At 64.9% G+C, this 56,822-nt stretch carries 50 protein-coding genes and 3 tRNA genes (1 of these 53 only partly in view); 26 read left to right on the top strand and 27 right to left on the bottom strand.

The genetic code is table 11. The annotated features are described in order from the left end of the window. Window positions 1-1,311, top strand: the 3' portion of a protein-coding gene (locus tag ACIPY3_RS12785; protein ID WP_400334580.1) for a type IIA DNA topoisomerase subunit B. The gene continues 798 nt to the left of window position 1, outside the view; 1,311 of the gene's 2,109 nt are visible here — the last part of the coding sequence; its start codon lies beyond the left edge, outside the window; it ends in the stop codon at window positions 1,309-1,311. Here the strand turns inward: ACIPY3_RS12785 and ACIPY3_RS12780 are convergent. Continuing rightward, window positions 1,308-2,498: an MFS transporter gene (locus tag ACIPY3_RS12780; protein WP_400334576.1), complete on the bottom strand. Its 1,191-nt coding sequence runs from the start codon at window positions 2,496-2,498 to the stop codon at window positions 1,308-1,310. The genes ACIPY3_RS12785 and ACIPY3_RS12780 overlap by 4 nt on opposite strands. Before the next feature lie 34 nt (window positions 2,499-2,532). On the opposite strand from ACIPY3_RS12780, the gene ACIPY3_RS12775 reads away from it, so the two are divergent. After that, entirely contained in the window at window positions 2,533-3,072 is a 540-nt protein-coding gene (locus ACIPY3_RS12775; protein ID WP_400334574.1) for a Chromate resistance protein ChrB, read from the top strand. Between the two features lie 26 nt (window positions 3,073-3,098). Here ACIPY3_RS12775 and ACIPY3_RS12770 read toward each other — a convergent pair whose 3' ends face one another. Together ACIPY3_RS12770 and ACIPY3_RS12765 are read right to left on the bottom strand one after the other, a co-directional pair. Then, entirely contained in the window at window positions 3,099-4,088 is a 990-nt protein-coding gene (locus ACIPY3_RS12770; RefSeq protein ID WP_400334571.1) for a M56 family metallopeptidase, read from the bottom strand. Window positions 4,089-4,093: 5 nt separating this feature from the next. Continuing rightward, window positions 4,094-4,480, bottom strand: coding sequence for a BlaI/MecI/CopY family transcriptional regulator (locus tag ACIPY3_RS12765; RefSeq protein ID WP_397322825.1), 387 nt, complete (start codon window positions 4,478-4,480; stop codon window positions 4,094-4,096). A 297-nt stretch (window positions 4,481-4,777) separates the two neighbouring features. On the opposite strand from ACIPY3_RS12765, the gene ACIPY3_RS12760 reads away from it, so the two are divergent. From ACIPY3_RS12760 to ACIPY3_RS12745, 4 genes are read left to right on the top strand one after another with little or no spacing between them, the layout of a single operon-like run. Continuing rightward, on the top strand, window positions 4,778-6,361 hold the full coding sequence (locus ACIPY3_RS12760) for a cytochrome ubiquinol oxidase subunit I (protein WP_400334570.1): 1,584 nt from the start codon (window positions 4,778-4,780) through the stop codon (window positions 6,359-6,361). Between the two features lie 18 nt (window positions 6,362-6,379). Continuing rightward, on the top strand, window positions 6,380-7,477 hold the full coding sequence (gene cydB, locus ACIPY3_RS12755) for a cytochrome d ubiquinol oxidase subunit II (protein WP_400334568.1): 1,098 nt from the start codon (window positions 6,380-6,382) through the stop codon (window positions 7,475-7,477). Window positions 7,478-7,483: 6 nt separating this feature from the next. Beyond that, window positions 7,484-10,843 carry a thiol reductant ABC exporter subunit CydD gene (gene cydD, locus ACIPY3_RS12750; RefSeq protein WP_400334566.1) on the top strand — a complete coding sequence of 1,120 codons (3,360 nt, stop codon included), beginning with the start codon at window positions 7,484-7,486 and terminating at the stop codon, window positions 10,841-10,843. A gap of 9 nt (window positions 10,844-10,852) precedes the next feature. Then, the gene (locus ACIPY3_RS12745; RefSeq protein WP_400334564.1) at window positions 10,853-11,878 is read left to right on the top strand and encodes a GNAT family N-acetyltransferase; all 1,026 of its coding nucleotides are present in this window, start codon (window positions 10,853-10,855) and stop codon (window positions 11,876-11,878) included. 9 nt (window positions 11,879-11,887) lie between these two features. On the opposite strand, the gene ACIPY3_RS12740 is transcribed toward ACIPY3_RS12745, so the two are convergent. Then, the gene (locus ACIPY3_RS12740; RefSeq protein ID WP_400334562.1) at window positions 11,888-12,406 is read right to left on the bottom strand and encodes a DinB family protein; all 519 of its coding nucleotides are present in this window, start codon (window positions 12,404-12,406) and stop codon (window positions 11,888-11,890) included. Between the two features lie 126 nt (window positions 12,407-12,532). Between ACIPY3_RS12740 and ACIPY3_RS12735 the strand changes: the two genes are divergently transcribed. Then, window positions 12,533-12,925, top strand: coding sequence for a VOC family protein (locus tag ACIPY3_RS12735; RefSeq protein WP_400334560.1), 393 nt, complete (start codon window positions 12,533-12,535; stop codon window positions 12,923-12,925). A 57-nt stretch (window positions 12,926-12,982) separates the two neighbouring features. On the opposite strand, the gene ACIPY3_RS12730 is transcribed toward ACIPY3_RS12735, so the two are convergent. Continuing rightward, window positions 12,983-15,508, bottom strand: coding sequence for a DNA topoisomerase (ATP-hydrolyzing) subunit A (locus tag ACIPY3_RS12730; protein WP_400334558.1), 2,526 nt, complete (start codon window positions 15,506-15,508; stop codon window positions 12,983-12,985). A 55-nt stretch (window positions 15,509-15,563) separates the two neighbouring features. Here ACIPY3_RS12730 and ACIPY3_RS12725 point away from each other — a divergent pair, with 55 nt between their 5' ends. From ACIPY3_RS12725 to ACIPY3_RS12710, 4 genes are all read left to right on the top strand, one after another. Next, the gene (locus ACIPY3_RS12725) at window positions 15,564-18,251 is read left to right on the top strand and encodes a GNAT family N-acetyltransferase (RefSeq protein WP_400334556.1); all 2,688 of its coding nucleotides are present in this window, start codon (window positions 15,564-15,566) and stop codon (window positions 18,249-18,251) included. A 78-nt stretch (window positions 18,252-18,329) separates the two neighbouring features. Then, complete coding sequence (locus tag ACIPY3_RS12720; RefSeq protein ID WP_400334554.1) at window positions 18,330-19,055, top strand: DUF5998 family protein; 726 nt, start codon at window positions 18,330-18,332, stop codon at window positions 19,053-19,055. 29 nt (window positions 19,056-19,084) lie between these two features. Further along, window positions 19,085-20,263, top strand: coding sequence for an alkaline phosphatase family protein (locus ACIPY3_RS12715; RefSeq protein ID WP_400334553.1), 1,179 nt, complete (start codon window positions 19,085-19,087; stop codon window positions 20,261-20,263). Then, complete coding sequence (locus ACIPY3_RS12710) at window positions 20,256-20,978, top strand: thymidine kinase (protein ID WP_400334551.1); 723 nt, start codon at window positions 20,256-20,258, stop codon at window positions 20,976-20,978. Before ACIPY3_RS12715 ends, ACIPY3_RS12710 begins: the two co-directional genes overlap by 8 nt. Here the strand turns inward: ACIPY3_RS12710 and sepH are convergent. Then, window positions 20,975-22,354 (bottom strand): septation protein SepH, encoded by a 1,380-nt coding sequence (gene sepH / locus ACIPY3_RS12705; RefSeq protein WP_400334549.1) that lies wholly within the window; start codon window positions 22,352-22,354, stop codon window positions 20,975-20,977. The genes ACIPY3_RS12710 and sepH overlap by 4 nt on opposite strands. A gap of 288 nt (window positions 22,355-22,642) precedes the next feature. Here sepH and ACIPY3_RS12700 point away from each other — a divergent pair, with 288 nt between their 5' ends. After that, on the top strand, window positions 22,643-22,942 hold the full coding sequence (locus tag ACIPY3_RS12700) for a DUF4193 domain-containing protein (protein ID WP_397322811.1): 300 nt from the start codon (window positions 22,643-22,645) through the stop codon (window positions 22,940-22,942). Here the strand turns inward: ACIPY3_RS12700 and ACIPY3_RS12695 are convergent. Further along, entirely contained in the window at window positions 22,939-23,439 is a 501-nt protein-coding gene (locus ACIPY3_RS12695) for a DUF3093 domain-containing protein (protein ID WP_400334547.1), read from the bottom strand. The genes ACIPY3_RS12700 and ACIPY3_RS12695 overlap by 4 nt on opposite strands. A 54-nt stretch (window positions 23,440-23,493) precedes the next feature. Between ACIPY3_RS12695 and dut the strand changes: the two genes are divergently transcribed. From dut to ACIPY3_RS12675, 4 genes are all read left to right on the top strand, one after another. Continuing rightward, on the top strand, window positions 23,494-24,030 hold the full coding sequence (dut, locus tag ACIPY3_RS12690; RefSeq protein ID WP_400334545.1) for a dUTP diphosphatase: 537 nt from the start codon (window positions 23,494-23,496) through the stop codon (window positions 24,028-24,030). Window positions 24,031-24,139: 109 nt separating this feature from the next. Continuing rightward, window positions 24,140-24,874 carry a DUF3710 domain-containing protein gene (locus ACIPY3_RS12685; RefSeq protein WP_400334544.1) on the top strand — a complete coding sequence of 245 codons (735 nt, stop codon included), beginning with the start codon at window positions 24,140-24,142 and terminating at the stop codon, window positions 24,872-24,874. Continuing rightward, on the top strand, window positions 24,867-25,244 hold the full coding sequence (locus ACIPY3_RS12680; RefSeq protein ID WP_400334543.1) for a hypothetical protein: 378 nt from the start codon (window positions 24,867-24,869) through the stop codon (window positions 25,242-25,244). The genes ACIPY3_RS12685 and ACIPY3_RS12680 overlap by 8 nt, the downstream gene beginning before the upstream one ends. Further along, the gene (locus ACIPY3_RS12675) at window positions 25,241-26,008 is read left to right on the top strand and encodes a DUF3159 domain-containing protein (RefSeq protein WP_400334541.1); all 768 of its coding nucleotides are present in this window, start codon (window positions 25,241-25,243) and stop codon (window positions 26,006-26,008) included. The genes ACIPY3_RS12680 and ACIPY3_RS12675 overlap by 4 nt, the downstream gene beginning before the upstream one ends. On the opposite strand, the gene ACIPY3_RS12670 is transcribed toward ACIPY3_RS12675, so the two are convergent. Both ACIPY3_RS12670 and ACIPY3_RS12665 read right to left on the bottom strand, forming a co-directional pair. Next, on the bottom strand, window positions 25,975-26,712 hold the full coding sequence (locus ACIPY3_RS12670) for a potassium channel family protein (RefSeq protein ID WP_397322803.1): 738 nt from the start codon (window positions 26,710-26,712) through the stop codon (window positions 25,975-25,977). The two genes, ACIPY3_RS12675 and ACIPY3_RS12670, sit on opposite strands and share 34 nt — an antisense overlap. Next, on the bottom strand, window positions 26,712-27,383 hold the full coding sequence (locus tag ACIPY3_RS12665) for a potassium channel family protein (RefSeq protein WP_400334539.1): 672 nt from the start codon (window positions 27,381-27,383) through the stop codon (window positions 26,712-26,714). Before ACIPY3_RS12665 ends, ACIPY3_RS12670 begins: the two co-directional genes overlap by 1 nt. Window positions 27,384-27,496: 113 nt before the next feature. On the opposite strand from ACIPY3_RS12665, the gene ACIPY3_RS12660 reads away from it, so the two are divergent. From ACIPY3_RS12660 to ACIPY3_RS12625, 8 genes are all read left to right on the top strand, one after another. Next, window positions 27,497-29,473 carry an APC family permease gene (locus ACIPY3_RS12660; protein WP_400334538.1) on the top strand — a complete coding sequence of 659 codons (1,977 nt, stop codon included), beginning with the start codon at window positions 27,497-27,499 and terminating at the stop codon, window positions 29,471-29,473. Next, entirely contained in the window at window positions 29,470-30,837 is a 1,368-nt protein-coding gene (locus ACIPY3_RS12655; protein ID WP_400334536.1) for a class I SAM-dependent RNA methyltransferase, read from the top strand. The genes ACIPY3_RS12660 and ACIPY3_RS12655 overlap by 4 nt, the downstream gene beginning before the upstream one ends. 189 nt (window positions 30,838-31,026) lie before the next feature. Next, window positions 31,027-33,834 (top strand): aconitate hydratase AcnA, encoded by a 2,808-nt coding sequence (gene acnA / locus ACIPY3_RS12650; protein WP_400334534.1) that lies wholly within the window; start codon window positions 31,027-31,029, stop codon window positions 33,832-33,834. Window positions 33,835-34,010: 176 nt separating this feature from the next. After that, window positions 34,011-35,984, top strand: a complete 1,974-nt coding sequence (gene dxs, locus ACIPY3_RS12645; RefSeq protein ID WP_400334532.1) for a 1-deoxy-D-xylulose-5-phosphate synthase — start codon at window positions 34,011-34,013, stop codon at window positions 35,982-35,984. Continuing rightward, on the top strand, window positions 35,981-36,550 hold the full coding sequence (locus tag ACIPY3_RS12640; RefSeq protein ID WP_400334530.1) for a DUF402 domain-containing protein: 570 nt from the start codon (window positions 35,981-35,983) through the stop codon (window positions 36,548-36,550). Before dxs ends, ACIPY3_RS12640 begins: the two co-directional genes overlap by 4 nt. Then, complete coding sequence (locus ACIPY3_RS12635; protein WP_400334528.1) at window positions 36,547-37,107, top strand: hypothetical protein; 561 nt, start codon at window positions 36,547-36,549, stop codon at window positions 37,105-37,107. The genes ACIPY3_RS12640 and ACIPY3_RS12635 overlap by 4 nt, the downstream gene beginning before the upstream one ends. A 44-nt stretch (window positions 37,108-37,151) precedes the next feature. Then, window positions 37,152-37,385: a hypothetical protein gene (locus tag ACIPY3_RS12630; RefSeq protein WP_400334526.1), complete on the top strand. Its 234-nt coding sequence runs from the start codon at window positions 37,152-37,154 to the stop codon at window positions 37,383-37,385. A 53-nt stretch (window positions 37,386-37,438) separates the two neighbouring features. Then, complete coding sequence (locus tag ACIPY3_RS12625) at window positions 37,439-38,416, top strand: aldo/keto reductase (protein ID WP_400334524.1); 978 nt, start codon at window positions 37,439-37,441, stop codon at window positions 38,414-38,416. Window positions 38,417-38,564: 148 nt separating this feature from the next. Here the strand turns inward: ACIPY3_RS12625 and ACIPY3_RS12620 are convergent, their stop codons facing one another. The 9 genes from ACIPY3_RS12620 to ACIPY3_RS12580 all read right to left on the bottom strand — a co-directional run bounded on the left by ACIPY3_RS12620 (window position 38,565) and on the right by ACIPY3_RS12580 (window position 48,572). Further along, window positions 38,565-40,709, bottom strand: coding sequence for a 3-hydroxyacyl-CoA dehydrogenase NAD-binding domain-containing protein (locus ACIPY3_RS12620; protein ID WP_400334522.1), 2,145 nt, complete (start codon window positions 40,707-40,709; stop codon window positions 38,565-38,567). Next, complete coding sequence (locus ACIPY3_RS12615; RefSeq protein ID WP_400334520.1) at window positions 40,706-41,959, bottom strand: thiolase family protein; 1,254 nt, start codon at window positions 41,957-41,959, stop codon at window positions 40,706-40,708. Before ACIPY3_RS12615 ends, ACIPY3_RS12620 begins: the two co-directional genes overlap by 4 nt. A 161-nt stretch (window positions 41,960-42,120) precedes the next feature. Further along, the gene (locus tag ACIPY3_RS12610; protein ID WP_400334518.1) at window positions 42,121-43,455 is read right to left on the bottom strand and encodes an HRDC domain-containing protein; all 1,335 of its coding nucleotides are present in this window, start codon (window positions 43,453-43,455) and stop codon (window positions 42,121-42,123) included. A 59-nt stretch (window positions 43,456-43,514) separates the two neighbouring features. After that, window positions 43,515-44,174 carry a DUF3000 domain-containing protein gene (locus ACIPY3_RS12605; RefSeq protein WP_400334517.1) on the bottom strand — a complete coding sequence of 220 codons (660 nt, stop codon included), beginning with the start codon at window positions 44,172-44,174 and terminating at the stop codon, window positions 43,515-43,517. A 59-nt stretch (window positions 44,175-44,233) separates the two neighbouring features. After that, a complete protein-coding gene (locus ACIPY3_RS12600; RefSeq protein ID WP_400334515.1) occupies window positions 44,234-45,346 on the bottom strand; it encodes a threonine aldolase family protein in 1,113 nt (370 codons plus the stop codon). 10 nt (window positions 45,347-45,356) lie between these two features. Next, complete coding sequence (locus tag ACIPY3_RS12595; RefSeq protein ID WP_400334513.1) at window positions 45,357-46,085, bottom strand: SDR family NAD(P)-dependent oxidoreductase; 729 nt, start codon at window positions 46,083-46,085, stop codon at window positions 45,357-45,359. After that, window positions 46,085-47,452 (bottom strand): DUF6421 family protein, encoded by a 1,368-nt coding sequence (locus ACIPY3_RS12590; RefSeq protein WP_400334511.1) that lies wholly within the window; start codon window positions 47,450-47,452, stop codon window positions 46,085-46,087. The genes ACIPY3_RS12595 and ACIPY3_RS12590 overlap by 1 nt, the downstream gene beginning before the upstream one ends. 185 nt (window positions 47,453-47,637) lie before the next feature. Next, window positions 47,638-48,066: a peptide-methionine (R)-S-oxide reductase MsrB gene (gene msrB, locus ACIPY3_RS12585; RefSeq protein ID WP_400334509.1), complete on the bottom strand. Its 429-nt coding sequence runs from the start codon at window positions 48,064-48,066 to the stop codon at window positions 47,638-47,640. 14 nt (window positions 48,067-48,080) lie between these two features. Next, entirely contained in the window at window positions 48,081-48,572 is a 492-nt protein-coding gene (locus ACIPY3_RS12580) for a hypothetical protein (protein ID WP_400334507.1), read from the bottom strand. 112 nt (window positions 48,573-48,684) lie between these two features. Between ACIPY3_RS12580 and ACIPY3_RS12575 the strand changes: the two genes are divergently transcribed. After that, complete coding sequence (locus ACIPY3_RS12575; RefSeq protein ID WP_400334505.1) at window positions 48,685-49,965, top strand: alpha/beta hydrolase family protein; 1,281 nt, start codon at window positions 48,685-48,687, stop codon at window positions 49,963-49,965. Here ACIPY3_RS12575 and ybaK read toward each other — a convergent pair. Genes ybaK through ACIPY3_RS12560 form a run of 3 tightly spaced genes read right to left on the bottom strand, consistent with a single transcriptional unit; the run spans window position 49,955 to window position 51,887 of the window. Further along, window positions 49,955-50,452 carry a Cys-tRNA(Pro) deacylase gene (ybaK, locus tag ACIPY3_RS12570; protein WP_400334503.1) on the bottom strand — a complete coding sequence of 166 codons (498 nt, stop codon included), beginning with the start codon at window positions 50,450-50,452 and terminating at the stop codon, window positions 49,955-49,957. The genes ACIPY3_RS12575 and ybaK overlap by 11 nt on opposite strands. Window positions 50,453-50,455: 3 nt before the next feature. Then, window positions 50,456-50,923 (bottom strand): SufE family protein, encoded by a 468-nt coding sequence (locus ACIPY3_RS12565; protein WP_400334501.1) that lies wholly within the window; start codon window positions 50,921-50,923, stop codon window positions 50,456-50,458. Window positions 50,924-50,960: 37 nt separating this feature from the next. After that, complete coding sequence (locus tag ACIPY3_RS12560) at window positions 50,961-51,887, bottom strand: sulfurtransferase (RefSeq protein ID WP_400334500.1); 927 nt, start codon at window positions 51,885-51,887, stop codon at window positions 50,961-50,963. Window positions 51,888-52,099: 212 nt separating this feature from the next. Between ACIPY3_RS12560 and zapE the strand changes: the two genes are divergently transcribed. Beyond that, window positions 52,100-53,137, top strand: a complete 1,038-nt coding sequence (gene zapE / locus ACIPY3_RS12555) for a cell division protein ZapE (RefSeq protein WP_400334745.1) — start codon at window positions 52,100-52,102, stop codon at window positions 53,135-53,137. Window positions 53,138-53,204: 67 nt separating this feature from the next. Here zapE and ACIPY3_RS12550 read toward each other — a convergent pair whose 3' ends face one another. From ACIPY3_RS12550 to ACIPY3_RS12525, 6 genes are all read right to left on the bottom strand, one after another. Then, entirely contained in the window at window positions 53,205-54,419 is a 1,215-nt protein-coding gene (locus ACIPY3_RS12550) for a benzoate/H(+) symporter BenE family transporter (protein ID WP_400334498.1), read from the bottom strand. 119 nt (window positions 54,420-54,538) lie between these two features. Continuing rightward, window positions 54,539-54,772 carry an antitoxin gene (locus ACIPY3_RS12545; protein WP_400334497.1) on the bottom strand — a complete coding sequence of 78 codons (234 nt, stop codon included), beginning with the start codon at window positions 54,770-54,772 and terminating at the stop codon, window positions 54,539-54,541. Window positions 54,773-54,856: 84 nt separating this feature from the next. After that, window positions 54,857-56,311, bottom strand: a complete 1,455-nt coding sequence (locus ACIPY3_RS12540) for an amino acid permease (RefSeq protein ID WP_400334495.1) — start codon at window positions 56,309-56,311, stop codon at window positions 54,857-54,859. A 183-nt stretch (window positions 56,312-56,494) separates the two neighbouring features. After that, window positions 56,495-56,570: transfer RNA gene (locus tag ACIPY3_RS12535), tRNA-Gly, on the bottom strand. A 57-nt stretch (window positions 56,571-56,627) separates the two neighbouring features. Then, window positions 56,628-56,702: transfer RNA gene (locus ACIPY3_RS12530), tRNA-Val, on the bottom strand. A 24-nt stretch (window positions 56,703-56,726) separates the two neighbouring features. Further along, window positions 56,727-56,799, bottom strand: a tRNA-Gly gene (locus ACIPY3_RS12525). Between the last annotated feature and the right edge of the window lie 23 nt (window positions 56,800-56,822).

Here is a 56,822-nt window from a genome sequence, read left to right as displayed (position 1 = left end):
GGCGTCACGGACATTTGGCGCCTTCATGGCTCGGGGAAGTTCAAAGAGACCGTTCCCGTGTTGGACGAAAACGGCCACAGCAAGATCGCCGAAGTCGAGCGCGATTGCGAGGTGGACATTGCCCTGCGCTGGGGCATCGGCTACGACACCACCATGCGCAGTTTCGTCAACATCATCGCAACGCCCAAGGGCGGAACCCACCAGGCAGGCTTTGAGGCCGCACTGCTCAAGACGTTCCGCAAAGCGGTGGAGGCCAACGCACGCAAGCTCAAGGCCGGCAACGACAAAATCGAGAAGGACGATGTCCTGGCCGGGTTGACCGCAGTCCTGACGGTGCGTCTGGCCGAACCGCAGTTTGAGGGGCAGACCAAGGAGATCCTGGGGACCTCGGCCGTGCGGGCCATCGTGGCCAGGGTAGTGGAGCAGGAAATCTCAGCGAAGCTGGCGTCGTCCAACCGCAATGACAAGGCGCAATCCTCGCTGCTCCTCGAGAAGATCGTCAGCGAAATGAAGTCCCGCATTTCAGCGCGTGTGCACAAGGAAACCCAGCGCCGGAAGAATGCGCTGGAAACGTCCTCGATGCCCACCAAGCTTGCCGATTGCAGGACGGACGATGTTGCGCGTTCGGAGTTGTTCATTGTGGAAGGTGATTCCGCCTTGGGCACCGCCAAGCTGGCGCGTTCCTCCGATTTCCAGGCCTTGCTGCCTATTCGCGGCAAGATCCTCAATGTCCAGAAGGCCTCGGTGGGGGACATGCTCTCCAATGCCGAGTGTGCAGCCCTGATCCAGGTTGTGGGCGCGGGATCCGGGCGCAGCTTTGATATCGAGGCTGCCCGCTACGGCAAGGTCATCCTCATGACCGATGCGGATGTTGACGGCGCGCATATCCGGACGCTGCTGCTGACGCTGTTCTTCCGGTACATGCGTCCGATGGTCGAAGCCGGGCGGGTGTTCGCCGCCGTACCTCCGCTGCACCGGGTTGAAGTCATCAACCCGGGGCAGAAGGCGAACGAGATGATCTACACGTATTCGGAGGCCGAGCTCCACGTCCTCTTGGCCAACCTCGCCAAGGAAGGAAAGCGCTACAAGGAACCGATCCAGCGCTACAAGGGCCTTGGCGAGATGGATGCCCAGCAGCTGGCCGAGACCACCATGGACCCGAGGCACCGCACGCTGCGTAAGGTGGGCATCGACAGTGCCCAGCGTGCCGAGGAAGTCTTTGACCTGCTGATGGGATCCGACGTGGCACCGCGCAAGGAGTTCATCATCGCCGGTGCCGCGACGCTGGATCGGGAACGCATCGACGCTTAGCGTTGCGCGGGACGAACGGCGTCGTCGTCTGCTTTTGCCGACGGCGCGGCCAGGGAGGCGGCCGCTGCGACGGCGGCAAGGGCGCCGAGCCCCCACGGCAGGCCGGCAGCGACGGCGACGCCGCCCACCAGAAGGGGACCTCCGGCGTCGCCAAGTTCCCGGCCGAGTTCGGCCGAGCCCATGGTGCGGCCCAGCCGCTCGGCCGGCGTGGAGTCCGCAAGGTGCGCGAAGGCCAGCGGCGTCGCGACGCCGATGCCCGCCCCGATCAACACAGCACTGAGGTAAATGGCGGCCGCGCCGGGAAGCAGCGCTGCCGTGAGCGTCCCGGCTGTGATGGCCAGGAGGCCGGACACCATGCCGGGCCGGTCGTGCAGGATTCCGCGGTCCCGGAGTTTCCCGATCCGCGGTTGGATGAGCGCGGAGGCTATGGCGAGGACCGTTACGACGGCGATGCTCCCCGCAGTGCCAAGTCCCTCCCTGGCTGCCAACGCGGGAAGGAAGCCGACGGCGGCCCCCAATGCGCCGGTGCCGGCGGCCAGGACGATCGTTGGGCCAAGAAAGGACCGCTGCGTGCTTTGCCGCCAGACGTCCAGGATCGTGTATCGGGGCCGGGGGAGCGGCTGGAGGCGTGGTACGGCCATAGCAACCCAGATTGCGGTCAGCAAGCCCACCATGGCCAACACGCCGAACAGCAAGCTGAAGCCACCCGTGATGATGGCGATGGCGCCCAGCAGCGGGCCGATGGCATACCCCAAGCCCTTCCAGGAGCCATAGCGGCCAAAGTAGTGTCCGGTTCTGCCGCCTGCCAGGCGCGCCACGCTGGCCGAGGACGCAGGCGAGAATGCCGAGGCGGCCATACCCTGTCCCAGCCTCGCGGCTGCGAGCATGAACGGCTGTTCGGCCCACAGCCCGATGAGGGAGGCGCCGGCGAAGGCCACCAGACCCCCGATGATGACCGGTTTGGGTCCGATCCGGTCGCTGAGTGAGCCAAAGACCGGTTTGAGAAAGACTTCGGCGACGTCGTAGAGGGCGAGCAGGACGCCCAAACCCAGCAGGTTGAGGCCGATGTCGGCGCTTTCGGCACCCAATCCGGCCGCCACTGCGTGGGCGCCGAAGGCTGTGGTAAAACCGGCTGCGTAGAGTGGCCATCGATGGCTGTTGTGGAAAACGGGGGATTCAGCGTTCACATCATTGAATGTAACAGGTGATACATTCAATGATGTGATTGAGAAGGACATTGCATGGCTCCTGCTTTTAGTGCAGGTTCCGGCCCAGCCCTCGCGGCATCGGGTGGCCGTGTGGAGGGAGCTGCGGAAGACCGGGGCAGTGCCGCTGTCGCCAGGAACCTGGGTCCTGCCCGCACATCCCGCGTTCGAGGAAGGACTCGGCCGGGTCCAGCAGCTCGTTGACAAGGGATCAGGTACGTGGACAGTTGTGGATGCTGTTCCGCGAGGAGACGGAGTTTCCGCCTTCCGCGACGCGTTCGTGGCGGCGCGGGCCGACGAATGGGCTGAGTTTGCGGCTGACTGCGGCAAATTCGAGCAGGAGATCGCCAAGGAGATCTCACGCAAGAAGTTCACCCTCGCAGAACTCGACGAAGAAGAGCAGAGCCTGGAGCGCCTGCGTCGATGGTTCCGGGAGTTGAAGTCACGGGATGTCTTGCGTTTGCCGCAGGCCTCGGAGGCCGCCGATCGCTTGGCACAGTGCTCTGCGGACTTGGATGGCTTTGCCGAACTGGTCTATGAGGCTACCCTGACGTAGCCGCTCCCGGGGCAGGAAGCCCGGGGTCAGCCGAGCAATCCCGGAACAATCAGCAGCGCTGTGGGGACCGCGAGCAACAGCGCCGAGGTCACCAAAACCAGCGTTCGCAATCCCTTGGCGAGTGGTGGCTGAGGCGAGAGCAGGCGGCTGACGCGTGACGCCGTCGTGCGTGGGGAGTCGGCCCCGCCGGTGGCGCTGACGGATCCGCCCTCAATGATTCCGCTGCCTCCCGCCAGTGAGCCGGCCGAAAGGGTGCCAGGCGACGCCGAGCCGCTGGAGACTATTGCGATGGCCTTGATGAGCGTGCCCTTGCTTTCGGTCCGCAGGGCGACGTCGTCGGCGAGCATTTCGATCAGCGAATTCACCGCGGTCTGCGCCAGCCTGGTGGTGGGAAACCAGGGCAACGCCTGCCGCCAGGCTGCAAAGGCCCAGAGGAGGAGGTCGTGCCGTTGGGAGAGGTGGGCGTTTTCGTGGATGAGGACCGCCCTGAGTTCCGCCGGTTCCAGAGCCGCCATCAGGCCATCGGAGAGGACTGTCACCGAGCGGGCTCCGCCCGGGAGGCAATAAGCCACGGGGGAGTCGTGGTTGATGACTACAGTCCCGGGGCCATCGGCGGAGGGAGAAGCGAGCAGGGCGAGCAATTCACGGTGCCTGCGCCGCTGCCGTTCGATCTTGTAGTAGGTCAGCAACAGCGTGAAGACCAAGTGGGCCGTCAGCAGGGCGGCCGCCGAGAGCGCAAAGAGGTGCCAGAACCCCAACGCTGTGGTTGGTTCGTTGTTGAAGACCATCCCCGCCAGGCCCTTCAACCCGGCGATCAGGGTGTCGCCGATGGGCTCCAGTCCGTAGACCAGCATGGCGCCGATCATCGACAATCCACCGGCAAGGGCTATCGCCTGCCAGAGCACCATGGCGGTGAACGGGGAGCGCGCCGGCCACTGTGCCCGGGAGAGAAGGACAGGCACAGGCCATGCCAAAATCAATGCCAGGACCGCCAGGAGATATGAGGTCCAGAACATAGTGGCTAATTGTAGCCGAGCAATTTGCGCAGTGTCGCGGCTTCACTTTCTGAAACGGAGCCAATGAAGCGGGCCAGGACGGCTTCCCGGTCCGGTGCTGAGCCGAGGACCTCGTGCATGAGTTCGGCTGTGTGGTCCGCCCGGCTGGAAACAGCCTGGTAGCGGTGCGGACGCGTGCCGCGTTCGCGTTCCACGAGGCCCTTCTTTTCGAGGCGGGACAGCACGGTCAGGACCGTGGTCACGGCAAGGTCCTTGCCCTGGTGTCCGGCGGAGCCATCCCCCGCTTCGGAGTCCTGGGCCAGCAAGTCACGCAGCGTGTTGGCGGTTGCGGCTTCTTGTCCCGCCCAGAGCAGATCCATCACTGCCCGTTCCAGTTCCCCAAGACTCGCCATCTATACGTCCCTACCTTCCGCGTCCCGCCATCCTTCTGGCAAACCGCGACGATCCAACATTCCACGATAAATCTACCGCTTTTCAGGCCTCCATTCTACGCGAAGTAGAACTGTCGGCGCGCCGCGCCTCCCGGCAGTCGCCGGATGCGGCGTCGGGCTGCCCCCTTGCGGGTGTGTAACGCCACTTGAAGAATTGGACTGAGCTTGCCGCATCTGTTCTACACTGTGTAGAAGATTAGTTTTCTACGCAACGTAGAACTAAGCCACCCGCTATGGGCCGCCGGACAAAGGACAGCCATGGACGCCTTGGAAATTGCACGTTGGCAATTCGGTATCACCACCGTCTACCACTTCATGATGGTTCCCCTCACCATCGGACTTGGCCTGGTGGTGGCCATCATCCAGACCCTCTGGTACCGCACGGGAAAAGTGGAGTACCTGAGGATGACCAAGTTCTGGGGAAAGCTCTTCCTCATCAACTTCATCATGGGCGTGGCCACCGGTATTGTGCAGGAATTCCAGTTCGGCATGGCCTGGAGTGAGTACAGCCGTTTCGTCGGTGACGTCTTCGGCGCCCCCTTGGCCCTGGAAGCACTGCTGGCCTTCTTCGTGGAGTCCACGTTCCTGGGGCTGTGGATCTTCGGCTGGAAGCAGCTCAAGCGTGGCGTGCACCTGGCGTGCCTGTGGATCGCCGTGATCGGCTCCATCTTCTCTGCCTACTTCATCATTGTCGCCAACTCCTGGATGCAGCACCCCGTCGGAGTGGAAATGGTGGATGGCCGGCCCGTCATGACGGACGCGTGGGCGGTGTTCACCAACAACACGGCCTTGGTAGCCGTTCCACACACGCTCTTCGGGGCGCTGGGCGTGGCGGGGGCCTTCCTGCTGGGCATCGCCTGGTACCACCTGTGGCGGAGGCGGCACGACGGCATTGACGTGGTGGGCAAGGACGGCAAGCTGGTACCGGGCGAGGCTGCCATCCCCGGCCGCGACAGGACCGACTACACCGTGTGGATGCGCTCCCTCCGGATCGGCGCAGTAGTGGCCATGATCTCCTTTGCCGGTACAGCCATCACCGGCGACCTGCAAGGGAAGCTCATGTTCGAGCAGCAGCCCATGAAGATGGCCGCGGCTGAAGCCGCGTGCCACGACGGGACCGGTTTCTCCGTCCTGAGTGTGGGCAACCTCGGGGCCAAGAACTGTGACGACATTGTGGCGGTGATCGAGGTTCCCGGAATCCTCTCCTTCCTCGCCAAGGGTGACTTCACCACCGAGGTGAAGGGCGTCAACAGCCTCCTGGGCGAATACAAGGAGAAGTACGGCACCCACCTGCCGGACAACCCGTTGTACGGTGACCGTGCAGGCCAGGAGATCCAGTATGTGCCTGTCATGGAAGTGACCTACTGGGGCTTCCGGATGATGATCGGATTCGGCGGCATCGCCGCGCTGGCAGCCCTTCTTGCCCTCTGGGTGACCCGCAACGGAGTTGTACCCGAGTCCCGGTGGCTCATGCGCCTGGCTGTGTTTGGCATCCTTGCCCCGTTTGGTGCCAATGCGGCCGGGTGGATCTTCACCGAAATGGGCCGCCAACCCTTCGTGGTGGCACCGAACCCGGACATGAACGGCATCGACCAGGTGTTCATGTTCACGGCCGCCGCCGTCTCCCCGGGCGTGAGCGCCGGCGAAATCATGGGTTCGTTGGTGGTCCTGACTGCCATTTACGCTGTGCTCCTGGTGGTGGAGGTCAGGCTGCTGGTCAAGTACGTCCGCGGCGGTGTCGCTTCGGCCATGCCGGAACTGGCCCACAGCAAGGACGACGGCGACGACCATGACTCTTCCGCCCCGGACAAGGGCGACGACGTGCTGGCCTTCGCCTACTAGAGACAGAGGAAACCACCAATGGAACTGTTGCCAACTATCTGGTTCGTGGCCATCGCTGTGTTGTGGACCGGCTATCTCTTCCTCGAAGGGTTCGATCTGGGCGTCGGGATGCTCATGAAGCTCTTTGCCCGGAACAACACGGACCGGCGCGTGCTGTTGAACACCATCGGACCCGTATGGGACGGTAACGAGGTGTGGCTGCTCACAGCGGCCGGAGCGACCTTCGCTGCGTTCCCCCTCTGGTACGCGTCCCTGTTTTCCACGCTTTACCTGCCCCTGCTGCTGGTCCTGGTGGCCCTCATCTTCAGGGCGGTGGCTTTCGAATACCGCGGCAAGGTGGACACCGAACGCTGGCGCAACGGGTGGGACTGGGCCATCGCTTTGGGTTCCTTCGTGGCCGCCTTCGGGATCGGCGCCGCGCTGGCACTGACCACCACGGGCCTGCCCATCGACGCCAACGGCGACCGCACTGGAGGTCCGCTGGCCTGGTTCAGCGGGTACGCGCTGCTGGGCGGCCTCGCTGTGGTGGCGTTCGCCTTGGTCCATGCCTTGGCTTTCCTCGCCTTGAAGACCGACGGCGAAGTGCGGCACCGGGCGCGCCGCTGGTTCGTGCGTTTGGTCGCCGTGGCCGCATTGCCGCTGCTCGGGTGGATGGTTGCCGTGCAGTTCCTGAGCGGGAAGCCATGGACCTGGGTGCTGGTGGTCGCCGGAGTGGTGGCCGTGGTCCTGGCATGGTTGTGGGCCCGGAAGGGTGCCGAGGGACGGGCGTTTGGGGCCACCGGGGCGTTCGTTGTGTGCGCAACTGCCTCGATCTTTGGGGCAGCGTTCCCCGTGGTCATCCCATCCACCCTTGATCCCGCTTTCAACCTGACCATCTCCAACGCCTCATCCTCGGACTACACCTTGGGCCTGATGAGCGTCGTGGCTGCGGTGGGCCTCCCGCTGGTCATCGCTTACCAGGCTTGGACGTACTGGGTCTTCCGGAGGCGGGTCAGCTCGTCGCACATTCCCGAGGCCCACGGCTTCCTGCCTGCCATCGCCTCCAAGGTGCTGCTGAACGCGGCTCCCCAGCAGGATCGGCAGCAGCCCGGCAACGCCTCCAGCCCAGGAGCCTAGCCCTCCATGAAGCCCGTGTTCCCCTCCGGTCCTGCAACCCGCGCCGCGCTCTACGGAACAGGCGTCCTGTCTGCACTCAAGGCACTGGCCCTGGTCCTGATGGCCCAGGCCGTGGCCGGGATGCTCGCGGGCCTTGCAGGAGGTGATTCGGACTGGCATGGCGGACTGGTGTGGGGTGCCGTGGGTGCGGTGCTCAGGTCCTTCGCCGTATGGGGCCAAGGAATCGCGTCCCGGCGTGCCGCCCTGGGCGTCAAAGAGGAACTGCGCGCGCAACTCCTGCGCAAAGCATTGACCGACGGCGGAGCCTCCACCGGTGCCAGGGTCAACGATGGCGGACTGGCCATTCTTGCTACCCGGGGCCTGGACGCCCTGGACGACTACTACACGCAGTACCTCCCTGCCTTGGTCAACTGTGCGACCATACCCCTGCTGGTGGGTGCCAGGATTCTCTGGGCGGACTGGGTCAGCGCCGTGGTCATCGTCCTGACGGTCCCGTTGGTGCCGCTCTTCATGGTCCTCATTGGGCGGCACACCGAGGACAAGGTCCGCGAGGCCCAAACCACGCTGCGCACCCTGTCCGGCCACATCCTGGAATTGGCCAAGGGCCTGCCTGTCCTGGTGGGCCTGGGAAGGGCAGGCGACCAGCGCGCTGCCCTGGAGGATATCTCCGAGCAGTACCGGTCCCGGACCATGGCCACACTGCGTACCGCGTTCCTGTCGGCCCTGGCCCTTGAACTCATCGCCACGATCTCCGTGGCGGTGGTGGCAGTGTTCATCGGCGTGCGGCTGGTGGGTGGGGACATGGCCCTCGAAGCAGGACTCCTGGCACTGATCCTGGCACCCGACTGCTACCTGCCACTGCGCGAGCTCGGTACCGCCCACCACGCCAGCGACGACGGCCGGGAGGCCCTCGAAACCGCCAACGCCGTGCTGGCCGCACCCGCCAGCACCCCGGTCACGAGTGACGGTCCCGGTACGTCCGGGCCAGCCGACGTCGTGGTTACCGATCTGGTGGTGGGCTATGCGGGAAGGCCGGGACCCGCCGTCGGGCCTCTGACGTTCACCGCACCCGCCGGGCGGGTTACTGCCTTGGACGGTCCAAGCGGTGCCGGCAAGACGACTGTCCTGGCCGTCCTGGCCGGCCTGGTGGGCAACGGAGCCGAAGCATCCGTGGCCGGCACCGTTGCGGGCGCCGGGACGGTTGCCTGGGTTCCACAGCATCCGGTCATGGCGAGCGCAACCGTGCAGGACGAAATCCTGCTCTATCTCGGCGAAGCATCGCAGGATCCCGCGCTTGCAGCCCGGTTGCTGGAGAAGGCCGCGGCAGGACACTTGGCAGGGAAACATCCAGCGGAACTGAGCCCGGGAGAGCTGCGTCGGGTTGCCTTGGCACGTGGGCTCGCACGCCTTGAGTCAGGAGCCACGTTGCTGCTCCTGGACGAACCAACGGCCCACCTGGACCAACAGTCAGCAGCCGTGGTGCGATCCGTCATCGGGTCCCTGCGCAGCCGTGCCACGGTGATCCTGGTGGCCCATGACGCCGCGACGCGACGGCTCGCGGACCACACCGTCTTCCTGGGGCGGGCCGGCGAACCAGCGGCCCAGTTGCCGGAACCCCTCCTGACTGCCCGCGGTACAGGGGACCCGGGGGCGGGCGTCACCGTTCAAGATGGCAACGGTGTTCCCGTTACCGGTCGGAGGGCGCTTCCTGCATCCTTGGGCGCAGTCCTGAGGCCGGTCCGCTGGAAATTCGCCGGAGCCGCCGTGGTGGGCGTACTTGCCGCCCTCTTCGCGGTGGCGTTATCCGGATTGTCCGGATGGCTCATCATCCGGGCGAGCGAACAACCTCCCATCCTCTACTTGCTGGGCGCGATCGTAGGGGTCCGTTTCTTCGGCATTGGCCGGGCCGTGCTCCGGTACACCGAAGGGCTGCTGACCCACGACGCCGTGTTCGCGGCGATGAGCCGTTTGCGTGGCTCCTTGTGGGCGGCGTTGAGCCGCCGTGCGCTGGCCCTTCGCAGATTGCTGCAGGGCGGAAACGTGCTGGGCTCGGTGGTGGATGACATCGACACCCTCCGTGACCTCCTGCCCCGGGTGGTGCTTCCGCCCCTGGCAGCCGTGGGCGTTGCGGCAGGCTCCATCATTGCCACTGCGTTGGTGCTTCCCGCCGCGCTGCCGGCAACGCTCGTGGCTGCCGTACTCGGACTGGTGGCGGCTCCCTTGCTGGCACTGTTCGCCGACCGGAACGCCGCGACGGCCGAGCAGAAACTCCACGCGGGCGTCCTGCGCGGAACCGCGGCGGCCCTGGACGCGCGCGCCGAACTCTCAGCCAACGGTGTGGCCGAACCTGTCCTGGAGGCGCTCAAGGAGCAAGACCGCGAAGCCACCCTCGCAGCACAGCGATCCGCGTGGGCCGAAGGGCTGGGCCAGGCCGTCATCGTCCTGGCCTGCTCAGTGGCTGCCCTATGGGCCGGACTCCTGGGCGCAGCGCCATCCATGGACGGCACTGTCAGCCCCGCCCTGGTGGCCGTGATCGTCCTCATGCAGCTCGCCTTGGTGGAACCATACGCCGGAGTGGTGCCTGCCGTCCGCCAAGCCCCTGCGCTCGCAGCCGTCCTGCGCCGTGTGGCCGGCGCGGGAGCGCTGGACTCCACCGTTGAGGGACCGAACGACGACGGCGGCATCCACCCGCTGCGCGACCGGGACGGCGGCCCGGGACTCGAGCTGATGGACGTCTCCGCAGCATGGCCGGGCGGCCCTGAGGTCTTCTCCGCGCTTTCCGCTGAGGCTGCGCCCGGACAGTGGCTCGCCGTCACCGGACCGTCGGGGTCGGGCAAGTCCACATTGTTGTCGGTTCTGCTCGGTTTCCTCCAACCGTCCTCGGGGATTGTCCGGCTAACCGGGAGCGCCGCGTGGTGTCCCCAGGAAGCACACCTCTTCGACTCCACGATCCGCGGCAATCTCCTCCTGTCCAGGCCCTCGGGAGACAAGCCGGGCGAAGCGGAGATGTACAAGGCCCTCGCGGACGTGGGGTTGGATTCGTTGGTTGGCGGCTTGCCGGAAGGACTCGATACCAGGATCGGCCCCGGCGGGGCATTCCTCAGCGGGGGTGAACGGCAGCGGCTTGCCATGGCCAGGACGCTCCTGACCGGGGCGCAGGTCCTGCTGCTCGATGAACCGACTGCCCACCTGGACGCCGCCTCCGCCCGCGACATGATGGCGACCCTTCGGCGCGGACTCCGGGATGTGACCGTAGTGCTGGTGACGCACAATCCAGCGGACATCGATGCCACGGACGCCCGGTTGGAGCTGCAGGGAAAGTCCCGGGTCGCAGCTGAACTGGTGAGTCGCCGCACTGCTCAGTAGCCTGTTGGCATGGCCGTAGAGCAACCTCATGACGTTCCGCCGCGCGACGATCTACCGACAGCCGAGGCTACGGGCCTGCGGTGGCAAGCCGCCACCGTGGACCAGCTACACAACTGGGCCGCACTGATCGCCCGGACGGCCGCCGTCGAGCATCCTGCGTGGTTCGAGAAGTCCGGCGACTTGGTCCACATCCTGGAGTCAACCACCAACGACGCCCGGACCAACACTCTTCTGGGCCTCGATGGCGACGGTGTGGCCCGGGCCTACGGCCGCATCATCAAGAACCCGGACGGGGACAAGGCCTCTGGCATGGGCTGCGTCGATCCTGGCTGGCAGCGCCGGGGGATCGGCTCGGCCGTCCTTGCCTGGCAGGAAGCACGGACCATCGAACGGTTCACCGCCGACGCCGGGTCAGGGCACCTGGCGTCACCACCCCGGCTCCGGGTGCGGACGGAGGAGCAGCACCGGCACCAGGCGGTGCTGCTGGAGTCGCGCGGGTATGCGGCTGTGCGTTGGTTCAATGAGATGCACCGTCCACTGTCGATTCCCGTGCCCCTGGCGCCGCTCCCGCCGGGACTTCAACTGCGCACCCTGGACTCCTCGCTGCACGAGCCGGTCCGTTTGGCACACAACGACGCTTTCAGGGACCACTGGGGCAGTGAACCGAGGGACCGGGAATCATGGCGATTCACCATGGAAGAGCCCACGGCCCGGCACGACTGGAGCACGGTGGCGATCGATACGGCCTCGGGGACGGTGGCGGGATACCAGCTGGCCAGCTTCGACCCAGACGCCGCCGCTGACCGCGGGTTCACGGAGGGCTACACGGAACTGCTCGGTGTACGGCGCGAATTCCGCGGCAGGGGGATCGCACAGGCCCTGCTGGCCGATGCCATGCGCAGGTTCGCGGCGGCCGGCATGGACATGGCCTCGCTGGATGTGGACTCGGCGAATCCCACGGGAGCGCTCGGTTTGTACGTGGGCATGGGTTACACGCCGGTAAACCGGAGCATCACGTGGGAGAAGTTGTTGTAGCGCTGTCGTTCAGCCGTCGACGTCGTGCAGATGATGGACGACGTCGTGCAGGAAGTACTGCGAAAATGTCAGGACCGTGAAGGCCGAGCCGTTGCTCCGCGTGCCGGTCCGTTCCCATTCATCCTGGACTACGCGTGCGAACGACTCAGCCACCTGTTCGCCTTCGGTGACCAGTTCGTCGGCGACCTGGCTGGGGTCGGAGGATCCGTAGTCGCCATCGATGGCTGCCTGGTCCTGGTCCCAGTTGTCGAAGGCTGCATTTTCCTGCGTGAGCATCAGGTTCAAGCGTTGGCCGAACAGCTCGAAGACATCCCTGACGTGGCACGCGTATTCCACGGGGGACCACGTGTGGTCATTGGGCCGGGTTGTTGCATCTTCGCGCTTGAGGACCGAACGCCACCGGGGAAGCATGCTCAGGACGCTTCCGGGTACGGTCGCCGGCGTGACCGTCGAAGCATCGAATCCACATTCGGGGCAGGGCTCGGCGAGCACCCACGTCCAGTCTTTGTCCTCAGGAATGATCGGCATACCGCCAGTCTATGCGGCTCCTTGCCCTGTACTGCGCAGGCGGTGAAACAGGTCCCGTTTGCCGATTGCTTCGCGACGGCGCAGGAGTAGAGTTCGTTCCGGGAGGAGAGCCGGAAAGAGAGAATCATGCTCAAAGATCAGCAAGTAGCTGCCGTTCTGCCGGCACAGGATCTGGCCAGGGCCCGTGGGTTCTACAGCGAGAAACTCGGTCTTGAACCCGACAATCCGGATGCTGCCGACAACCTGCAGTACAGCTGTGGCAGCGGAACGGCGTTCCTGCTCTACGAAACGCCGAACGCCGGAACAGCCAAGAACACCCAGATGGGCTGGAATGTGGATGATCTTGCCGCCACAGTAGCCGAACTCCGCGGAAAGGGCGTGGTTTTCGAAGACTACGACTTCCCCGGGCTGAAGACAGAGGATGGCATCGCCACCATGCCCGATGGCACCGCAGCGGCCTGGTTCCTCGATACCGAGGGAAACATCCTCAGCCTGAACCAGATGGGCCGTAACGGCTGACGCCCAACGGGACGGGCCGGCGGCTTCCTGAGGCCGCCGGCCTTTCCTTTGCCTCGCCTACGCGCCGTCCGGAGCGGCTTCGGGCCACGCCATGCTCGGACCGATCGCCTCCACCGGTTGGGATAACGGCACGCCGGACCCATCCCTTCGGCCGTGTTCATGCGGAAGGGCCCGGGCAACGCCTGCGCTGGTTGACGCCTTGGCCGGGCCATGCCCCGCCCACGCCAGCAGGAGCGTGTCTTCGCCCTTGAGGAAACGGTGGGCGCGGACACCGCCGGTGGCGCGGCCCTTGGCCGGGTACTCGTCGAAGGCCGTCACTTTCGCCGTGCCCGGCGCCGTTCCGGGCAAGGCGCCAACGGTTCCGGCGATGGTGACCACGACGGCGGCCGGATCGTTCGGGCGCACGGCACCGAAGTGGATCACTTCGTCTCCCGCTGCCAACTTGATGCCCGCCATGCCCCCTGCCGTGCGGCCCTGCGGCCGGACGTTGGACGAACTGAACCGCAGCAACTGGGCTTGCTTGGTCAGGAAGACGAGATCGACGTCGTCCTCCTGCGCCGGTTCCACGGCGAGGACGGTGTCCTTGTCCTTGAGCGAGATGATCTCCCAGTCCTCGCGGTTCAACGGATAGTCGGGCTGGACGCGCTTCACCACGCCCTGCACGGTGCCGATCGCCAGGATCTGATCCAGCGGGACGAAGGCCACCAGGGCCTCGCCCTTGAGCAGCGTGATGAATTCCCTGGCCGGCACACCGCCGGCCAGGTTGGGCAAACCGCTCACCGGCGGAAGCACAGGCATGTCCATCACTTGGAGCCGGAGCATCCGGCCGGTGGAGGTCACGGCGCCGATTTCGCCGCGGGCCGTGGTCTTGACCACCGAACGGAACACATCGTGTTTTGCGCGCGGACCCGATTCGGCGAGGGGTTCCTGGTTGGAGGTCCGGGCGATCTGGCCGGACATGCTGAGCAACGCCCAGCAGGGGTCGTCCGGAATTTCCAAGGGAAGCGCGGCGGCCTTGCCCTTGGGGCCCGGAGCGGCAGACGCCAGGGCGGCGGCGACCGTCGGAGACACAGCCTCGGATTCCAACAGGACTGTCCGGCGCGGAGTTCCGTACTTCTCCGCGATCTCGGCCAGCTCGCCGGAAACCAGCTCACGAAGCAACTGGTCGCTGCCCAGGATCGCCTCGAGGGCTTCGATTTCCCTGCGCAGTTCGTCCTGCTCTTTCTCCAGCTCGATGCGGGAGTACTTGGTGAGCTGGCGAAGGCGGAGCTCCAGGATGTAATTGGCCTGGATCTCGGTGAGGTCGTAGATGGACATCAGGCGTTCGCGGGCCGCGGAAGCTTCATCGGAAGACCGGATGATCTGGATGACTTCGTCAATGTCCACGATGGCGATCAAAAGGCCCTCCACCAAGTGGAGGCGGTCCTTCTTCTTGCCCAAGCGGAACGCCGTCCGCCGGCGGACCACGTCAAGGCGGTGGTCCACGTACACCTGCAGGAGCTGCAGGAGCCCAAGCGTCTGCGGCTGGCCGTCAACCAGGGTGACGTTGTTGATGCCGAAGGAATCTTCCATCGGCGAGAACCGGTAGAGCTGCTGGAGGACGGCGTTGGGATTGAAGCCGTTCTTCAGTTCGATCACCAGGCGCAGGCCGTGGTTGCGGTCCGTCAGGTCCACGACATCGCTGATGCCGGTCAGCTTCTTGGCGTTGACCGCATCCTTGATGCGCTCGATCACCTTTTCCGGGCCAACCATGTACGGAAGCTCCGTGACCACCAGGCCGGTGCGCCGGGCAGTGAGCTGCTCCACCTCCACCTTGGCCCGGGTCTTGAAGGAACCGCGCCCTCCGGCGTACGCGTCGCGGATGCCGTCCAAGCCGACGATCCGCCCACCCGTGGGCAGGTCCGGCCCCGGAATGAACCTCATGATGTCATCCAGCGTCGCCTCGGGGTTGGCGATCAGATGGCGTGCGGCCGCGATGACTTCCACCAGGTTGTGCGGAGCCATATTGGTGGCCATGCCGACGGCGATGCCCGTGGTTCCGTTCACCAGGAGGTTGGGGAACGCGGCCGGCAGGACTTCGGGTTGGGTCAGCTGGTTGTCGTAGTTCGGAACGAAGTCCACCACGTCTTCGTCGAGGTGGTCGGTCATGGTCAGGGCTGCGGCGGCCAGCCGGGCCTCCGTGTACCGGGGCGCGGCCGGACCATCGTCCAGCGAACCGAAGTTGCCGTGGCCGTCGATCAACGGCAGGCGAAGGGAGAAATCCTGCGCCATGCGCACCATGGCGTCGTAGATCGCGGCGTCACCATGCGGGTGGAGCTTGCCCATCACTTCGCCCACCACGCGGGCACTCTTGACGTGGCCTCGGTCGGGGCGGAGGCCCATATCGGCCATCATGTAGAGGATGCGGCGTTGGACAGGCTTGAGGCCATCACGTGCGTCGGGAAGGGCACGCGAATAGATCACCGAATAGGCGTACTCCAGGAAGGAGCCCTCCATCTCGGAAGTGACGTCAATGTCGACGATCGTCTCGGTGAAATCGCCGAGGGGCTCGCCTTTGCGTGCTGAAGTTTGGCTGCGGGCCATGGGTGTGGTGGATCCTTGAAAGTTGTACTGCGGATGTTTTAGCTAGGCTAAGCCTATGGTGGATCAGCCCGGGGTCGGCATTTATCCGGAATATTGGGAGGCCGATGTCGTCCTGCGTGACGGCGGGACCGCCCACCTTCGCCCCATCCGCCCGGAGGACGCGGACGCGCTGCAGGCCTTCCACGCAGGCCAGTCACAAGCCTCCATCTACATGCGGTTCTTCTCCTTCAAGGCCAAGCTCTCCGGCAAGGAAGTCCGTCGCTTTACCGAAGTGGACCACGTCAACCGGGTCGCGTTCGTCATCACCATCGGTGGCGAGATCGTGGGCGTCGGGCGCTACGACCGCCTGGACGACCCCGCCGAGGCGGAAGTCGCCTTCAACATCTCCGATGCCCATCAAGGCCGCGGCATTGGCTCCATCCTGCTGGAGCACCTGGCCGTTGCTGCCCGCGAAAACGGCATCCGGCGCTTCACCGCGGAAGTCCTGCCGGAGAACCGGAAAATGCTCATGGTCTTCGCGGACGCCGGTTACGACCTCACCCGCCAGTTCGACGACGGCGTCGTCAGCGTCGAATTCAATATAGACCCCACCGAGAAGTCGCGGGCTGTCATGGAGGCGCGCGAGCACCGCGCAGAGGCGCGCAGCGTGCGCGACCTGCTGGCGCCGTCGTCCATCGCCGTCATCGGTGCCAGCCGCAAATGGGGAACCGTCGGCTACCAACTCCTCGAACACGTGATCGAAGGTGGCTTCAAGGGCCCCGTCTACGCCGTCAACCCGGAGGCGTTCGAACTGGCGGGCATGATCTCCTTCGCCCGCCTCTCGGAGATACCAGGACCGGTGCAACTCGCCATCATCGCGGTTCCCTACGAGGAAGTCCCCGGAGTGGTGGACGAGTGCGCGGCCGCCGGCGTCAAGGGACTCGTGGTGGCCACGGCGGGCTTCGCGGACGACGGCGAGCGGGGCCTCGCCCGCCAGCACGAACTGGTCAGGCGTGCCCGCGCCAACGGCATGCGCGTGATCGGGCCTGAGTCGCTGGGCATCCTGAACACCCACCCGGACATTTCCCTCAATGCCTCCATGGCTCCCACCATGCCGCCCAGGGGAGGGCTTGGCCTCTTCAGCCAGTCCGCAGCAGTGGGGGTGGCAGTCTATGCGGCCGCAAGCCGGCGCCGCCTCGGGTTGTCTTCGTTCCTTTCGGCGGGCAACCGGGCCGACGTCTCCGGCAATGATGCCATGCAGTTCTGGGAAGACGACGCGGACACCTCCGCCGTCGGGCTTTACCTTGAATCCATTGGCAACCCGCGCAAGTTCTCGCGTCTTGCCCGAAGGTTGTCCCGCAGCAAGCCCGTGATCGTCGCGAAGTCCGACGTCACCGGCCTCCGGCTTCCGCCCGGGCACGAAGTCCGGACCACCCAGGCGCCCGCGGCGGCCGTGGATGCCATGATGCGCCAAGCCGGCGTGATCCGCGTGGACACCATAGAGCAGCTCATGGACATCGCCCAGATCGTCTCCACACAGTCGCTCCCGGCCGGACCCGGAGTGGCGGTCTTCGCCAATTCGGTGGCTCTTGCCACGGTGGTGGCGGACGCCGCGGCCCCCGCCGGACTCGACGTCAGGCGAACCATCACTGACGTTGACCTCGACGCCGGGATGTCGCTTGCGCTGCCGGCTTTCCGGAGGAGCCTGCGGGACATCCTCGCCGACGAATCGGTACAGGCGCTCATTGCCGCGCTCCTGCCGGCGCGGGGGGTGACGGTGGCGGCGCTCGCAGAAGTCCTTGCCGAGTGTGCTGCGGAGGCCGGCAAACCAGTGGTGGCTGCGTTTACGGGAATCCTGGATCCTTCCGTGCAGGTTGAGGGCATGGTGGGGCAGGACGGCACGCCGCAACTGCCGTGCTACTCCAATGCGGGGTCCGCTGTGGCCGCATTGTCCGCGATCGTCCGTTACGCGCAATGGCGCGACCGCGACCAGGGTCTGTTCGTCGAACCGGACGGATGCGACGTCGAGGGCACCAGGGCGGCGTTGGCGTCGATGCTGTCCGGGGTGACAGGGGAGAAACTGCGAAAGCTCGACGCCGGTGCTGCCGCGGCGTTGCTGGCCGGTTACGGAATCGGGGTGGTGCCGGCGATCGGCTTCGGCACGCCCGATGAGGCTGTCAAGGCAGCCGAATCGATTGGATGGCCGGTGGTGCTGAAGACCACGGACCCTGCGCTGAGGCACCGGCTGGACCTGGGCGGGGTGCGCCTGGACATCCAGGACGCTGCATCGCTTCGCCAGAACATCGAACAAATGCGCCGGGCGCTGGAACCTTATGGATCCTCGTCGCTGGAAGTACAGGCCATGGCTCCAGTAGGCCAGGCCTGCACCTTCAGGGCCATGGAGGACCCCCTGCTGGGGCCGGTAGTGTCCTTCGGCCTGGCAGGGGACGCCGTGAACCTCCTGGACGATTGGGCGCACCGGGTTCCGCCCCTGTCCGCAGCCGACGTGCACGACGTCATCCGGTCGCCCCGGGCATCCCGGAAGCTGTTCGGATACCAGGGCCTGCCGGCGGTGGACGTCCCGGCCTTGGAAGACGTGGCGGCCCGGTTGGCAAAACTCAAGGACGACCACCCGGGAATCGCCCTGATCGAGTTCAACCCCGTGCTGGCGGGCCCCAAGGGGGCAACCATCCTGGGGGCCGAAGTGTGGATCGGCAATGCGGCGCAACGGACGGACAGCGCGCGCCGGGCCATGCGGAACTAGCCCCTGACCACGCACGGCATGCGTTTGTGCCGTGCGATGCGGTTAGGAAGTCACCAAGCGATCTGTGAAAATGGGGGAATGAGCACCCAGTCTCCGACGCCTCAATCCCGCCCGTCAAACACCGGGCACCACACCGCGCGCAACCACAGCTCCCAAGCACAGAGCCTCGACCAGGCCCTGCAGCAGGCAGGTTTCTACCCGCGTCTGGTGGCCGACGTCGTCGATGATGCCTTGGACGGCCGTGATTGCCTGTCCCACCTGGTGCACCTGGAAACCCATTTCGACAGGGCTGAGGTCCGGCGCCACATCACCGTGCTGGTACTGACGGAGGACATGCTGGTCATCACCCACGTGGACGACCAGCAACTGGATGAGGCCGGCGAGCAGATTGTCGCGCAGATTTCCACGGAGTCGGTGCCTGTGGCCCAGATCCGTTCCGTCGTGCTGAGCTACATGTACTCCCAACCCCAGGACTACAAACCGTCCGATCCTGTCCGCGAGCTGACGCTCTCCATCGCCTGGTCCGGTGGACAGAGGCTGGACATGGGCCCGGCCAGTTGCGGCGATCCGCAGTGCGAGGCGGACCACGGCTATACGGGAACCATTGCCCAGGAGGACATTGTGCTGCGCATCAGTGCCGAGGCGGACGGGCTTCAGGCAGTCCAGGACGCCAAGGTCTTCGCCCGGGCTTTACGCGCCGTGAATACGGGTGTTCCCACACCCGTTCCGCATGCCGGCATACCTGCGCCACGGCCGCGCTCAGGTGTCTTCAGCAACCGCCTGGGTCGCGGACACCAGCGTTGAGGATAGCGGGGCCAAACAGCACCAACGCCGTGTCCGACGTACCCTCACCGCCGCTGTTCGGCGACAAGTCGATTGCTGAGGTCCTGACCAGCGCAGCCGCCAGCCTGGGCGTCCAGGGGTTTGCCAACAAGCTCCAGCTTCCGGCCAGCAAGCGGGTTTGCGTGGTCCTGGCTGACGGCTTGGGCCGTGCGCTGCTGAAACAAAAGGCATCGCACACACCGTTCCTTCGCTCGGTCCTCGCAGCAGGCCAGGGCCGGGTCCCCACGTGGATCGACTCGGCTTTTCCGAGCACCACCGCGGCATCCCTCGCCAGCCTGGGGACGGGCTTGCCGGCCGGAAGCCACGGCATGGTGGGCTACGACGTCCTGGATCCCGCCCAGGACAAAGTGGTCAACCTGCTCGGCAACTGGGATGCCCACGTGGATCCCGCCCTTTGGCAGCCCCACCCCACAATCTTTGAGCGGGTGTCCGCCGAGGTGGACGTCGTGACGGTAAGCCTCCCGCAGTTCGGCAACTCGCCCATGACACAGGCCGCACTTCGGGGCAGCCGCTTTGTCGGTGGCACAACACTCCATGCACGGACGGCTGCTGCTGCCGAGGCGATGGCGTCCGGCGGCCCGTCGTTGATGTACTTCTACGTCAATGAGCTGGACAAGGCGGGCCACCGCCACGGCTGCCAGTCCGAGCGCTGGGAGCACCAACTCGAAGAGCTCGACGCCACAGTGAAGCGGTTGTCCACGTCCCTTCCCGCGGGCACCACTATCCTGGTCACGGGAGATCACGGAATGCTCGACGTTCCCGAGTCCCAGCGCATCGATTATGCGGCAGATGCGTCCTTGGTGGCCGGCGTCCGCCACACGGCCGGCGAGCCGCGCATGGTTCATCTGTACCTTGAACCTGACGCAGGCCCGACCACGCGGGAGTCACTCCTGGCAGCGTGGCGTAAACGGTTCGGGGAGCGGATCTGGTTGTTCACCCGCGAACAGGCCGTCTCGGCCGGTTTGTTCGGCGACGTCGAGGCGCAGGTGTCGCCCCGCATCGGCGACATCATGGTGGCGGCGCGGGACACGCTCGCGCTGTATGACACCAGGCGTGTCCGGCCGACGTCCCTCGAAGTAGTGGGTCAGCACGGCTCCCTGACCAAGGCCGAACGCGAAGTACCGTTCCTCTGCTTTTCCGCCACCGGCAAGAAGGGTGCCCGTGGCTGAGCTGGTCTTCTTCTCCGGCACCATGGACTGCGGGAAATCGACGCTCGCGCTGCAGATGGACCACAACCACCGGGCACGGGGCCGGGGTGGCGTGCGTTTCAGCTGTAATGACCGGGCGGGAGAATCCATTATTTCCAGCAGGCTTGGGCTGCAGACCGACGCCGTGGAGGTGCACGGTTCCACCGATTTTTGGGATGAGGTGGTGGTCCGGCGGACCGGCGGGCTCCGGGTGGACTACCTGATTTGCGACGAAGCCCAGTTCTATTCCGCGGCCCAAGTGGAGCAACTGGCCCGCCTGGTGGACGAGATGGATGTTGATGTCTTCGCCTTCGGAATTACCTCGGACTTCCGTACCAGGCTCTTTCCCGGTTCGCAGCGCTTGATTGAACTCGCGGACAAAGTCCAGGTCCTGCAGGTCGAGGCCCTGTGCTGGTGTGGCCGCCGCGCCACCCAAAACGCCCGGACCGTGGACGGCATCATGGTGGTGGAGGGCGAACAGGTCATGGTTGGCGACGTCGCGCCGGGGGATGACGCACTGATGGATGACGCCGCGCCGGTGGCCGGAGTGGTGGAGTACGAGACGCTCTGCAGGAGGCACTACATGCGGCGCGTCACGGCCCATGGTGCCAACCTCATGGCAGGTTCCGACCAGACATTGCCGTTCGACATTGAGGCATGCCTGTGGCCGGGGGCAGGGGAACTGCGCCGGAGCTAGTCTCCCCGGGCCCCGAAGACGATCTCGTCCCAACTGGGGATGCTGGACCGCTTAGGCCGCGAAGGCTGGCGTTCGGCCGGTGCTTCGTCTGCCTTCGGCGCGGGGCGTTCCTTGGATCCGGACGCGGAGCCATCGGTCGGCGCGGGGTGGCGCCGGGATCCGGCCGTGGCTGGACCACCCAGCAACTCATCGAGGCCCGCCCTCTGGACGGGGCCCTGGCCCGGAATGTCGCCTGTGCCGTCTGTATCGTCGTCCGCGACGGGTGTATCGGCCGCCGTCGGAGGTTCGTCAAGCGCGGGAACCGGCCGCAGCGGGCCGGCGACGACGGTTATCTCCCGTGTTTCGGTACTGACGCCGTCGTGCAGCCGGAGGGAATCGTCGGCGTCGTCGGATTCAACGTGCCGGGGTGCGAGGCTGAGCCGTGACAGGATGGACGGGCGGCCGTCCCGAGCCGCAGGTTCGGTTGCCGGCTGGGTATCCGGTGCGGTGTGATCCCCGCTGGGTTCGTCGCGCTGGTCCTGGCCTTCGTCGTCGGGGCGGGGGTGCGCCGCCGGGACGTTGCTCAACAGGACGGCCAAGGCGTCGTCTGCGTCTTCGTCCACTCCGAGGCGCTGTCCACGCCGCGATCGAAGCATCTCCAGGAGGTTGTCCGAGTCCTTCGCGGACGCCCGCACGGAAGCGCCGCCGTCTGCTTCGACGTCGAACGGCCGGTCCGAGACGGCAGCCAGCCGGCGCGCAGGAACAGGGCCGTCCAGCGGCTCAAGTTCGCTTAACTGCTGGGCCCAACGGTTGGCGTTGTGCAGGGACTTCCGTTGTGGACTGAAGGTCCACATGGCAGGCGGTTCTTCGCCGATGGTCCCGTCAGAGCCGGGTACGGTTTCAAAGCGCGCGACGACGGTCCAGGTGCCGTCGGTGCGGCGCCAGGAATCCCATTCGACAGTGGCAGGGTCAATGCCGTGGGCCGACAACCTGTGGGCTACCATCTCGCCAAGGGTGGCGGGGTTGTCCCCGAAGGCCGAACGGTGGACGTCATGGCCAGGGGAGGGAGCAGCCACTTCCACGTTGCGTGCCTGCTGTGCCACATACTCGCGTTCGGCGAGGACCGGTCCTTCGTAGCGCTGGACGTTCGCGAGGGGCAGGCCGGACAGCTCGGCCACTTCCGCGGCGGTTGAACCGCTGCGGATCCTTGCCTGGATATCCCTCGGCGACATGGCCACGGGCGTGATGGAGGCGCGTGCCGCGACCTGGGCAGGGGTCCGGCTCGCCGCGGCCCGCAAGGCCTCGTCGATCGGAAGCTGGAACATCGCACCGCCGGGACCGCTCAAGAGGAGATGCCCGCCGTCGTCGTGGACGCCTACCAGCCGTAGATCCTGCATAACACCCTCCACCACATGGCATAACTGACATTCGAAACTCTGCCACCCACGCTGCCCTTTTCCTACTAGGAGAAAGGGCGTGCCGTGATATTCCGGCGAAAACAGCCTCCTCCGCTCGTGGGAGGGGCCGCTGGCGGAGCTATGGACAATCGTGGGTCAGGGGAGGAAAATCTGGCCGATACCGGGCACAAATCCGGGGAGTCCGACGTTACATCCCTACAACCGCTGCGGGCCGCGAAACCCACCGCGGGATCCCAACCGCATCAAGCATCGAGGATAAGAAAGACCATGGCCACGGACTACGATGCCCCTCGGAAGACCGAGGAAGACGTCAGCGAGGACTCCATCGAGGAACTCAAGACGCGCCAGTCGGGAAAGCAATCCTCGGCTGTGGACGTGGATGAAACGGAACTGGCCGACGGCTTCGAACTGCCGGGAGCTGATCTTTCAGGCGAAGAGCTGCTCATCCAGGTCATGCCGGCCCAAGCCGACGAGTTCACCTGCTTCAACTGCTTCCTGGTGAAGCACCGTTCGCAGATCGCCGCGGAGCGGAACGGCCACCTGTACTGCACGGAGTGCGAAAGCTAGGAAACCTGCTGCCGGTCCAGCGCGGCAACCAGTTCCTGTGGCCTGCGGGACGAAGCAATCCAGTAAGGCGTGCGGTCGGCAGGATCGGTGATTTCGATCTTGACCACGGGATCGATCCAGCCCCGGAAGCACATGTAGGCCAGGCCATTGAGGCGCGGACCGCGTTCCGCGGTTGCTTCGGCCTTGGTAAACGCCTCAACGGATCCGACGAACTTCCGGTCAATGCTGGCCCGGCCCACCCGAAGGGTGTCCTTGGTGACGGAAATCGTGGGGGTGGAGAGCACCAGCAACGTGGTCATGATCGCCAGGAGCACCAGTGCGGCGATGACGCCTGCAGCAGGGCTGATGGGAGCGAACATCAGGATTCCTGCGCTTGAGAGGCCAACCACCACAATCCAGATCCAGATGGTGGGCCACAGCTTTTCCTTGAACAGGACCTCTCCTGGGGTGGAGGAGTTCCGGGCAGGCAAAGGGGCGGACTGGTCAGGCGTAGGCATGGGTCCAGCTTATCCGCCGTCGAGGGGAGGTCGCTCCACGTAGAATGGACCACTGTGAGCAACGAGACCGCAGTATTCAGTAATGACTCCCTTTCCCCGGAAACAGAAAGCGGTGACACCGCCTCCTACGGCGCGCCAACCCTCGAGGTACAGCTGAAAATGCTCGACGCGGGCTTGGAAGTGCCCTCATATGCCCACCCGGGTGATGCGGGTGCTGACTTGCGGGCCCGCGTAGACGTGTTCCTGGCTCCGGGGGAGCGGAAACTTGTTCCCACCGGTGTCTCGATCGCCCTCCCCAACGGCTTTGTTGCGCTGATCCACCCCCGTTCCGGCCTGGCAACCAAGCACGGACTGACGGTGGTGAATGCTCCGGGAACGGTCGACGCCGGGTACCGGGGCGAAATCGCCGTCACTTTGCTCAACACCGACCAGAGCCAGGCAATTGAGCTCAAGCGCGGGGATAGGATTGCCCAAATGGTGATCCAGCGCGTGGAATATGCCCGCTTCGTCGCCGTTGACGAGCTTTCCGATTCTGTCCGCGGGACCGGCGGCTTCGGTTCCACCGGAGGCTTCAACGCCCCGGTGGCCTGACCATCCACACCCAACCAGGCAGGTGCGCAGGCTGTTGCCCGCCGCATTGCCGTACTTCGGCATGGGTGCGGTTTACTTGGGGATAGACCACTACTAAGGAGAAAACCCAATGGTTTTTGGGCGCGGCAAGAAGTCCAAGACTGAGCGGCCGGAAGCGGCCGTCATCGACGAGGAGAACGCAGCCCCGGGGCAGGCAGGCGCCGAGCCCGCCAAGGGCGACCTTCGGCTGTCCAAGGGTCCCTGGGACAGCGACGAGATCGAGGACCGGGACGGTTACGTCGATCTCGGAGCCTTGCTGATCGCCCCTGCCGAAGGTCTGCAGCTCCGGCTCGAAGTCGAGGAAGCCACCCAGCGCGTGGTGGCCGTGACCATGGACCTGGCAGGCTCCAGCCTTCAGTTGCAGGCCTTTGCGGCTCCCCGTTCGGAAGGTCTGTGGGAGGAGATCCGCGAGCAGATCAGCCAATCCGTGGCCAGCCAAGGCGGCGAGACAGAGGAAGTCTCCGGTACGTTCGGCACCGAGCTTGTCGCCAAGCTTCCGGCCGAAGCTGCCGATGGCAGCCGGGGCTTCCGGGCGGCCCGTTTCATGGGCGTGGACGGTCCGCGCTGGTTCCTTCGCGGTGTCCTTGGCGGCGCCGCCGCGCTGGAGAAGGAGGCCGCGGCCGGGCTGGAAGAATTGTTCCGCCAGGTTGTGGTGGTTCGCGGGGACAACCCCATGCCTCCGCGCGAACTCCTGCAGCTGCGGCTGCCGAAGGACGCCACTGCTTCGGGACAGCCGGCCGCCCCGCACGACGAACCCTCCGTACAACGGCCGGAGCGGGGTCCGGAGATCACCCAGATTGGCTGAAACCGCAGGACAGCCCGTTCAGGGCACCCAACGGCAGGGCACCCCGCCGGGCGTCAGGGACCTCCCCGTCCGTGGCAGGGCCGTGTGCACAGGCTTTATCGAATCGGTAACCCATCAGCCGCCCAGCGAACAGCCGTTCTTTTCGGCAATCGTCGTTGACGCCTTGGAACACAGCTCGCTGTCCACGCTCAGTGGGAGCGCCAGGAAGCCCTATGAGCGGCTTCGGGTCATCTGGCTCGGTAGGAACCGGGTTCCCGGCATCGAGGCCGGCGTCCAGTTGCGGCTGAACGGGATGGTCACCGAAGTCGACGGCTTGCCGGCCATGTTCAATCCACGCTACGAAATACTTTCCCGTCAGGAGCACCGATGACCTCCGTCAATGGACCGGACCCCAAGGACCCTGCCGGGGCAAACCCTGCCGCCGATCCCGCGCAGCCGCCGTCGCCGGAAGCGCAGACAATGGCCGGCCTTGCCGCGGGTTATGCGGAGAAAGCGGGACTGCACCGTAACAGCTCCGGACACGTGGACCTGCTCAAATCAGCCGGGGGTGTGCAGGGCATCGCGGAGAGCATCCTTCCTGGCCTGGTGTTCCTGGTGGCTTTCACCATCACGCGGGACCTGACAGTTTCCCTGGTTGCCGCCTTGGCGGTTGCCGCCGTTTTCACGGTGGCCAGGCTGATCCAGAAGCGGCCGTTGACCCAAGCGCTGGCCGGAGTGGTCGGCGTCGGAATTTCCGCCTGGCTCGCCAACACCACGGGTAAGGCTGAAGATTTCTATGTCCTGGGCTTCTTCACGAACATCGCCTACATCGCGGGCATGGTGCTTTCGATTGTCCTGAAGTGGCCCATCGCCGGACTCCTGTTCGGCTTTGTGCGCAACGAGGGCCTGGACTGGCGCAAGGACCCCGAGCGGCTGCGGGCCTACCGCCTGGGCACCTGGATTGTGGTGGCCGTGCTGGCTTTGCGGTTGGTTGTCCAGGTCCCGCTGTACTTCATGGGCGAGGCGGGACTGACGGCCCTCGCTACTACCCGCCTCATCATGGGAGCGCCGTTGTACATCCTGGGGCTGTGGGTGGCTTGGCTTGTGACCAAGCCCGCGCCTCAGCCGTCGAAGCCGTCGTCGTCCGCGGACTGATCCGAAACTTCCGCCGACCCGTCGCGTGGTCCCTGCCCGGCCATTGAATCCGGAGACAGGAGCGCCCGGAGGCCGTCCTCCGCGGCGATGGTGGTGACGAAGAACAACTCGTCGCCACCGTCCAGGACATCATCCCTGCTGGGCGTAATGGGTGCTTGGTCGCGCAGGATGGCGACAAGCGTTGAATCCTCGGGCCATTCGATGTCACCCACCGTGCTGCCGATGACGTGCGAGTCATGGGGAACGGTGAACTCGACGATGGACGCCACACCGGTTTGCAAGGTCAGCAAACGGACGATGTCACCGATTTCCACCGCCTCCTCCACCAGGGCGGTCATGAGCTGGGGCGTGTTGACCGCGACGTCGACGCCCCAGGAGTCGTTGAACATCCAGTCGTTCTTGGGGTTGTTGACCCGGCCAACCGTTCGGCCCACGCCGAACTCGGTCTTGGCCAGGAGCGAGACCACCAGGTTGACCTTGTCGTCTCCCGTGGCTGAAACCACGACGTCGGCGTCCTCCAGCTTGGCGTCCTGCAGCGTGCTCAGTTCGCAGGCATCGCCCACCAACCAGCGTGCTCCACGCAGCCCGCTGCGCCCGATGACTTCCGGTTTGAGGTCGATGAGGAGGATCTGGTGGTTGTGGGCCAGCAGTTCACGGGCGATCGACGAGCCGACGCTGCCTGCTCCAACGATGACGACTTTCACTAATTCTCCTTGGCGGGGGCTTTGGCGAGGATCCGGCTGATATCCGAGGACCGGTCCAGGCTCAGCATGGCGTGCACGGTATCGCCTTCCTGGTAGGCCGTACCGGCCTGGGGCAGCAGGCCTTCGCCGAAGCGGGTGAGGAAGGCAATGCGGATGCCGGCCGCGGCTTCGATGGAGTCCAGGCTGTGGCCGATCCACCCCTCGTGAAGATCCACTTCGGCCAGCACCAGCCGGCCCGACGGCTCGCGGTAATCGCCTGAGAGGTGCTGTTCCGGAAGGATTCGCCGCAACACCTGGTCCGCGCTCCAACGTACGGCGGCAACGGTGGGGATGCCGAGACGTTGGTAGATTTCGGCCCGGCCGGGGTCGTAGATGCGCGCCACGACGTGGGCAACGTGGAAGGTTTCCCGGGCTACGCGCGTGGCCAGGATGTTCGAATTGTCGCCGCTGGAGACTGCGGCAAAGGCGTAGGCCTCTTCGACGCCCGCCTGCTTCAGGGTGTCCCGGTCGAAGCCGACGCCAGTGACCTTGCGTCCCGTAAAGGTGTTGCGCAGCCGGCGGAACGCGCGCTCATCCTGGTCGATGATGGCTACGGAATGCCCTGAATCCTCCAAAGTGTGTGCCAGGGTTGCGCCAACGCGGCCACAACCCATGATCACGAAGTGAGCCACCGTGTCTCCTTTTGTCCTTGTCCGTGCCGCTGCGTATGACTTTACCGGTGCGACGGGCGTAAGCAGGCGACCGCCGTCATGACATCGCGGGGGATTCAGAGTAGCTTTGCGGAGTGCTGACAATACTGAATGCGGTGAAGCGGGTGTTGGTGGGCCGACCCTTCCGGAACGACCGCTTGTCCCACACCCTGTTGCCTAAACGCATCGCCTTGCCGATCTTCGCTTCGGATGCCCTGTCGTCCGTGGCCTACGCACCCGACGAAATCCTCCTGACACTGGCGCTGGCAGGCGTCAGCGCCGTGGCATTCTCCCCGCTGGTTGGCCTGGCCGTCATGGTGGTCTTGCTCACAGTGGTGGCCTCCTACCGGCAGAACGTGCACGCCTATCCCTCCGGTGGCGGCGACTATGAGATCGCCAACGTGAACCTCGGAAAATACGCCGGCCTGACGGTGGCGTCGGCCCTCCTGGTGGACTACGTCCTGACCGTGGCTGTGTCCATGTCCTCGGCTGCCGCCTACCTCACCACGGCCATTCCTGCACTGCACGGCGAACAGGCCCTCATCGCCACCATTGGCGTGGTGATCCTGGCCCTGGTCAACCTCCGCGGCATCAAGGAAGCGGGAACGGTGTTTGCTGTTCCGACGTACATCTTCATGGCCTCCATCCTGGGCATGACCGTGGTGGGCATCTACCAGGCCCTCACCGGCCAACTCGGCGAAGCTCCGTCAGCCAACTTCACGATCGTTCCGGAAGCCGGTTTCGACCAAGGCCTCGTAGGCCTGGCCGGCGCCTTCCTCCTGCTCCGGGCATTCTCATCCGGCGCCGCGGCGCTGACCGGCGTCGAAGCCATCAGCAACGGTGTGCCGAACTTCCAGAAGCCCAAGAGCAAGAACGCCGCCACCACTTTGCTGCTCCTCGGCGCGATTGCAGCGGCCATGCTTGCCGGCATCCTGTACCTGGCCAACGCCACGAAGGTCCACATCGTCCTGGACCCGGCCACCGAGTTCCTGGTGGACGGCAAGCCGCTGCCGGAGGGGTACATCCAGAACCCTGCCATCAGCCAGATCGCCGACACCATCTTTGGCGCGGGCTCGATTCCGTTCTACGTCGTGGTGGCGGCAACGGGCATCATCCTGGTGTTCGCTTCCAACACGGCGTTCAACGGCTTTCCGGTGCTGGGCTCCATCCTGGCCCAGGACGGCTACCTCCCTCGCCAGTTGAGGACCCGTGGCGACAGGTTGGCTTACAGCAACGGTGTCCTGGCCCTCGCCGCAGGCGCGTTGGTGCTCATCCTGTCCTTCAACGCCGACGTCACCAAGCTGATCCAGCTGTACATTGTGGGTGTCTTCATTTCCTTCACCGCCAGCCAGCTCGGCATGGTCCGGCACTGGGGCCGCGAACTCAAGCTGGCCCGGGACAAGGCCATCCGACGCAGGATCATCAAGTCCCGCACCATCAACATGGTGGGCTTCGGCATGACCGCGCTGGTGCTGGTGATCGTCCTGATCACCAAGTTCGAGCAGGGCGCCTGGATCGCCCTGCTGGCCATGTTCGTGTTGTTCCTCATTATGTGGAGCATCCGGGCGCACTACGACAATGTGGCCAAGGAACTGGCCGTGGACGAGGACTCCTCGCCGCGGGCCCTGCCCACGCGCGTCCACGCTGTGCTCCTGGTCTCCCATGTGCGCAAGCCTGTCCTCCGGGCACTGGCTTACGCCCGTGCATCCAGGCCGTCCCGCCTGGATGCCATCACGGTGGACATCAACGCAGAAGAGACCGAACACACCGTCCGTGACTGGGAGAAGCTGGAAATTCCCGTACCCTTGACTGTTCTGGCCAGTCCCTACCGTGAGACGGTCACGCCCATCATGGAGTACGTCAAGAACATGCGGCGCGACTCGCCCCGCGACCTGATCGTTGTTTACATCCCCGAATATGTCGTGGGCAAATGGTGGGAACAACTGGTCCACAACCAAACCGCACTCAGAATCAAGACGCGGCTCCACTTCGAACCCGGCGTCATGGTCGCCAGCGTTCCGTGGCAGCTGAAGTCCTCCGAAGAAGCAAAGGCATTGCAGGATACCCAATGAGTTCCAACAGCGTTTCCCCCCACTCCGCAGCCACTGGCAAGCACGAGGGGCCCGGCACTGAGCTGGTGGTGGACGTTGGTCCGATCGCCCACGGCGGCCACTTCGTCGCCCGCCACGAGGGACGGGTTATTTTCGTCCGCCACGGCATTCCCGGCGAGAAAGTGCGGATCCGGCTCACCGACTCCGGCGACTCGTCGCGTTTCTGGCGGGCCGACGTCGTCGACGTCCTGGAAGCTTCCCCTGACCGGGTGCAGCACTTCTGGAAGCCAGCCGACTCGCCAGGATCCTGGCGCCGTGGCGGCCCGCCCGTGGGCGGCGCCGAACTCGGCCACGTCTCCCTCGGTCGGCAACGGTCGCTGAAGGCCGAAGTGCTGGCGGAGCAACTCAAGCGACTTGCCGGCCTCGACCTCGCCACCGAGGTGGAACCGGTTGGCGATGCGGACGACGCCGGACTCGGCTGGCGTACGCGCGCCAGTTTCGCCGTCACGGCCAAGGGACGCCTGGGTATGCATGCCCACCGGTCCGACGCCGTAATCCCGGTCCACGAAATGCCGTTGGCCCATCCCGGAATCAATGATCTCCGGCTGTGGGACCTGGACCTGACGGGAATTGCCCGGGTGGAAGTCGCTGTTCCTGCAAACGGCTCCCGGCCCTTGGTCCTCCTTGCTCCGGAGGAAGGAACCAGCCCCAAGCGCTTGCACGGCATCCTGACGCGGCTGCCGCAGGACATTTCCGTGGCGAGCTTCGACGCCGCCAAGGGCCACGTGTTGCAACTTCGCGGACGCACCTGGGTGCAGGAGTCGGCAGCGGGGCACGAATACCGTGTGACGGGGGAGGGTTTCTGGCAGATCCACAAGGATGCTCCGGAAACCCTGGTGAACGCAGTAACCGGCTACCTCAGCGGTGGCGGGTACCTGCAGCCGGGTGCCGCGGTGGCGGACCTGTATGCCGGGGCAGGCCTCTTTACGGCACCACTGGCGGACGCCGTCGGCGTGACCGGATCCGTTCTTTCGGTGGAAGGCGCCCCGGGGACCAGCCGCGATGCCCGCAAGAACCTGCACGGTGAACCGCAGGTGGAGATTGTCCAGGGCAGGGTTGAGCGCGTCCTCCACCAGAGGGCCAGGAGCTTCGATTCGCTGGTGCTTGATCCGCCGAGGGCCGGTGCCGGCAAGGCCGTTGTGCGGCAGTTGATGGAAACCGGACCCCGCGCGATCGCTTATGTGTCATGCGATCCGGCATCGTTCGCCCGTGATTTGGGTTACTTCCACCAGGGGGGCTGGCGGTTGGAAAGCCTGCGGGCCTTCGACCTCTACCCGCACACGCACCACCTTGAGACGGTGGGGCTCCTGGTTCCGGCCAGCTAGGCAGGGAACAGTGCGGCAAACGGGATGCATGCCACTACGATGGGCGTAGTAGCCCCGGTCCACTGCCGCACTGCGCCTCCGGACCGGGGTGACCAAGAGAAAGTGCCGCCGGGCTAAGTAAGGTGCGCCTAACTGGCTAGCGGCCAACCACGCGACAAAGATAAAACCTGTTGCGAGAGGAGTCCTGCCATGAGCACTGTGGACAGCTTCGGTTCCAAAGGCGTACTGAATGTAGCCGGCACCGATTATGAAATTTTCCGGTTGAACTCCGTAGAGGGCGCAGACAGCCTTCCGTTCAGCCTCAAGGTATTGCTTGAAAACCTCCTGCGGACTGAGGATGGCGCCAATATTACGGCTGACCACGTCCGCGCCCTGGCCGGTTGGGACCCCAATGCGGAGCCCGATACCGAAATCCAGTTCACCCCGGCCCGAGTCATCATGCAGGACTTCACCGGTGTTCCCTGCGTGGTTGACCTCGCCACCATGCGTGAAGCAGTCAAGGAACTCGGCGGCGACCCCAAGCGCGTCAACCCGCTGGCACCTGCAGAAATGGTCATCGACCACTCCGTCCAGATCGACGCCTTCGGCAACGCCGGCGCGCTGGAGCGCAACATGGAGATCGAGTACCAGCGCAATGGCGAGCGTTACCAGTTCCTGCGCTGGGGACAGACCGCCTTCGACGATTTCAAGGTTGTTCCTCCGGGAACCGGAATCGTCCACCAGGTCAACATCGAATACCTGGCACGCACCGTTATGACCCGCGAAGTGGACGGCGTCGTCCGTGCGTACCCGGACACCTGTGTGGGTACCGACTCGCACACCACCATGGTCAACGGCCTTGGCATCCTTGGCTGGGGCGTTGGCGGCATCGAAGCCGAGGCAGCCATGCTCGGCCAGCCCGTTTCCATGCTGATTCCCCGCGTTGTAGGCTTCAAGCTCAACGGCAGCATCCCGGCCGGTGCCACCGCTACCGACGTCGTCCTGACCATCACAGAAATGCTGCGCAAGCACGGCGTGGTGGGCAAGTTCGTCGAGTTCTACGGTGAGGGCGTCGCCGCAGTGCCGCTGGCAAACCGCGCAACCATCGGCAACATGAGCCCGGAGTTCGGTTCCACGGCGGCCATGTTCCCGATTGACGACGTCACCCTCGATTACCTGCGCCTGACCGGCCGCTCCGAGGAGAACGTTGCCCTGGTGGAGGCGTACACCAAGGAACAGGGCCTCTGGCACGATCCTTCCCGCGAACTGCGTTTCTCCGAGTTCCTTGAGCTGGACCTCTCCACTGTTGTCCCGTCCATCTCCGGCCCGAAGCGTCCGCAGGACCGCATCGAGCTCAGCGATGCCAAGGAGCAGTTCCGCAAGGACATCCACAACTACGTCGCCATCGAAGACGGCAGCGTGGATGAGTCCCTGGATGAGTCCTTCCCGGCCTCGGACGCCCCGTCCTTCACGCACGCCGATTCCCACACCACGGACACGGCACGTGTTGCATCCGCCGCTAACGGTGCGCACGGCCGCCCGTCCTCGCCGGTGCACGTCACCACTGCTGACGGCCGCGAATTCGAGCTGGACCACGGTGCTGTGTCGATCGCGTCGATCACGTCCTGCACCAACACGTCCAACCCGTCCGTCATGCTGGCAGCGGCCCTCCTGGCCCGCAACGCCGTCAACAAGGGCCTGACCGCCAAGCCGTGGGTCAAGACCTCCGTTGCTCCCGGCTCCAAGGTGGTCACCGACTACTACGAGAAGTCCGGACTGACCCCGTACCTGGAGAAGCTCGGCTTCTACATCGTCGGCTACGGCTGCGCCACCTGCATCGGTAACTCCGGCCCGCTGGAGCCCGAAATCTCCGAGGCCATCCAGAAGAACGACCTCTCCGTGACGGCAGTCCTCTCCGGCAACCGCAACTTCGAAGGCCGTATCAACCCGGACGTCAAGATGAACTACCTGGCCTCCCCGCCGCTGGTCATCGCCTACGCCCTGGCCGGCTCCATGGACTTCGACTTCGACGCCGATGCCCTGGGCACCGATTCCGAAGGCAACGAAGTGTTCCTGAAGGACATCTGGCCGAACCCCACCGAAGTGCAGGAAGTCATCGACTCCTCGATCGACGAGGGCATGTTCGCCAAGGGCTACGAGGGCGTCTTCGAGGGCGACGAGCGCTGGAAGGCCCTCGACACCCCCGCCGGCGACACCTTCGCTTGGGCTGAGGACTCCACCTACGTGCGTAAGCCCCCATACTTCGAGGGCATGAAGGCGCAGCCGGATCCGGTCCAGGACATCCAGGGTGCCCGCGTGCTCCTGAAGCTTGGCGATTCCGTCACTACGGACCACATCTCCCCGGCCGGCTCGTTCAAGTCGGACACCCCGGCCGGACAGTACCTCCTGGCCAACGGCGTTGAGCGCAAGGACTTCAACTCCTACGGTTCCCGCCGTGGCAACCACGAGGTCATGATCCGCGGTACCTTCGCCAACATCCGCATCAAGAACCAGCTCCTGGACGGCGTCGAAGGTGGCTTCACCCGCGACTTCAGCCAGGAAGGTGCCCCGCAGGCCTACGTCTACGATGCCGCCCAGAACTACCAGGCTGCAGGAACGCCTCTGGTTGTGCTGGCAGGCAAGGAGTACGGTTCCGGCTCCTCCCGTGACTGGGCAGCCAAGGGCACGGCCCTCCTGGGCGTCAAGGCCGTCATCGCCGAGAGCTACGAGCGCATCCACCGCTCCAACCTGATCGGCATGGGCGTCCTTCCCCTGCAGTTCCCGGCGGGCGAGTCCGCAGCAACGCTCGGCCTCACCGGCACGGAGACGTTCGCTGTGGAAGGCGTGACCGAACTGAACAACGGCACCACGCCCAAGACGCTCAAGGTGACGGCAACGGCAGAGGACGGTTCCACCAAGTCCTTCGACGCTGTCCTGCGCATCGATACCCCGGGTGAAGCGGATTACTACCGCAACGGCGGCATCCTGCAGTACGTCCTGCGCCAGATCTCGGCATAAGGAACCGGCTGCACAGCTGATTCCGCATGGCAGCCCCGGCTGGTCACCAGACCAGCCGGGGCTCGCTGCGTTTGCGGGGATAAAGGGAAGCCAGGAGGCGCGCCCTGGCACTAAACACTGGGCCACCGGCAACGCGCTAAAGTTAACAAGCACGTCATTGACCGTAAGGAGGGCCCTTGGGACTCTTGGGAACCATCAAGGATCCACAGGATCTGGCTGAATTGTCCAGTTCCGAGCTGGACCAGCTGGCAGGAGAGATCAGGGACTTCCTGATTACCAACGTGGCCGCGACCGGCGGACATCTGGGGCCCAACCTGGGCGTTGTGGAATTGACCATGGCCGTGCACAGGATTTTCGAATCGCCGCGGGACAGCATCGTTTTCGACACCGGCCACCAGTCGTATGTCCACAAACTGCTGACCGGACGGCAGGACTTCAGTACTCTCCGGCAGCAAGGTGGCCTCTCCGGTTACCCTGACCGCGCGGAATCCGAACACGACATTGTGGAAAGCTCCCACGCGTCGTCGTCGTTGTCCTGGGCCGACGGCATTTCGCGTGCCCGCCAGTTAACTGGAGAAGGTGACCGTTTCGTCGTCGCCGTTGTCGGCGACGGTGCCCTGACCGGCGGCATGACCTGGGAAGCCATCAACAACATTGCCGCGGACAAGCGCCGCCGCGTGGTGATCGTGGTCAATGACAACGGCCGTTCCTACGCGCCGACGGTAGGCGGCCTGGCCGATTACCTGGCGTCCCTGCGGCCCACCATCGATTCCCTGCGGACGGCCCCGGCGTATGAGCGCATGCTCGACTGGTGGAAGAAGCGGCTCCAGAGCGGCGGCCCGGTGGGGCAGTTCACCTACAAGAGCCTCCATGCCATGAAGAAGGGCGTCAAGGACTGGTGGGCGCCCCAGGGCATGTTCGAGGACCTCGGCATGAAGTACATCGGGCCGGTGGACGGCCACAACCTGCAGGCCCTGGAGAATGCCCTGAGCACGGCCAAGGCGTACGGGGGGCCGGTGATCGTCCACGCCATGACGGAGAAGGGCCACGGCTACGCTCCTGCCCTGGCCAACGAGGCCGACCAGTTTCACGCCGTGGGCATCATCGATCCCGAAACGGGCGAGCCGGCCGAGACTCCGGGTGCGCGTTCGTGGACGTCGGTCTTCGCCGAGGAAATCGCCGACATTGCCGATGAGCGGAAGGACATCGTCGGTATCACTGGCGCCATGCTCATTCCTGTCGGCCTGCACAAGTTTGCCGAGCGGCACCCGGAGCGCGTGATCGATGTCGGCATAGCCGAGCAGCACGCACTGACGTCCGCGGCCGGGATGGCCTACGGCGGGCTGCATCCGGTAGTGGCGGTATACGCTACGTTCCTCAACCGCGCCTTCGACCAATTGCTCATGGACGTGGCCCTCCACAAGGCGGGCGTCACTGTAGTGCTTGACCGGGCCGGCGTGACGGGCCCCGATGGTCCCAGCCACCATGGCATGTGGGACATGGCCATGGTCCAGATTGTTCCCGGCCTGCATCTTGCCGCGCCACGCGACGCCACGCGCCTTCGCGAGGAACTCCGGGAAGCCGTTGCCGTGAACGATGCCCCCACGGTGGTGCGTTTCTCCAAGGGGAGCGTCGGAACGGAAATTGAAGCGATCGAACGCTTGAAGGACGGCGTGGACATCCTTGCCCGCCGGCCCGAGGGCTCAACCGAAAACGACGTCCTGATCGTCAGCGTCGGAGCCATGTCCGAGCTCGCCCTGGATGTGGCAGGCCGCTTGGGCGCTCAAGGCATCAGTTCCACTGTGGTCGACCCGCGATGGGTTCTCCCGGTGCGGAAGTCGATCATTGCCCTGGCTGCCCGCCACCGCCTGGTGATCTGCATCGAAGACGGTGTCCGTGCCGGCGGCGTAGGTTCCCGCATCCGGCAGGAAATGCGCGCTGCCGGCGTGGACACGGCCCTCAACGAGGTAGGCCTGCCCGTGGAATTCCTGGTCCATGGCTCCCGCAGCCAGGTGCTGGAGAGGGTTGGGCTGACGGCCCAAAAGATAGCCCACGACGTCGTTGCGCAGGTTTTGGGGACGAAGGTTCCGTTTGCCAGGCCCCTCCCGGGGCAGGAACACCCCACCACGGGAAGCCTGCCCACGCTGTGACCGCCGGACGCGAACCGGGTGCGTTGCAGCCGGGCGACCTCGTGGTGGCGCGCAACCGAAAATGGGACGGCACGGCCCATTGGGTAGTGCCGGGCCGGTACCTTGGCGAGGACATCCACGGCTGGTGGATCTTCCAGGGCCAGGGGGAGTTCTGTTCCCGGCCAGGGGCTGCCTTCTACACGGCATCCGATGCCGTCCTGCTGGTGCCCCGCGCAGGGGAGTATGTTGCAACGTTCTACGACGACACCTATCCGGGGGACTTCAGGATCTACGTGGATCTTGCTACGGCCCACCAATGGAAAACCATCCGGTCCGGCGTGACGGAATTCCACATGGTGGACATGGATCTCGATGTGATCCGCTCGGCCACCCGTGGAGTCTTTGTTGACGACGAGGATGAGTTCGAGGATCACTTGGTACGGATGGACTACCCCGTGGATACAGTGGCGGTAATGCGGGACGAATGTGCGGCCCTTGTGGTCGCCGTAAGCACGATGGAGGCCCCCTTCGACGTTTCGGCGCCGGAGAGCGCCAGCACGGAGTGGTTCAGGAAAGGACGGGCATGAGCGGCATCATCCGCACCTACAAGCGGGACGAGGACGCCGTCCTGCATTTTCGTGAGGCCTGGTACGACGAGGACGATCGGCACTTCGTGGTCAACTACGGCGTGGTGGGCCACCAGAGCCGCACCGAAGAATCGGGGATCGACGGCGAGACGTCCCCGGAAGGGCTCATGGCGGCGTTCGCGGCCCAGTGCGCGGAAGACGGCTACGCCGTGATTCCCGAAGCCGAACAGTTCTGGGTGGTGGCGCAGTTCGCGTTGAAGAGCAAGGACGGGACCGAGCGGGACAGGTATCTGGAACGCAAGGTGAAGGCTGCGCTGACGGGCGAGCTTGCCTGGCGGGGTCTCGGGGTTGTTGACCGCACGGACATCGGCAATTCCCGCCTGAACGTTTTCTGCCTGTGCCCGGATGTCACCAAAGCGGTCAACGCCATCAAGGTCTGCATTCGCAACGAGGATCTGGACTTCACCAAGCTCAGCATCGCGGCCGCCCCGCACGGTGATCCCACTGCATTCAAGGTGAAGCACTCGCCCAAGCAAGGCGCTGGCTTTACGCTCTAAGTACCAGCCATCGCAGGCCGCAACCGTACAAAGAGGGATCTCCCATGCCGCACAAGAGCAACTGGCCAGGACACACACCGCTTCCCAAGGGCCTGGCGGCTCCTGCCAGACGTGCGCTGGCCCACCAAGGCATTGAAACACTGGAGCAGTTGGCCGAATTCGGCGAGCTGGAGACCTCGAAGCTGCATGGCATGGGACCAGTGGCCATTGCCCAACTGGAGGATGCCATGGAGGAGTCCGGGATCGACTACGGAACGCCTGGCACCCCTGGCACCTGACATTGTTGCCTCGGGTGACTATGTGTCCGGGGTGTGCGTTATAGGCTGACTTCATGACTGAATACCGACGCCTTGGCCACTCAGGATTGACCGTCTCAGCTGTTGGGCTGGGCTGCAACAACCTAGGCCGGGCCAATACTCCCACGGAGTCCCAGGAAGGCACGGACGGGGTAGTCCATGCCGCGATCGACGCAGGAGTGACCTTCTTCGACGTCGCCGATGTCTACGGCCGGGAGGCGGGCCTGAGCGAAACCATGCTCGGAAAGGCGCTGAAGGGCCGCCGGGACGACGTGGTGATCGGAACCAAATTCGGTATGGACATGCGCGGTGCCAACGGGAACGACTTCGGCGCCCGGGGGTCCCGCCGGTACATCGTCCAGGCCGTGGAGGCTTCCCTCCGGCGGCTCGGCACCGATTGGATCGATCTCTACCAGTTCCACACCCCGGATGCCGCCACGCCCATCGAGGAGACGCTGGCCGCGCTGGACGACCTGGTGCGCAGCGGCAAGGTCCGGTACATAGGCCACTCCAACTTCGCGGGATGGCAGATCGCCCAGGCCGAGTACGTCGCCAGGGAGCTGGGCGGAGCACGGTTTATCTCCACGCAAAACCACTACAACCTGCTGGACCGCCGGGCCGAACTGGAAGTCCTGCCCGCGGCGGCGGAGTTCTCCTTGGGCGTCCTGCCGTACTTTCCCCTGGCCAACGGTCTGCTGACGGGCAAGTATTCGGCAGGCAAGGCACCGGAAGGTTCGCGGTTGAGCCACACCCGGACCAACCTGGTGAACGACGCCGACTGGGAGCAGTTGGGCCGTTTCGGTCAGTTTGCCAAGGAACGTGACCTCAGTGAGCTGGAGCTTGCCTTCTCCTGGCTTGCCGCGCAGCCGGGCGTGGCCAGTGTCATCGCAGGCGCCACCAAGCCGGAACAGATTCGCCAGAATGCCGAAGCCGTGCGGTGGGTGCCCACGCAGGAGGAACGCGAAGAACTGGACGGGATCTTCCCGAAGTCTCCGAAGGTGGCCTTGTTTTAGCGGACAGTCAGGTGGCGGACGGCCGCCCGGCGGAGCGATGCAGAAGCGCCTCGTAGCCAGCGAAGGGCCGGGGAACGGAAAATCCGTTCCCCGGCCCTTCCGGCGTCTGTGGCGGACCCTGCGCTGCCGCCAGGCCGCCGCCGCGCCACTAGACCGCCGCGGAGGCCACCCCGGGGGCCAGGAACCGCTTGCCGTTCACTCTTTCCGAGGCGCCCACGCGGTCCAGGTACGGCGTGATCCCGCCCAGGAACATCGGCCAGCCGGCGCCCATGATCATGCAAAGATCGATGTCTTCCGGTCCAGCAACCACACCCTCGGTGAGCATCAGCCCGATCTCTTCCGCCAGCGCATCCTGCGTCCGGCGCAGGACGTCTGCGCCGGTGGACGGGGTGCTTCCAAAGGAAAGGATGGCGAGGGTCTCCGCGGGGATGGCGGGCGTTCCGGCGGCGTCCGGAACCCACAACGTGGTGATCCCGTTGTCGATCAGCTTCTGCAGGTTCTGGGACACGGGGAACCGGTCGCCGAAAGCTGCATGGAGCGATTCCTGGACGTGCTGGGCGACGGGGAGGCCCACCATGGCGCTCAGGGTGAACGGTGTCATGGGCAGGCCCATGGGGCGCAGTGCGGTGTCTGCCACATCGGCAGGTGTGCCTTCGTCGAAGGCTGCGATGACTTCGCCCATGAGGCGGAGGAGGACACGGTTCACCACGAAGGCAGCCGCGTCCTTTACCAGTACCGCAGTCTTCTTCAGGCCCTTGGCGAGCTCGAAGGCCGTTGCCAGGACGGCGTCGTCCGTTGCGGGGGCTTTGACGATTTCCAGGAGCGGCATGACGGCCACGGGGTTGAAGAAATGGAATCCCACTAGGCGTTCCGGATGCTGAAGGTCCTCCGCCATGGCGGTGACGGACAACGAAGAGGTGTTCGTGGCCAGGATGCATTCGGGGGAAACGATGGCTTCCACTTCGGCGAAGACCTGCTTCTTGACGTTCAGTTCCTCGAACACGGCCTCGATCACGAAGTCGGCGTCACTGAAGGCTGCTTTCGAGACCGAACCGGTGACCAGCGCCTTGGTGCGGTTGGCGGCGTCGGGCTTGATGCGCTTCTTGGCGAGCAGTTTATCCACTTCGGCGTGCACGTAGGCCACGCCTTTGTCCACGCGGGCCTGGTCGATATCCGTCATGACCACGGGCACCTTGAGTTGCCGGGCGAAGAGGAGGGCAAGTTGGCTCGCCATGAGGCCGGCGCCCACTACGCCCACCTTCGTGACGGGCCGGGCAAGTTTCCGGTCGGGAGCCCCTGCCGGGCGCTTGGACCTCTTCTGGACGAGGTCAAGGAAGGCATAGACGGTGGAACGGAACTCATCCGTCTGCATCAGGTACGCCAGCGTTTCGCACTCAAGGGCGGCCGATTCGGATTGGCTCATGGTCCGGTTGGCTTCCATGATGTCCAGGACCTTTGCCGGTGCCGGGGAAGCGTTGGAGGTCTTGGACTCCACGAACGCCCGTCCTGCCTCCACTGAGGAGGCCCAACGGCCGGCCACGGCTTCTTCGGAAGGGTCGACGGCGTTCTTCCGCAAGGGTGTGGTGTGGCCGGTGATAACGCTCGCAGCCCATGCGAGGGACTGCTCCAGGAAATCGGCCGGTTCGAACAGGGCATCGGCGATTCCCAGCTCGAAGGCCTGGGGACCGGTCAAGGTGCGGTTGTTGCTCAGCGGGTTTTCTATCATCACCTTGACGGCGTTCTCCGGACCGATCAGGCGGGGGAGGATGTAGACGCCACCCCAGCCGGGCACCAGTCCGAGGAAAGCTTCGGGCAGGGCCAGTGCGCCCGCTCCGGTTGACACCGTCCGGTAGTTCGACTGCAGTGCGATTTCCAAGCCGCCGCCCAAGGCCAGGCCGTTGATGAACGCGAAGCTCGGCACCCCGAGGTTGGCCAGGGTCGCATAGACATCGTGGCCCAGTTGCGCCATCCAGAGGCCGTGGTCCTGTTCCTTGAGGTTCTTCACTGCCGAGAGGTCCGCGCCCGCCACGAGGAAGTAGGGTTTGCCGGTGACGCCAACGCCCACGATCTCGCCGCGGCCGGCGCGTTCCCGGAGTGCCTCCAGGACGTTGCCGAGCTCCACCAGGGTGTTGGGGCCCAACGTGGTGGGCTTGGAGTGGTCCAGCCCGTTGTCCAAGGTGACGAGGGCAAAGGTTCCGGCACCACCGGGCAGAGCGATGTCCTGCACGTAGGAGTGTGTCACTACCTCGTCCGGGAACAGGGCGGCTAGTTTCCGGAAGTCGTTGGCGCTCATGCGGCGGCTCCTTCTGTGGTGTGCGTGCTGGTTCCGTAGTCGGCGTGGTGCGGATTCTCCCAAATGACAGTGGCTCCCATGCCGAGGCCGATGCACATGGTGGTGATGCCGAACCGCACCGATGGATCTTCTTCGAACTGGCGTGCCAACTGGTTCATGAGGCGGACTCCCGAGGAGGCCAGGGGATGCCCGACGGCGATCGCCCCGCCATAGCGGTTGACGCGGGGATCGTCGTCCGCGATCCCGAAATGATCCAGGAAGCTCAGGACCTGGACGGCGAAGGCCTCGTTGATTTCGAACAGCCCGATGTCGTCGATGCCAAGTCCGGCGTTCTTGAGGGCCTTTTCGGTGGCCGGAACGGGTCCGATGCCCATGACTTCCGGCTCGACCCCTGCGAATGCGTAGGAGACCAACCGCATCTTGACCGGCAGGCCGAGCTCTTCGGCGGTGTCGGAGGCGGCGAGCAGCGCGGCGGTGGCGCCGTCGTTCAATCCGGCAGCGTTGCCGGCGGTGACCCGGCCGTGGGCGCGGAACGGTGTCCGCAGCCCGGCCAGATCCTCAACGGTGGTCCCTGGACGCGGTGGCTCGTCCACAGTGTGGAGGGCCCAGCCTTGGCCGGGCTTGAGGGTGGCCACGGGCACCAGGTCGCCCTGGATCTGTTCCTTGCCGTAGGCTGCGGCCAGCTTGGCCTGCGAGGCGGCCGCATAGGCATCCGTCCGGTCCTTGGTGATCGCGGGAAAGCGGTCGTGCAGGTTCTCAGCTGTGTTGCCCATGTTGAGCGCTGCCGGATCCACCAGCCGTTCGGACATGAACCGGGGGTTGGGATCGGCTCCGGCGCCCATGGGGTGGTTGCCCATGTGCTCCACGCCACCGGCGATGACGACGTCGTACGCGCCAAAACCGATGCCGCTCGCCGTCGTCGTGACTGCGGTCATGGCGCCCGCGCACATGCGGTCGATCGCGAAGCCCGGAACCGTTCGCGGAAGCCCCGCGAGGAGGGCGGCGGTGCGGCCGATGGTCAGGCCTTGGTCTCCGGTCTGGGTAGTAGCCGCGATGGCTACCTCGTCAACACGGCCGGCCGGGAGGGAGGGGTTGCGGCGGAGCAACTCCCGGATGCATTTCACCACGAGGTCGTCGGCGCGCGTTCCGGCATAGACGCCCTTCTCTCCGGCCTTGCCGAAGGGCGTGCGGACGCCGTCCACGAAGACGACGTCGCGGATGTTCCGTGTAGCGGTGCGGGTGGGACTCATGCGGTACTCCTCATCGAGACATGGTGCCGGGACCGCGGGGCGGTTACCGGGTGGCATTGCTGCTATGTTACTCATCAGTAACTTAGCATGCAAGGCTGGGAAAACGCAGGAGGCCCGCTTCCGAACCGGGGTTCGGAAGCGGGCCTCCCTTTGGCATGGAGTCAGGATGCGTCCTTGGTTTTTGGCTCCTTGGGCTCCTTGGGTGGAAGCGGCTGCGGGTTGAGGCAGGCCTCGGCCAGGATGGGCGCGGTCAGGGCGATCTGCCACTCGCGTGCACCCAGTGTCCGCAATTCCGTGGACACTGTTTCGAGTGAGGCATCCGACGGCGGCCGCCACATGACGCGGCGGAGGTAGTCCGGGGTGAGCAGGTTCTCGACGGGCAGCTTCAGCGTGTCCGCTTTTTCCTGCAGGGCTGGCCTGGCCGTGGCCAGGCGTGCTGCGGCTTCGGGATCCCGGTCAACCCAGACACGCGGGGGTGGCGGAGCATTGGTGGGCAGGTGCAGGGGCGGCAAATCGGTCAGGGTGCGTGCTGCACTGATGCAGCGCAGCCATCTGGGGGCCTCGCGCTGTGCGGACCTGCCGTGGAAGCCCTTGGTGGCCAGCAACTGGGGAACCGTGGTGGGCAGGGCTTTGGCTGCGGCAACCAATGCGGAATCGGGGATGAGGCGGCCGGGGGCAACATCGCGTTTGCGCGCCAATTGGTCCCTTTCCAGCCAGAGTTCCCTGACCGCGGCCAGTTGACGTCGGTCGCGGATCTGGTGGAGGCCTGAGGTCTTGCGCCAGGGATCCACCCGCGGCGGGGCGATGCCTGCGGCGAGGATTCCGGCGAACTCCTGCTCGGCGAAGTCGAGCTTACCGTCGGCTTCGAGGAGTTCGATCAATTCCTCCCGGAGTTCGGCGAGGACTTCCACGTCGAGGGCCGCGTACCGCAGCCACGGCTCAGGGAGGGGCCGGGTGGACCAGTCTGCCGCAGAGTGTTCCTTGGCCAGGCCGAAGCCAAGCAATTGTTCGATGACTGCGGCGAGTCCTACGCGGGGGAGTCCGGCCAGACGGGCGGCCAATTCGGTATCGAACAGCTTGTCCGGCCACATCCCCAGTTCAGACAGGCACGGCAAGTCCTGTGTGGCCGCGTGGAGGATCCACTCAACACCGCGGAGGGCGTCGTTGACGATGTCCAGGTTGTCGAAGGGTTCGGGGTCGATGAGCCAAGTCCCGGCTCCTTCCCGGCGGATCTGCACCAGGAAGGCGCGCTGGCCGTAGCGGAAACCGGACGCCCGTTCTGCATCGACGCCGGCCGGTCCGGTCCCTGCCGCGATGGCAGCTGCGCAGCGCTCCAGGCCGGACGGTGTGTCAATGACCAACGGCACGCCCTCTCGAGGCGTGTCCAGCTCAATGACAACAGGTACGTGGCCGTCGAAGCCTTCAACCTTGATGTGTGTTGTGGGATCAGCAACCGGGTCGCCGGCAGTGGTTTTTTCCAGGTTTTCAGGGGTCATGATTGCTTAAGCTTACCGATACCCGCCGGAGACGGCCGGGACAGGGGTGGCGGCAGGGGTCAATTGAGCCTCCTGTTGGGCAGGCCGGTCACCCCGGGAGGCAAGGGGGGAAGGCCTGCGAAGGTACAAACCATGTCCGACCACGCTTCCAGGTGAGCCTGGACGTTGGAGTTTGCGGGCGTCCAGGACGCCCTGAGTTCTATGTCGATGGTGTCCGGGCGTTCGGCCAGGGTGCCGAAGCTTTCCGACAGGATGCGGGTGGCAGTGCCGCCCGCCGCCCGGTATGGCGCGGCGTGGTTCTCAAGGGCTTCAACCAGCCAGGTCCAGGCGACCGAGCCCAACATCGCGTCATTGCCCATTTCCGCATCCATCTGGGCGCGGATGTAGGTAACGATCCGGAACTCGCCTTCCCAGACCGCAGAGCCATCCGGATCATGGAGCAGGATGAAGCGGCCGGTAGCCAGTTCGTCGTCTTCGTCGTCAGACGGGCTCCCGCCGGTGTTGTCGACGAAGGCCTTGGCGGCTGGTCCGTGGACGGGGACGCGGCGGGTGGCGGCGGTGGGCCGGAAGACCTCTGCGCCAAGGGCAACGGCATACGGCGCCAACCGGGCGGGAGCAGGGATCTCGTCCAGCCGCAATTCGCTGCGGCACTGTGCTTTTCGAAGCGTTCCCAAAGCAAAGAGAAAATCCGCGGGAACCTGTGCGAGGGCGTTCACCATCGCAGATTATGTGCCCGGGGCGGCGATCCTGTGCAGGCTCGCCGCCCCGGAATGCGGCATTATCCGGCGGCCAGCTCCCGTTTTATGGCAGAGACGAACGCGTCGATGTCATCTTCGGTGGTGTCGAAAGAGCACATCCACCTCACCTCGCGCCGGGCTGCGTCCCAGTCGTAGAAGGCAAACGAGGAACGGAGCCGGTCCGCAACGCCTTCCGGAAGGATGGCAAAGACGCCGTTCGACTGGGTCTCCTGGGTGGGCTCCACGCCGTCAATGCTGTTGATGGCGGTACGCAAACGCGACGCCATGGCGTTCGCGTGGCCGGCCGAGCGCAGCCAGAGTCCGTCCTCCAGCAGGGCGATGAACTGAGCGGAGATGAAGCGCATCTTCGAGGCCAGTTGCATGTTCATTTTGCGCAGGTACTTCAGGCCGTGCGCAGCATCCGGGTTCAAGGCAACCACGACTTCGCCAAACAGCAGGCCGTTCTTGGTCCCGCCGAAGGACAGGATGTCTACACCGGCATCGCGGGTAAACGCGCGCAGGGGGACGCCCAGGTGCGCCGCCGCATTCGCCAGCCGGGCGCCGTCCATGTGCAGTTTCATGCCCTTGGCGTGGGCATGGTCGGCGATGGCGCGGACCTCCTCCGGGGAGTAGCAGGTACCCAGTTCCGTGGTCTGCGTGATGGAAACGGCCAATGGCTGTGCCCGGTGTTCGTCACCCCAACCCCAAGCCTCGCGGTCGATGAGCTCGGGGGTGAGCTTGCCGTCCGTGGTGGGGACATGGAGCAGCTTCATGCCGCCGATGCGTTCGGGCGCGCCGTTCTCGTCCATGTTGATGTGGGCCGTTGAGGCACACACCACGGCTCCCCAGCGGGGCAGGAGCGATTGCAGGGACAGGACATTGGCGCCCGTGCCGTTAAAGACCGGGAAGCATTCAATTCCAGGACCAAACTGCTGCTCCATGACCTCCTGCAGGCGGGCGGTATAAACGTCCTCGCCGTAGGAAACCTGGTGTCCGCCGTTGGCACTGGCCAAGGCCGCGAGGACTTCGGGGTGGACGCCGGAATAGTTGTCCGATGCGAATCCGCGGACCGAAGGGTTGTGCAGCCGGCTGTTATCCGTTGTGCTGCCTGCCGAGTGGATAGCTTCTGTTGTGCTCGTCACTTGTTCATTCACGCTTTCAAGTCTATTTCGCCAGGAGGATCCGCTGGCCGTTCAGGGAGTCGGCGGGCTGGTCAAAGAGCCCGACGGCGGCGGTCGCCAGGTCTTCGACGTCGGTATAGCCGGGAAACTCCCGGCCGGGATTGGCACGCCGCATGCCGGCGTCCACGAGGGATTTCACCACGAAGACCACCGCTGCGCTCCGTTGCTCCGCCGGGCCGGTGCCGTCGCCTTGTTGGTCCCGCGCGAACCCTTCCGCAACCGCCAGGGTCCACGCCTCGGCCGCTGCCTTGGCTGCGGCGTAACTTGCCGTTGCCGCGGTGGGAGCTGCCGCCGTCGTCGATGACACCATGGCGAACCGCCCGGTGGGTGAGGATGCCAGCTGCCGGTAGAAGACGCGGGAGACGTTGCGCACGGTGGTGATGGCGCTGGATTCCAGGTCCGCCCAATCGTCGTCGCCCTGGTCTTCGATGCCGGTGGCGCTCCGCCAGCCTCCCACCAGGTGGATGAGTCCATCCACACGTTCCACGCCCAGTCCGCGAAGGGTCGCGTCGAGCTCGCGGACGGCCGCCAGACTCCCCAGGTCGCATGTCAGCGGTGTGACGCCGTGTCCGGCGTCGGTGGCGGCCGCGCCGATCCTGGCGGAGTCCGAGCCGACAGTGAATACCTTGTGGCCGGCGGCCGCCAACGCCCGCGCGGTTGCTACACCCGAAGCGCTGCTTCCGCCGGTCACAAGGACTGTCAGTGGTGGCATCAGGCCGCCATCGCGCCTGTGATGCCGGTGGTGGACTCGATGACGGGGCGCATCTTCTTTTCCAGGGCCTCGTAGAACATGGACAGCGGGAATTCGTCGTCGAGGACCTGGTCGGTCAGCGCCCGCGGGGGTCCGGCGAGGGGGAGCGCGTCGGGGCCCTTGGCCCATACCGAGGCGGGGTGCGGGGTGACGGTCTCGGAGATGAGCTGGTAGGCGGCAATCCAGTGCGCAGCCTTCGGCCGGTCGATGGAGCGCCAGTACAGGTCCTCGATGCGGGCACCCAGTTCAACCACGACGGCGGCAGCTTCCTCCCAGTCGATGCTGAGTTTGCTGTCGGTCCAGTGGAGCACGCGGTGCTGGTGCATCCACGCAAACAGCAGCTGGCCGCCCAGGCCGTCGTAGTTCCGGACGCGGTTGCCGGTGATGGCGAACCGGAAGATCCGGTCAAAGATCACTGCGTACTGGACCAGCTTCGCGTGCTTGCGTGCGTCCGCGTCGGCCTCTTCGTCCTTTTCGATCCGGACCGCTTCGCGGAAGGCGGTCAGGTCGCAGCGGAGTTCCTCGAGGGAGTAGAGGAAGAAGGGCATCCGCTGCTTGATCATGAACGGATCGAACGGCAGGTCGCCGCGCATGTGGGTGCGGTCGTGGATGAGGTCCCACATGACAAAGGTTCGCTGGGTCAGCTCCTGGTCTTCGAGGAGCTGGGCGGCGTCCTCAGGCAGTTCCAGGGAGGTGGTTGCGGCAGCTGCCTTCAGGACGCGCCGGAAACGGGCCGCCTCGCGGTCGGCAAAAATGGCACCCCACGTGAACGTCGGGGTCTCCCGGACTGCGACCGTTTCCGGGAAGAGCACGGCGGAGTTGGTGTCGTAACCGGCGGTGAAATCGACGAACCGGATCGGTACGAAGAGCTTGTTGGAGTACTCGCCGGCTTCCAGGCCGCCAATGAACTCCGGCCAGATGACCTCGATCAGGACGGCCTCCACCAGACGGTTGGTGCTGCCGTTCTGGGTGTACATGGGGAACACCACCAGGTGCTGCAGGCCGTCGATGCGCTGCTGCTGCGGCTGGAAGGCCTGGAGCGAGTCGAGGAAGTCCGGAACGCCGAAGCCGTCCTTGGCCCAGCGTGCGAAGTCGGCAATGAGGAGCTCCAGGTAGAGGGCGTCGTGCGGGAAGCTGGGTGCCAGATTGGTGATTGCCTCGGAGAGGGCGGCCACGAGGGCAGCAGCTTCGCCGTGGACCGCGGGATCGGCGATGGAACCGTCCTGCTCCTGGTACGATTGGAGGGCCGTGGCAGCGGCCTTGAGTGCTTTCCAGTCCGCGTTGTCGGCAGTGACAAGCGGAAGGGTGGAGGTAGCGATGGTTGTCATGGAACTCAGCCCTTTCGAAGTAGGTAATGCTTCTGAGGCGAGCGTAGCAACGGGAGAAGCATCGCTAATTCAAAATCGGGTGGAGCATAAGAGATACTGTTGCAAAACGTAGACGGTGGACCCTCAAGCTCCAGCGGAAGCCGCTGAAAGGTGCGGGCTCCCGACCGGAGCCCGCACCGGAGCGATCAGGAGGCGTCGGTCTCCACCAGGCGAAGCGAAATTGAATTGATGCAGAACCGCTGGTCGGTGGGGGTGTCATAGCCTTCGCCCTCAAAGACGTGGCCAAGATGGGAATCGCAGTTGGCGCACCGCACCTCGATGCGTTCCATGCCAAGGGTCCGGTCGTGCAGGTAGCGGACAGTTCCCTCGGCCAGCGGCGCCCAGAAGGAGGGCCAGCCACAGTGGGAATCAAATTTCTCGCCGCTGGTAAACAGTTGGGCGCCACAGGCACGGCACTGGTAGACGCCCTTTGTGTGGGTGTCCCAGTACTCGCCCGTGTAGGGACGCTCGGTTCCGGCCTGCCGCAGCACGCGGTACTCGTCAGGAGTCAGTTCCTCACGCCATTGGGCATCGGACTTCTCCACGGGCGCGCTGGTGTTCTCAGATGACGTCATGTCTTATGCAACGCTCACGAGTCGCCGATAAATCCCGAACCGGCATACAGATGCAGCACCGGGAGTCCCAGCTGGTCCTGGGCCTTGTTGGCCCAGTCCGTATGGAAAGTGTCGGCAATGGCATGCGGACGGGTGACCACTACCGCCTGGGCGGCCTCAAGGGACCTTACCTTGGACACCAGGCCGGCCACGGCACCGCCGTCCACGATCTCGCCGGTGACGCCGCTGCCCAAGCCGGCGAGGGCGGCCAACGACGTTGCCAGCGCCTCCGAAGCCTCCGCCCGCTCAACCTGCGGGTCCGGCGACTTCGCGCCAAGTTCCTTGAACGCCTTGGCGATATCAAGCAATGAAAGGTTCTCCAGGAAGTCCACCAGGAGATGCCGCTCAGTGTTGGCCGGAACCAGGACGACGATCGGCGCGTCGCCGTCGTCGAGCAGTTTGGCAATGTTCGCACGGTCGTCGTGCCCCAGGGGCTCTTCTGTCAGGATGACGATGGGATCGCTCATGGCTACAGCGTAGACCCGCCGAACTCCACACCGCAGGCTTTTGACCAGCAATTCTCCTCCGCCCGACGCAGGCGTGTGCGCACCAAGGCGACCGAGCAGAGAGAATGGAGCCATGGCATCGAAGAACACGCCAGCGGGCGACTCTGCAGACTCCACCCTCTCCCTTCGCGCCAAATGGGCCATCGCGGGAATCCTCACCGGCGGGTCCCTCGCGGCCTTGGTGGGAGCAGGTTCTTCGGCGCTCGCGGTCTACTTCGCGCGCCGGGTCATTACGCCGGCGGCACGTAACGAGGACCAGGAGGTCCTGGCGGTGATCCGAGGGGACAAGGGGCCACAGGTTATCCTCGCCGCCACGCCGGACACGACGATCGACGGCGTCTTCAGCCTCTTCTTCGACGGCGGCAGGGGGCATGCCAGGATCGGCAGGATCGTGTCCTATTCGCCCGCCGAGCAGACCGTGCTCCGCGAGGTGGAGCAGGTCTACAGTGGAGACCTTTCCGGGGCAAGGCGCGGTTGGTGGAGCGGTGCCGTCTATCCTGACCCGGCAGCGATCGGGCTGGCTGCCGAGGACGTGGACATTGCAGTGGACGGCGGCAAGGCTCCGGCCTGGCTGGTCAGGGCGGACGCGGCGGCACCCGCGAAAGTCTGGGCGATCATGGTGCATGGCCGGGGTGCCAACCGGCTTGAGGGACTGCGGGCGGTGCGGACGGCCAAGGCATTGGGCCTGGACAGCCTGCTGGTTTCCTACCGGAACGACGGCCTGGCGCCCTCCGCCCTGGACGGCAGGTACGGCCTTGGCTCTACGGAATGGCGCGATGTGGAAGCCGCGATCGAGTACGCCCTGGAACATGGGGCCGAAGAAGTGGTTCTGTTTGGATGGTCAATGGGCGGAGCCATCAGCCTCCAGGCAGCAGACCTTGCCAAGCACAGGCACCTGATCCGTGCGCTGGTGCTCGATGCCCCGGTCATCAACTGGGTCAATGTCATGGCCCATCACGCCGAGATGAACAAGATTCCCTACAACGTGGGCAGGTACGGTCAGCTGATGCTCACCCATCCGCTGGGACGCCGACTGACCGGCCTCGCCGCGCCCGTTGACCTCAAAGCGATGGACTGGGAAGCCAGGGCAGTTGAGCTGCGAACGCCCACGCTGGTGATCCACAGCGTCGACGACGATTATGTGCCCTTTGAACCCTCAGCGAGCCTGGCGGAGAAGAACCCGGAAATGGTGACGTTCGAACCCTTCCACGGGGCGCGCCACACCAAGGAATGGAACGTCGACCCGGACAAGTGGGAACGCCTTGTCGCGTCCTGGCTGCAACGGCAACTGGCTCCCCGCAACAACCCGGGAGACCCCGCACCGCGGCCCGGATCGGGGGACCTCAGTTCTTGACGGTGCCGATCCTTGCCGTGACGGCTTGGGTCAGGCGGACGAGGTCGGCCGGAGACAGTTCAAGGTCCAGGCCGCGGCGGCCACCTGAAACGAGGATCGTGTCGAAGGCGAACGCCGACTCATCCAGCACCGTGGGGGAAGGCTGGCGCTGGCCCAAGGGCGAGATCCCACCGAGGACATAGCCCGTGCGACGCTCGGCGGCCTTGGGATCGGCCATGGCGGCTTTCTTGGAGCCGAGCGCACCCGCCACGGCCTTGAGGTCCAGGTTGCCGGACACGGGAACGATGCCCACAGCGAGCCGGCCTTCGACTTCCACCATGAGCGTCTTGAAGACCCTGGCAGGGTCCATGCCCAGGACTTCCGCAGCTTCCAGCCCGTAGCTGGCGGCCGAGGGATCGTGGGCGTAGGGGTGCGCAACGAAAGGAACGCCGGCCGCAGTCAAAGCTGCTGTAGCCGGCGTTCCCTGTGAAGCCGTTCTCTTGGCCATGGCCTAGCGTTCCAGCCTGCTGGCCGCTGCCACTTTCCGCTTGATGCGTCCCAGCATGGCCGTCATTCCGCGCATGCGCAGGGGAGTGATGGCCCGGGTCAATCCCAGCAGTTCCGGCATGTCGTCCGGAACCGCAAGGATCTCTTGTGCCGTCAGGCCATCGAGTCCCTCATGCAGGACACCGGCGAACCCACGCGTAGTGGGAGCCTCCGGTGGTGCCTTGAAGAACAACCGGTAGGCACGGGCACCAGCCGGGTCCGTCCCGTTTTTCTCGGACTCGATGGTCAGGAACAGCGGGGATTGGCACTCGACAACCTGCTCCAGCAATTCCGGATGGTTGGTGAGGCGCTCCGGCAGTTCCGGCAGTCCACGGGAAAACTCAAGCAGCAACTGCAGCCGCTCCGGCTCGGACAGTGCCTGGAAGTCATCGACGATTTCCGCCAACGCGGCGGGCAAAGTGTTGGTACTCATCACTTCCAGCTTACGCACTGCTCCGCCGGATGACGCGCTAGTTACGGACCAGGGCTGCAGGAACAGAACCGCGTTCCGCGCCCTTGACGATCGGAACGCGGACCGCGTTGCCCCATTCGGTCCAGGAACCGTCGTAGTTGCGTACGGAGTCGAAGCCCAGCAAGTACTTCAGTGCGAACCAGGTGTGGCTGGAGCGTTCACCGATGCGGCAGTAGGCCACGACGTCGTCGCCCGCCTGCAGTCCGGCGTCGCCGAGGTAAAGGGCTTCGAGCTCTTCACGGGTGCGGTAGGTGCCGTCCTCGGCTGCTGCCTTGGCCCAGGGAACGGATGCGGCAGTGGGGATGTGGCCGCCACGGAGGGCGCCTTCCTCGGGGTACGCGGGCATGTGGGTGCGCTGGCCCGTGTACTCCTCGGGGGAGCGGACATCGATCAGCGGGTTGCCGAGGTGGGCCAGGACGTCTTCCTTGAAGGCGCGGATGGGGGCGTCGTTGCGCTCGATTTCCGGGTAGCTTCCGGCAGCCGGGGCAGGGACGTCGGTGGTGAGTTCGCGGCCCTCGGCGATCCACTTGTCGCGGCCACCGTCGAGGAGGCGCACGTCCTCGTGGCCGAACAGGGTGAAGACCCACAGGGCATACGCGGCCCACCAGTTGGACTTGTCGCCGTAAATAACCACCGTGCTGTCGCGGGAGATGCCCTTGGCGGCAACCAAAGCCGCGAACGCTGCGCCGTCCACGTAGTCGCGGGTGACTTCATCATTCAAGTCGGTGTGCCAGTCGATCTTGACGGCGCCGGGGATGTGCCCGGTTTCGTACAGGAGGACGTCCTCATCGGACTCCACGACCACCAGCTTGCCGTCGGCGAGGGCGCCCTCTGCCAGTGCTGCGGCGAGCCATTCGGTGGATACGAGTCGTTCAGGGTTCGCGTAAGCGGCGAACTTTTCGTTCTGTTCAACGGGGTAGGACATGCTGGTGGCCTTTCACTGACATTGGACGGAGCCAGGCACTTCGATGGTGCTGCACTTGCCTGCCGGGCTTGCTCCCAACACTAACCACGGGCCGCAGCCAATGCTTCCCGGCTGTTCACATGGTGAAACATGGCCTTGGTCACGTGCCCATTCGTGGAGCCCCCGATGCCGGTATTCTTGCTGGGGACCCACAACCTGAAGAACGGACCACCGTGGTACAGATCGAACAATTGGCTGCCCGCACACCGGCAGTCTCAGTGGAAGAGCTCCTTAAAGGGTTCTACCCCTCTCCGCGGTTCGGCGAGGTTTCGTTCGACAGCTACCGACCGGACCCTTCGCAGCCCAGCCAGGCCAACGCGGTCAAGCTGCTCTCGGCATTTGCCGACAGCGTCGGAGCCGATGACAACGGCGGGCTCTTCAAGAAGTTGTTTGCCAAGAAAGCTGCCACCCGGGCCGGAATCTACCTCGACGGCGGCTTCGGTGTGGGCAAGACCCACCTTTTGGCCTCCTTGTGGCACAGGTCCCCGGGTCCGAAGGCTTTTGGTACGTTCGTTGAGTACACCAACCTGGTTGGCGCGTTGTCCTTCCGGAAGACGGTGGAGGCGCTCAGCAGCTACAAACTGGTGTGCATTGACGAATTCGAACTGGACGACCCCGGTGACACCGTCCTGATGTCCCGCCTCATGCGGGAACTGGCCGACGCCGGCGTGAAGCTCGCTGCTACGTCCAACACGCTGCCGGGTTCCCTGGGTGAAGGCCGTTTCGCGGCTGTTGACTTCCAGCGGGAAATCCAGGTCCTCGCGGACCAATTCGACGTGGTGAGGATCGATGGCGAAGACTTCAGGCACCGCGGCCTGCCCGCCGCTCCTGCGCCACTCAAGACCGAAGAACTCAAGCACCGCATGCAGGCAGAGTTCGACGGCAAGACCGTTGCCGTGGACGACTTCCGCACCTTGGTGGACCACCTCGCCGGCGTGCACCCGAGCCGCTACCGCCAGTTGATTTCCGGGATCGAGGCCGTGGTCTGGCGGGATGTGGAAACAATTACGGAGCAGGCCGTCGCCCTGCGGTTCGTTGTCCTTGCCGACCGCCTGTATGACAAGGATGTGCCCATCCTCGCCAGCGGTGTCCCGTTCGACAAGCTCTTCACCGAAGAAATGATGGGTGGCGGCTACATGAAGAAGTACTTCCGGGCGGTCTCCAGGTTGACCGCGCTGGCCCGAGAGGGACAGAACCACGAGCCCGCCTGATCTCTCAGGACCTGACTCAAAATGACCGCCCGGGCTTTGCCCGGGCGGTCATTTCCTTGCCCAACCGTTACCGCGGCTGCAGTGGTTCCCTTGACTTCAGCAACAAGCGGATGAGGATGCCGCCGGCCAACGCCCAGAAAGCGGCACCGATTCCGGCGAAGCTGAGCCCGGAGGCAGCGAGGAGGAAGGTCACGGATGCGGGAATGCGGTCTTCGGCAACGGCCAGTGCCGAGGAGATGGAGGAGGCCAGGGTGCCGAGCAGTGCCAGGCCCGCAACCGCTTCGAGGAGGCCCGAAGGCGCGGCGGCCACCACCGTGACAAGGGCCGCGGAAAAGACTGCCAGAAGCAGATAGGCCACGCCGGAGGTGAAGGCGGCGATCCAGCGCCTGCCCTGGTCCCGTCCGGCTTCCTCACCAGCCGCCAAGGCGGCACTGAGGGCAGCAAGGTTGATGGCGTGGCCGCCAAAGGGCGCACCCACAAGTGTTCCGGCTCCCGTCACCAGCATGGACGGCCGCCACGGGGTGGTGAATCCAAGGGACTTCAGGACCGCAACGCCGGGAATGTTCTGCGATGCCATGGTGACGATGAACAGGGGCAGGGCAATGCCGACTGCGGCTTCCACGGTGAAAGCCGGTGTGGTCCACTCAAGCCGTGGCATCAGTGAATCGAGGGGGAGTTGGACGCCATTCAACCCCATATGGATGCCGATGACCCCCAGTGCCACGAGCAGGGAAGCAGGGACCGCCCAGCGTGCCGCGAACTTCATCATCAGCAACCAGCACAGCGCCACGGGGCCAACCAGAAGGGGAGCGGAGCCCAGTGATTTGAACGGGGCAAGGCACAACGGGAGCAGGACGCCGGCAAGCATGGCCTGGGCGAGGGTTGTGGGAATCCTGGTCATCAGCCTTCCGAGCACGGGAAGCAGGCCTGTCAGGAGGATCAGCACCCCGACGGCCAGGAAGGCACCTACTGCCGCGGGCCAGCCGCCGTCGACCATTCCTGCAGAGGCGAGGAGCGCCGCGCCAGGGGTGGACCACGCAAGGGTTATGGGGAGCCTGGACCGCCACGACAGCCATAGGATGCCAAGTCCAAAGGCCAGGGTCAGCGCCAGGAGGCCACTGGATGCCTGCTCTTGGTTGGCGCCCACAGCACGCAGGCCTGCGAGGACCACGGCGAAGGAGGAGGTGAATCCGACCAGCGCCGTCACGATGCCGGCGGAAAGGGGTGGGCCGAGTCCCTCTTTGCTGGTGGGGCGTTGGACCGCTGAAGAGGGTGAAGGCATAGTCTCCAAATTACCCGAGGGCCTGCCCTGGTGCGGTTCGTTAAACGCCAAGGGCACCGGCGGCGCCTCTCGGCGGGACCGGTGCCCCCTTGACGTATCTGGTGTGGCGGCTCAGGCAGCTATGGCTGCTTTGGCTCATCCGCGACGGGAGCCTGTTCGGCGTCCCCATCTGACTTGGCCACGAAATCGGAAGCGGCGTTCTGGACAGCATCGACCTGGTTGGCGAACTTGCCGCCGGTCTTTTCGTCGATGAAGTCTCCGGCCTTTTCGATGCCATTCTGGATGGCTTCTTCGTTGCCCTGAATGAGACCCTGAGCCTTGCCCTTCAGGTCGTCAATTAATCCCACGGGCACCTCCTTTCCGTCGCGGAGCCAGTTCGCTCCTCCGAGAGTGACCCTAACACCAGTCGGCGGGGGTGCCAAGGATCCGGTAGTCCGCTACGCCAAGGGCTTACTGGACTCCAGATGGCGAGGACTGTCCGGGTTCATCAAGGAGTGCTTCCTGCCGTAGAAGAAGTAGATGATCAAACCGATGATGAGCCATGCGCCGAAGCGGAGCCACGTCTGCCAGTGCAGTTGGGCCATCAGGAAGGCCGACGCCAGGACACCGAACGCGGGGACCACGGGCATGAGGGGAAGTCGGAAGGTCCGGGGTGCATTCGGTTTGGTGTAGCGGAAGACGATCACCGAGACACAGACCACCACGAAGGCCGCGAGGATGCCGATGTTGGTCAGGTCCGCGACTTCCTTGATGGGGAAGACCCCGGCAAGGAAGGCTGAACCGATGCCGGCGATCCAGGTGACGCGCTGCGGGGTACCGTGTTTGTCCGTCTTTGCGAACCAACCCGGCAGGAGCCCGTCCCGGCTCATGGAGAACCAGACGCGCGTGACGCCCAGGAGGAACGTGAGCATTACCGTGAGGATGGAAAGGACGGCGAACACCGAGATGATCGTGGCGATCACGGGCAGGCCTACTCCTGCGAAGGCCGAAGCGAAGCCTGCCTTGGGATCGATGTCCTTGTAGTTCTGCATTCCCGTCAGCACCAGGGTGGCGGCCACGTAGAGCAACATGGCGATGATCAGTGACAGCACGATTGCCTTGGGCATGTGCTTCTTACCATCCTTGGCTTCCTCGGCGGCCGTACTCATGGCGTCGTAGCCGAACACGGCGAAGAAGACCGTGGCTGCGCCGGCCAGGACCGGACCGAAGCCGCTGGGCATGAACGGGTTGAAGTTCTCGGTGTTGATGTAGAAGATGCCCAGTCCAATGATGAACAGGATCAGGACCACCTTGATGGCTACCGCCACGAGTTCAAAACGGCCGAAGGCCTTGGTTCCCCGGCTGAGGATCCAGGTGACCAGGAGGCACACGAGGATGGCGGGCAGGTTGATGACGCCGCCTTTGCCTTCATCCGCAGTGGAAGTCATCCACGTGGGCATGTGGATGCCAATGCCTGACAGGAAGGCGTCGAAGTAGCCGGAGATGCCGATGGCGACGACGGCAACGATCGCGATGTACTCCAGCAGGAGGTCCCAGCCAATGAACCAGCCGATGATCTCCCCGAGGGCGACGTACCCGTAGGTGTAGGCAGAACCGGCCCGCGGAATCATTCCCGCGAATTCGGCGTAGGACAGTGCGGCCGCACCGGAGGCAAGGCCGGCCACCAGGAAGGAAATGAGTACCGCCGGGCCCACGCCGGGGTTGTTGGCGTCGCCATGGGCCACCAGTCCGGCCAGCGAAAAGATGCCGACGCCGATGATTCCGCCAACGCCGATGGCCGTCAGTTGCCAGAGGCCAAGACTCTTGAAGAGTCCGCTGTGCTTGCTTTCTTCTTCGATGTCGTCTATCGGCTTGCGCCTGAGGACCGACTGCGAAGCGGTCTGTTGATTCATGGGTACTCCTGCCAAGGGGCGATTGGTGATGAGTTCGCAGTACATTATGCGAGACCAATCACATTGGATAAAGCGATTTTTTCTTAGCCTTATAGATTAAGTGGGCTGATGAATTGCGGCCCTATAACCCCGTCTGGCTGGATGAGGGCATAAAAAAAGCAGCTCCGAGGAGCTGCTTTTCCGTGGAGCGGACGACGAGATTCGAACTCGCGACATCCACCTTGGCAAGGTGGTGCTCTACCAGCTGAGCTACGTCCGCACATGTTGTTTGCCTGGTTGCTACCGGGCTTCCAACAACAAACAAGTTGCCTTGTTTTGGTGGGCGATACTGGGATCGAACCAGTGACCTCTTCCGTGTCAGGGAAGCGCGCTACCGCTGCGCCAATCGCCCGTTGCCGGGTCCTTTGATAAGGAGAGCGGACGACGAGATTCGAACTCGCGACATCCACCTTGGCAAGGTGGTGCTCTACCAGCTGAGCTACGTCCGCACATGTTGTTTGCCTGGTTGCTC

This window comes from Paenarthrobacter sp. NPDC089714, from assembly GCF_044748905.1.
In the GTDB taxonomy this organism is placed as follows: Bacteria; Actinomycetota; Actinomycetes; order Actinomycetales; family Micrococcaceae; genus Arthrobacter.
This window is presented reverse-complemented; position numbering and strand designations above follow the sequence as displayed.

Bases quoted from the DNA above. Each gene is read 5' to 3' on its own strand.
- acnA (WP_400334534.1), top strand. From the start codon at position 31,027: ATGAGCACTGTGGACAGCTTCGGTTCCAAAGGCGTACTGAATGTAGCC.
- ACIPY3_RS12605 (WP_400334517.1), bottom strand. From the start codon at position 44,174: ATGGTGAACGCCCTCGCACAGGTTCCCGCGGATTTTCTCTTTGCTTTG.
- ACIPY3_RS12765 (WP_397322825.1), bottom strand. From the start codon at position 4,480: ATGGCGAGTCTTGGGGAACTGGAACGGGCAGTGATGGATCTGCTCTGG.
- ACIPY3_RS12635 (WP_400334528.1), top strand. From the start codon at position 36,547: ATGAGCGGCATCATCCGCACCTACAAGCGGGACGAGGACGCCGTCCTG.
- ACIPY3_RS12610 (WP_400334518.1), bottom strand. From the start codon at position 43,455: ATGACCCCTGAAAACCTGGAAAAAACCACTGCCGGCGACCCGGTTGCT.
- msrB (WP_400334509.1), bottom strand. From the start codon at position 48,066: ATGACGTCATCTGAGAACACCAGCGCGCCCGTGGAGAAGTCCGATGCC.
- ACIPY3_RS12730 (WP_400334558.1), bottom strand. From the start codon at position 15,508: ATGGCCCGCAGCCAAACTTCAGCACGCAAAGGCGAGCCCCTCGGCGAT.
- ACIPY3_RS12580 (WP_400334507.1), bottom strand. From the start codon at position 48,572: ATGAGCGATCCCATCGTCATCCTGACAGAAGAGCCCCTGGGGCACGAC.
- ACIPY3_RS12655 (WP_400334536.1), top strand. From the start codon at position 29,470: ATGAGTTCCAACAGCGTTTCCCCCCACTCCGCAGCCACTGGCAAGCAC.
- ybaK (WP_400334503.1), bottom strand. From the start codon at position 50,452: ATGGCCAAGAGAACGGCTTCACAGGGAACGCCGGCTACAGCAGCTTTG.
- ACIPY3_RS12615 (WP_400334520.1), bottom strand. From the start codon at position 41,959: ATGAGTCCCACCCGCACCGCTACACGGAACATCCGCGACGTCGTCTTC.
- ACIPY3_RS12720 (WP_400334554.1), top strand. From the start codon at position 18,330: ATGAGCACCCAGTCTCCGACGCCTCAATCCCGCCCGTCAAACACCGGG.
- ACIPY3_RS12695 (WP_400334547.1), bottom strand. From the start codon at position 23,439: ATGCCTACGCCTGACCAGTCCGCCCCTTTGCCTGCCCGGAACTCCTCC.
- sepH (WP_400334549.1), bottom strand. From the start codon at position 22,354: ATGCAGGATCTACGGCTGGTAGGCGTCCACGACGACGGCGGGCATCTC.
- ACIPY3_RS12725 (WP_400334556.1), top strand. From the start codon at position 15,564: ATGGTGGATCAGCCCGGGGTCGGCATTTATCCGGAATATTGGGAGGCC.
- ACIPY3_RS12540 (WP_400334495.1), bottom strand. From the start codon at position 56,311: ATGAATCAACAGACCGCTTCGCAGTCGGTCCTCAGGCGCAAGCCGATA.
- ACIPY3_RS12630 (WP_400334526.1), top strand. From the start codon at position 37,152: ATGCCGCACAAGAGCAACTGGCCAGGACACACACCGCTTCCCAAGGGC.
- ACIPY3_RS12745 (WP_400334564.1), top strand. From the start codon at position 10,853: ATGGCCGTAGAGCAACCTCATGACGTTCCGCCGCGCGACGATCTACCG.
- ACIPY3_RS12735 (WP_400334560.1), top strand. From the start codon at position 12,533: ATGCTCAAAGATCAGCAAGTAGCTGCCGTTCTGCCGGCACAGGATCTG.
- ACIPY3_RS12625 (WP_400334524.1), top strand. From the start codon at position 37,439: ATGACTGAATACCGACGCCTTGGCCACTCAGGATTGACCGTCTCAGCT.
- ACIPY3_RS12675 (WP_400334541.1), top strand. From the start codon at position 25,241: ATGACCTCCGTCAATGGACCGGACCCCAAGGACCCTGCCGGGGCAAAC.
- cydD (WP_400334566.1), top strand. From the start codon at position 7,484: ATGAAGCCCGTGTTCCCCTCCGGTCCTGCAACCCGCGCCGCGCTCTAC.
- ACIPY3_RS12700 (WP_397322811.1), top strand. From the start codon at position 22,643: ATGGCCACGGACTACGATGCCCCTCGGAAGACCGAGGAAGACGTCAGC.
- ACIPY3_RS12760 (WP_400334570.1), top strand. From the start codon at position 4,778: ATGGACGCCTTGGAAATTGCACGTTGGCAATTCGGTATCACCACCGTC.
- ACIPY3_RS12595 (WP_400334513.1), bottom strand. From the start codon at position 46,085: ATGCCACCACTGACAGTCCTTGTGACCGGCGGAAGCAGCGCTTCGGGT.
- ACIPY3_RS12770 (WP_400334571.1), bottom strand. From the start codon at position 4,088: ATGTTCTGGACCTCATATCTCCTGGCGGTCCTGGCATTGATTTTGGCA.
- ACIPY3_RS12565 (WP_400334501.1), bottom strand. From the start codon at position 50,923: ATGAGTACCAACACTTTGCCCGCCGCGTTGGCGGAAATCGTCGATGAC.
- cydB (WP_400334568.1), top strand. From the start codon at position 6,380: ATGGAACTGTTGCCAACTATCTGGTTCGTGGCCATCGCTGTGTTGTGG.
- ACIPY3_RS12590 (WP_400334511.1), bottom strand. From the start codon at position 47,452: ATGACAACCATCGCTACCTCCACCCTTCCGCTTGTCACTGCCGACAAC.
- ACIPY3_RS12575 (WP_400334505.1), top strand. From the start codon at position 48,685: ATGGCATCGAAGAACACGCCAGCGGGCGACTCTGCAGACTCCACCCTC.
- ACIPY3_RS12620 (WP_400334522.1), bottom strand. From the start codon at position 40,709: ATGAGCGCCAACGACTTCCGGAAACTAGCCGCCCTGTTCCCGGACGAG.
- ACIPY3_RS12740 (WP_400334562.1), bottom strand. From the start codon at position 12,406: ATGCCGATCATTCCTGAGGACAAAGACTGGACGTGGGTGCTCGCCGAG.
- ACIPY3_RS12560 (WP_400334500.1), bottom strand. From the start codon at position 51,887: ATGTCCTACCCCGTTGAACAGAACGAAAAGTTCGCCGCTTACGCGAAC.
- ACIPY3_RS12685 (WP_400334544.1), top strand. From the start codon at position 24,140: ATGGTTTTTGGGCGCGGCAAGAAGTCCAAGACTGAGCGGCCGGAAGCG.
- ACIPY3_RS12550 (WP_400334498.1), bottom strand. From the start codon at position 54,419: ATGCCTTCACCCTCTTCAGCGGTCCAACGCCCCACCAGCAAAGAGGGA.